Below are 56850 nucleotides of genomic sequence, written 5' to 3'. Positions count from 1 at the left end.
TGCGGGCCGCCGCTCGCGTTGGCCGCCGCGCGGAACTGCATGCCTTCGATCTGAGCGAGCGAGTAGTTGGTGGCCGCCGTGACGACGGTCGTTCCGTCGGCCAGCACGATGTCGCCCAGGGCCCCCGCCGGCACGGCCGTCACGGTGTACGTCAGGGTCTGCGCTGCCTCGTCTGCGCCACCACCGGGGGAGTAGGCCAGCCCGGTGAGGCCAAGCGACGTCAGGCCCGAGTTCTCGAGCACGGTCAGGTCGTTGCGCGTGCCCGCCGAGCGCACCGGTGCGTCGTTCACCGGGGTGACGTTCACTGCCACCGAGGCCGTGCCGCTGCTGAACGCGGTGGTGCCGCCGTTGCTGCTGGCGTCGCCGAAGGCCTGGCCCGCGGTCCCGCGCGTCTGGTCCCAGGCGCGGAATTCGAGCGCGCCGGAGGTGCCGTTCCAGTCCGCGTCGGGCACGAAGCGGATGCGGGTCTGGGCGTCGGAGGCGAGCAGGCGCGCATTGCTGTTGGAGACCGCGCCGATGTCCGCCCAGTTGTTCCCGCCGTCGAGGGTGAACTGCCAGTGGCCGTTGGTGGTGTCGGCCGCGATGATCGCGATGCCTTCGAGGGCGCCCGCATCGGCATCGGTCACGTTGCCACCCAGCAGGGCGATGATGTTGCGGGGCGCCGGGCTCGCATCGTCTTCGAAGATGACCGGCATCGGCGTCGCGCCCGTCAGCACGGGCGCCGCGTTGCCGGGCGTGACCGTGAGGGACAGCGTCTCCACCAGCTGGTCGGAACCGCCGTCGGCCGTGCCACCGTTGTCCTGCACGCGGAAGCTGAAGGTCTCCGGGCCGCCGCTCGCGCCGGGCGTGGCGCGGAACTGCATGCCCGTGACCTGCGCGGCGCTGTAGCTCGTCGAGACTGCGACGACGGTCGTGCCATCTGCCAGGACGACGTCGCCCAGGGCCGGCGCGGGCACCGCGGTCACCGTGTACGTCAAGGTCTGCGTGGATTCATCGGCGCCACCGCCCGGGCCGTGGACCAGCGAGCCCAGGCCCAGCGACGTGAGGCCCGAATCCTCGGCCACCGTCAGGTTCGCGACCGTCCCGGCGGTGCGCACGGGCGCGTCGTTGACCGGCGTCACCGTGACCGCGCTGCTGGCCGAGGCGCTGCTGAAGGCCGTGTTGCCGCCGTTGACGGTCACGTCCGCCAGGCCGCCGGCCGTGCCGCTGGTGCGGTCCCAGGCGTGGAAGGTGATGCCGGGGGCGGCCGTGCCGTTCCAGTTCGCATCGGGCAAGAAGCGAACGCGCGTCAGCGTATCGGCGGAGAGCAGGCGCGCGGCGCTGGCGCTCACGCTGTCCAGCGAATACCAGTGGCCACCGCCGTTCGTGGTGAACTCCCAGGTGCCGTTGCTGCCATCGGTCGCGGTCACTGCGATGCCGGTGGTCGCGTTGTTGTTGGCATCGGTGATCTGCCCGGCGATCAGCGCGCTCACGAGGGTGCCCGTGTTGCCGGTGGCATCTTCGAGCACGCCGGCCAGGTTGTTGGCGCCATTCAGCACCGGCGCCTGGTTGGTCGTGGCGATCCGGATGTCGATGGATTCGACCAGTTCGTCTTCGCCGCCGCCGGCTGTGCCGCCGCTGTCCTGCACGCGGAAGCTGAAAGTCTGCGGGCCGCCATTGGCGCCCGCCGCGGCGCGGAACTGCATGCCCTGGAGGTCCGCCAGGCTGTACGGCGTGCCGGCAGTGACCACGGTCGTGCCGTTGGCGAGCACCACGTCGCCGAGGGCCGGGCCCGGGACGGCCGTCACGGTGTACGTCAAGGTCTGCGCCGCTTCATCCGCACCGCCACCCGGCCCATAGGCGATGCCGCCGAGGCCGAGCGACGTGGTGCCGGAGTTCTCCAGCACGGTCAGGGCGGCCACGGTGCCCGCGGTCCGCACCGGCGCGTCGTTGACGGGCGTCACGCTGATGCTGCTGGTCGCGGTCGCCGTGCTGAACGCGGTCGTGCCGCCATTCACCGAGACGGAGGCGGTCGTGCCGGCCGTCCCACTCGTGCGATCCCAGGCGCGGAACGTGATGCTGCTGCCGCCGCTGAAGTTGGCCCCCGGCACGAAGCGCACGCGGGTCTGCGCGTCAGCGGCGAGCAGCAGGGCGCTGGCCGCGGATGGCGCGGCCATGGCCGACCAGGTGGTGCCGTTCAGGCTGAATTCCCAGCTGCCGTTGGTGCTGTCGGCGGCGGTGACGGCGATGCCGGTGAGCGCACCCACGTCGGCATCGGTGGTCTGCCCGGCGATCAACGCGCTCACCAGCAGGCCCGTGCCTGCGGCCGCGTCTTCCACGACCGCCGGGAAGTTGGCGGCGCCGGCAAGGGTCGGGGCCGTGTTGAAGAGCGAGAACAACGCGACCAGCGCATCCTGCCCGCCGGCAGCCGTGGTGCGGTAGCCGTCCGCCGTGGCGAGCCCGCCGGTGCCGGTGGCGCCGGCAAGCACCACGCTGTTGCCCCGTGCGGCGAGCGCACTGACCGACAGGTTGTTGCCGTAGTAGGTCCCGTACTGCAGTTCGGCCGCGCCGTTCTGGGTGGTGTCGAGCACCAGCAGGAAGCCGCTGCTGCCGGTGTTGGTCTGGCGCACCGCATCGGCGGTCGTTGCGAAATTGGAGGTGGTGGTGGTGCCGGCGATGACGACGCGGCCATCGATCACCGCGATGCCGGTCGGCCGGTCCCTCAGGCCCGAGTCGAGGTTGCCGCCGGCGTCGCGCGAGCCGCCGATGAACGACGAATACACCATCGAACCGGCCCCGCTCTGCGTCGTGTCGTAGATGCGCAGGAAGCCGGTCTCGTGCTGGAACTTCGTCGTGCCATAGGCGCCGGCGGTGGTCGCGAAGTTCGACGCGAGCGGGTCCTTGGTGGTCCCGATGACGTACGCCTTACCGGTGCCGTCGATCGCCACGCCGGTGGCGACGTCTTCCTTGTCGTCACCGATGTAGGTCGCGTAGACCAAGGTGCCGGCCGCGTTGTACCTCGCCAGGAAAGCGTCCTCGCCGCCCTGTTCGTTGGTCTGGGCGCCGCCGGGTGTGACGTTGTCGTCCGACTTGGTCGTACCGACGAGGTACGCATTGCCCGCGGCGTCCACCGCCACGCCGGCGGCGGAGTCCTTGTCGGAACCGCCATAGTCCTTCTGGTAGAGGAGCGCCCCCGTGGGCGAATACTTGTTGAGGAACGCGTTCTCGGAATTCCCGAGCAGCCCCAGGCCCAGCAGCCCGTTGCGCTCCACCATGCCGGCCGCATAGACGTTGCCGCTGCCGTCCACGGCAACCGCCGTGCCTGCGTCCTTCTTGGTATCGCCGAAGTAGGTGCTGAAGACCAGGGCATTGCCGGCGCTGTTGAGCTTCAAGACGACGGCGTCATCGTCGTTGTCGGTGCCATCGGCCGCCGCCACCGTGGGGAAATTGTCGGACTTCGTCCAGCCGACCACCGCCGCGTTGCCGGCGGCATCGACAGCGATGGCATTGCCCTGATCGTCACTGTCGCCACCGATTCGGGTGGCATAAACCAGCGTGCCGAGGTCCGCCGTGAACTTGGCGACGTAGATGTCCTGGTTGTCGTTGGGCCCGATCCGCGGCGCGAGGTCGCCCGCGGTCGACGTGGTGCGGCCCGTCACGTAGATCGAGCCGTCGCTGCCGAAGGCGACGCCCAGTGCCGATTCGCCACCCGTGCCGCCGAAGTACGTGGCGTGGGTCAGGACGGGGTCGATCACCAGCGCGCGGCCCGCGTCATAGGCGCCCAGCACGAAGCCGATGCTTCCGTCGGCGTGCAGCTCGTAGCGGCTGGTCACGGCCTCGCGCTGGCCGTTCTCGCCGAGCTGATAGCTCACGGGCGCCTGGAACACCAGGTCGTGGGCGGTGCCAGACACCCGCAGCATGAGGTTGCCTTGCGCATCAAGATTGACCGCGTCCACGCCATCGAAACGCAGCAGCAGCTGCTGCACCGACGCCCCCGGCGCCAGCAGGAAGTCGTATTCCAGTTCCTGCTGGTTGCCGTAGTAGCGCACATCGATGCCGTCGTAGACGCCGCGAAAGATGGCGCCTGCGTAGTTGTCGATGTCGGTGTGCCAGGTGGATGCGTCGGCGCCCAGCAGGTGGTTGGTGCGGGTGGCGAGCAGGCCTTCGCCTTCGGCGCCATCCGCCTGCGCGCCGACCAGTTCCAGCCGCACGGGCTGGGCGGCGCCGGCCAGCCGGATCTCGGCGTTGCCGCCGCTCAGCTGGATGCCGTAGCCGCTGCCGAACGCGGCGAAGTCGACGCCGTCGGCATACTGGCCTTGATTGCGCTCGAACTGCAGCGGCGTCAGCGCGAAGGCCGCACGCACGTTCGCTTCGGTCCAGGTCGCGGCGGGTGCGGCCAGGGCGCCGCTGGCGGTGTAGCGCTCGATCGCCGGATCGTTGGCGGTGCCGCCCAGCAGCGTGGCCGCGAGATCCGCCGAATACAGGATGCGCGGCTCCATGGCCTCGGCCACGGGCACGGCACGCCGCTTGGGACGTTGCCTGTTCGCGGCCAGCCAGCGCAGCACGGCGGATCCCGGGTCAGGGCCGCCCGGCCGGGACGGCTCCCAGCGTGGGCGAAGCGCGCAACTGCATGCCGCCGTTCGGGTTGAGGGCGGCTGCCGCCGGCTGGGGCGCGGGACGCCGTGCCGGCGGGGTCAGTGCGAAATCGACGTCGGAAAACTCCGCCTTGCAGCGCAGCCCGGCCGGCAATGCGCGGTCGGGGTTGGGCAGTTCCAGGCGGATGCGGAAGGTGTTGCTGGCGCCTTCGATCACGCGATCCACGAGCACGACACGCGCCTTGCGCGGCGGCGCGCCCGGAAACTCCGGCTGGATCGCCATCGCCATGCCGATGCGCACCGAGGTGAACAGGCTGGCCGGCAGCACGACCTCGGCGCGCAGCGGATCGTCGACGGCGACACGGAAGATCGGCCGCTCTTCCACGCGCTCACCGGCTGCCATGAAGCGGTCAGCGACCACGCCGCTGCTGGGGCTGCGAATGGTGCGCAGGCCCAGCTGTGCACGCGCCAGATCGTGCTCACGCGCGTAGATGCCCTGCTGCTCGCGCGCCTGCGCCAGGCGGTTCTCGGCGACGCGGGTCTCGGCCCGCGCCTGCTCCACCGCCTGGGTGGAAATGAACTGCTGCCGCGCCAGGTCTTCGGCGCGGGCGAGCTTCTGCCGCGCCAGCTCCGCGTTGGCCTCGGCGGCGCGCACTTCGCCCACGGCCTGGGCGCGGCTTTCGGCGACCGCGACGGAAGAGCGCTCGACGTCCGCGCGCAGCGTGGCCAGCGGCTGCCCGCGCGTCACCCGGTCGCCGCGGTCCACGTGCAGGGTTTCGATGACACCCACCACGGGACTGCCGACGTCCGAGCTCTGGTAGGGCTCGATCAAGCAGCCCAGGGGCTGGGGCGGCGCCGCTTGCGCGGCGGCGGCCATCACGAGAAAAGGCAAGGCACAAAGAAACTTCATAGGAAGAGGTCGCGGCTGAATCCGAACTGCTGTTCTTGCATGGCGGCCCAACGGCACAGTGTTACACGATGTTTCGAGTGCGTGTGCGCTTCAAGACCCTGGATTCCACGTAGGAAGGCACGGAGCATGATTCCTGGCAGGGGTGTGCCGGCAATCCAACGCGACAGTGATGGAGAGGCCCAACGGGCCAGCAAGGGAAAATCGGCCGCCACGTACCAGTCGGCACTGCCCGGTTGGCCCTGGCGGCCGGCGCGGCCGGTGAATTGACGGTCGATGCGGGCGGATGCATTGAGCTGGCAGAGGATGACGTGCAGTCCGCCCGCGGCCAGGGCTTCGGGCGTGAGCAGGATGTCGGTGCCGCGCCCGGCCATGCTGGTGGCGATGGTGATCCGGCCAGGCCAGCCGGCCTGGGCCACGACTTCGGCCTCATGGGCGCTCGCGCCGGCGTGGAGCAGCGCATGCGGCGCCCCCGCCGCGCGCAGCCGGGCGGCCAGCCGCTCGGCGTCGGCCACGCTGGCCGTGCCCACCAGCACCGGGCGGCCGGCGCCGGCGAGCGCCAGCGCCCGCTCGGCCGCCGCGTCCCACAGCGCATCGCCGTGCGTGAACAGGCGCGGGGCGGAGCGCCCCACCAGCCGCGGCTTTTCCGAAGGCACCTGGAACACCGACAGGCCGTAGACCTTGCGCAATTCCTGCCGGGCCTCCCGCAGCGTGCCGCTCAGGCCGGCCAGCCGGTGGTAGCGCACGAAGAAGCGCTGGTAGGTGAGCTGGGCCACCGGTTCGCCCCGCGCGCTCGCCGTGACGCCTTCCTTCAGTTCGACCATCTGGTGCAGGCCGCGCGACCAGGCCCGGCCGGTCGATGCACGCCCGGTCGTGTCGTCCACCAGCGCGATGCGGCCGTCGCGCACAATGTAGTCGCGGTCGCGCTTCAGCACGTGCAAGGCGGTCAAGGCCAGCAGCAGTGCCTGCTCGCGGTGCGCGGGGTGGCCGTGCAGCGGATTCGCGTCAGCGGGCCACCCGGCCAGTGCTGCCTGTCCGGCGGGCAGCAGGCGGACCCGGCTGGCGTCGGCGTTCAGCCGGTAGTGCGCCGGTTCGCGCAGCGTGGCCGCGCATTCCCAGGCCGTGCGCAGGAAGGCCGCCTCGCCGGCTTCGTGCCGCGCCTGGGACAGCACCAGCGGCGTCCGTGCCTCGTCGACCAGCAGCGTGTCGGCCTCGTCCAGCAGGGCCATGCACAGGCCGCGCAGCACCGGCGCTTCGCGTGCGGGCGCCGGCGCCAGGCGCTCCTGCAGCGGCGAACCGGCCGCCGGCCGCGAAGTGGCGTCGCGCATGTAGTCGAAGCCGAGTTCGCGGGCTGTGCAATAGGTGACGTCCGCGGCGTAGGCCACGCGGCGCCGTCCGCTGTCCATGGGCTCGGTGACGAAGTCGCAGCGCAGGCCCAGGCGCGCGTAGAACGGCGCCAGGGCTTCGGCATCGCGCTGCGCCAGGTAGTCGTTCGCCGTCACCACGTGCACCGGCGTGCCCGCCTGCGCGGCGGCGGCGGCGGCCAGCGCGAGCGCGTAGGTCTTGCCTTCGCCGGTGGCCATCTCCACCAGCCGCTGGTCCAGCAGCGCCCGCGCGGCCAGCACCTGCTGCCAGCGCACGTTGATGCCGTGCGAGGCGCGCAGGGCCTGGCTCGCAGCCAGCAGCCGGCGCGCCAGCGGATCCTCCGGCACGGAGGCTTGGCCGCCAGCCGCCTGGCTGGCGATGGCGCGCGCGAGCCGCCGCCAATGGCCGCGCCACCAGCTCGCCGCGCGGGGGTCCGCGTCGATCGGCAAGGTGCGTTGCGGGTAGCTGCCCCACAGCAATCCGGGAAAGGGCCAGGCGTTGGGGGCGGAGGCGTTCACAGCTGCCCCGTCGGCGCGAAGTGCTTGACGAACAGCTGCGACCACCGGCGCGCCAGCTGCACCGCCAGCGGTTCGTCGGGCAGGTGCAGTTTGACCCAGGCGCGCGTGCCGACGCGGCGCGCCTCCAGCGCATCGACCGTCACGTCCAGGAAGAACACGGGGGCCAGGGTGCGCAAGCCTTTGGTGTCGAGTGGATCGACGGCGATCGGCCCGCCGTGACGGTCCCCGAGCGCGGCGGAAGGCAGCTCGAAGGTGGCGCCGGGCACGCCAGGCGCGAGGCGCGCGCTGTGCACGGTGCGCGGGTCATCGTCGATCCGCAGTTCCACGTCCCGTACGCGCCCACGCACCCGGCTGAAATCTTCTTCCGGCAGCGCCAGCCGCACCTGCGCCGGGCCGGGCGCGAGCAGGTAGCCCAGCAGCTGGCCGCGGGGTGCGTACGTGCCGGGCAGGTCGGTCGGCCGCGCCCAGGCCACCCGGCCGGCGACGGCGGGGCGAACTTCCAGGCCAGCCAGTTGCTGCTCGGCGCGGGCCAGTTCGGCGGCGTTGCGGTCGATGTCGCTTTGCAGTTGCAAAGCGATCGATGGATCACTCAGCAGCGCGCGATATTGGCGCGCGCGCAAGCCGGTCTGCTCGGCGGCGAGCCGTTCGCGCGCCGAGGCCAGCGCCGGGTCGTCGAGGGCCAGGACCGCCTCGCCGGCCTGGGCTTGCGCGCCGTCGGGCCGCAGCACCGCGCGCACGAAACCGCCGGACACCGCGCGCAGTTGCGCCTCCGCCGGCGGCCACACGACCCCGCGGACCAGCACGCTTTGCGGGGCCGGCACCACGACCAGCAGGAGCAGTGCCAGCGCCGCGGTGCCTGCCCCGGCCCACTGCACGCGCGGACCGGCGGCGGCCAGCCAGCGCCAGGCACCGCGCGCCACGTAGAAGGCCGCGACGCTGCCCGCCATCCAGCCCAGCAGCCAGGCCTGCCGTCCGACCCAGAACACCAGCGCGCACAACAGCGAGATCCGGTACAGCGCCGACGCGGGCGCATAGAGCGCCAGCCACTTGGCTTCGCCGGCGGCGAGCATCGGTGCCGGCCCGGCGGAAAGCCCGACCCAGCGTCGCAGCAGCCGCGCCCACCACGCCTGGCTGCGGGCGGCCAGGTTGGGCAGCTGCAAGGCGTCGCACAGCACGAAGTAGCCATCCAGCCGCAGCAGCGGATTGCCGTTGAAGAAGAGGGTGGAGACGGACCCGATCAGCGCCACCGCCAGTGCCGCGTCGCGCACCAGCCCGGGGCTGGCGGCCACCCAGACGATGAAAGCGATGGCCGCGAGCGCCAGCTCCACCAGGATGCCGGCCGCGCTGACCAGCGCGCGCTGGCGGGGCGACGCGAAGGCGTTGGCGGCCCCGGCGTCGACGTAGAGCGCGGGCGTGAGGAACATCAGCGCCACCCCCACTTCGCGCACCTCACCGCCGAAGCGGCGCACGGCGAGACCGTGGCCGAGTTCGTGCAGGCTTTTCACGAGCGGGTAGCAGAGCAGGGCCAGCACATAGGCCGACGGCGAGGCCAGCAGACGCGCGGTGTCGGCGCCCAGCGCGTGCCACTCCGTCGCCGCGCCCAGCAGGGCCACCAGCACCAGCGCCAGCCAAGCCAGCGCGCCCAGCGGGCTGAACAGCGCATGCGCCAGCGGCGTGAGCCTTTGCAGCCAGCGCGAGGGGTCGCCCAGTTGCATGCGCAGCATCATCGGGTTGACGAAGCCGCGCTGCCGCGGCTGCCGCGTCTCGGCGCGCCGCGCGAACAGCATCGCCAGGTGCGGCGCGGCGTCGAACTGCACCATGCCCGCGCGGAACAGCTGCGCCAGCAGGGCCAGGGTTTCGTCCTGCGTCGGCGCCTCGTCGCGCCGCAGGCGCAGCACCTCGTCCCACAGCTCGCCCGTGGTCGCTCGCCCGTCGAAGCGCCCGACCAGGTCGTAGGCCGCGGGATTCAGCCGCATCTGCTGGCCCGATGCCGGCTCCAGCAGCAGGTGCCAGATCTGGTTGCGGACTTCCTGCCGGACGATGCGCAAGCCAGGGGCGAGGCTGGGCCGCAGGGAGGCGACGCGGTGCCAGGATGCGCTGACGAGCGGGGCGTCCATCAGGGCGTGAGCCTCCACCAGGCGACGCGCAGCCAGTTCCAGGCGCGATAGGTCAGCAGACTGGCGATGGATCGGGTGCCGGTCTCGACCTTGGCCACGCCGCTCAGCCCGGGCCGCAACGCGGCGGGCTTGCCTTGCAGCTGCGCCTCGACCTCGAAGAAATTGCGCCCATCCGCCGCAGTCGCCACCGGAACGATGCGCCGGATGATGAAGGGGAGCACCGTGCCCGGCTGTGCCGACAGCACCAGGTCGCCGCGCTGGCCGGGGCTCAGCGCCCGGATGTCCGTCTCGTCCACTTCGAGCATGAGGCGGTAGCCCTCGTCGGGCGCCAGCACCATCAGCACCTCGCCGCGCTGCACCGGCGCGCCCAGGGTCTGCGTGAGGTCGCCCTTGATCACGATGCCGTCGAAGGGCGCGGTGACCTTGGCGCGCTGCAGCTGCGCCTCGGCCAGCGACAGCATCGCGCTGGCCTCGGCCGCCTTGGCCTGGCTGGCCACCATGAGCGTGCGGTCGTAGCGCGCCTGCGCCGCCCGGTAGCTGGTCTCGTGGTGCTGTACTTCGCTCTCGCGCCGGCGCCGCTCCAGCTCCAGGTCCTGCGAGGCGAGCTCGGCCAGCACCTGGCCCTCGCGCACGCGGTCGCCGGGGCGCACGTTGCTCTGCTGCAGGAAACCGTCGGTGGCGGCCACCACGGCGCGCTGGACCGAGCCTTCGAGCTTGGCCGGCGCGCTCACGCGCCAGGGCACGGGCACGGCCAGCAATGCGGCGGCCAACGCCACGCCGGCGAAGAGCAGGGGCCGCGTCTTGCGGGAGCCCTTGTCGCCCCTCGCCCATTCCCGCATGCGGCCGTGCCAGGGCAGCGCCAGCCGGCGCTGCAGTTCGAGCACTGGCGCGCACAGCAGCGCGGCGTCCTCGGCGAACCGGATCTCCGCGGCGTCGAATGGCCGCTCGCCGCGTACCAGGGTGACGACGCCGACGATGCGTCCATCGGTCACCAGCGGCACCGAGACCGCGGCGCCGGTGCCCGCCAGCTGGCGCTGGGCCTGGGCGACCGGGCCGGCCGCGCCGAGGCTGGCCGCTGCCGGCCAGGAGATCGCCTGGCCCTGGTCGGCCGCCTCGTGCATCGCGGCCAGCAGCGCGACGGCGCTGTCATGGCGCGGATCGAGTTCGGTCGGCAGCGACGAACCGGCGAGCGCCAGATCGCCCGGGCCGGCCCCGCGCAGGGCCAGCGCGACTTGCGTGCATTGCAGCAGCTGCGCCAGTTCGACGGCGAGCGCGTCCGCGCCCTGGCGCAAGTCGCGCCCGGCGAGCAAGGCAGCGAGCGCCTGCAACAGCCCCGGACGCGCAGACGCGGCATCCGCTGCGGGCAAGGGAAGTGGGGACGTCTGGTTCATGGGACTGCGCGGGAATTGTGACCCAATGCAACGCGCAGCGGGCCACATGCGCCCACGGCAGCGCTGACGATGGAAATCTGCGCGCCGCTGTTGCTGCGCGGGAACAGGTCAGGCGGCGGCCAGCTCGCGCAGGGCGCGCGGTACCACGGCGTCGGCATCCACCGGCCGCACCAGGCGATCGCGCACGAGCTTCTGCAGGATGCGCTTGGTCATCGAATGCGGCTGGCCCCCGTTGCTCACGAACATGAAGAGCGTGCCCTTGCCGGACGCGTAGACCAGCTGCGCGCGGCGCCATTGCTGCTTGGCGAACAGGTCGACCCAGCTGCCCTGCGCGAGGCGGGCGATGATGGAGGCGGCGGCGTCCTCGCTGACCTCCGGTTCGGTGGATTCGGGGTCGGCCTTCAGGCTGCGGAAGTCCCAGGCGGCCGCCGCGGCGTCGAAGCCGGCGGCCGCCTGCTCCTTGGGCGCCATCCAGATTTGCCCCGGTTCGGGCTTGGGGGCGGGCGGCGCCGGCGGCGCGGCTTCGGGCTCCGGCGGCTCCGGCAGCACCTGATTGCGCTGCTTGAACCGCAACCGCAGCACCGGACGGTGCAGGCGTTCGAGCGAGGCGAAGAACGACTTCGTGTCGGGGTCGTCCATTTCCCGCCCGATCAGCGTCATGCCCTTGCGGACGCTGACCAGCACCTTCGAAATCACGGCGAACGCCTTGGCCGGGTCGCGCAGCGTCTCCTCCTCCTTGAGGGTCCAGAGCAGGTCGCTGATGATGGCGACGAACCCGCCGGGATCGAGGTCGTTGCCCTTGTTCGTGAGGCGCGCGTGCGCCATCACCACGGCCCAGGGCCCGAACAGGAACGACTGCACCGCGTCGGGCACGTTGTCGTCGAGGTCGCTGCGGTGGCCCAGTTCCCAGGCCAGCTTGTCGGCTTCGGCCTGGCGCTTCTCGGCGAACTGCACCTTCTCCAGTGCTTCCTGCTGCTCCTCGTCGTCGAGCGCATCGCGCGCGGCCCAGCCGGCTTCGAGCGTGAGCAGGGCGTTCCTGAACGGCTCGGCGTCCTCGAACGCCTCCATCGCGTTCAGCGCGGCGAAAGCCTGGCTCACCGGGCCGAAGAACGCCTGGAACTCGACGCTGAATTCGTCGTTGTACTTGAAGCTGCGGTCCGCCACCTTCTCGACGAGGCGCCGCCCGGGGTGTTCCTCCTCGCTGAAGAAGCGGGGCGCCACCATGGCCAGGCGCAGCAGCGAAGGTTCGAGCGCGACGATCGCTTCGCGCACCGGGGCCAGCAGGCGCGCGTCCTGCGCGACCTGGTTCACCAGCTTGCGCACCACCTCCAGGCCGAGGACCTGGCCGACCTTGCTGGCCTGCTTCTTCAGCCGGCCGCGCACCAGCGACCGCTCGCGCGGCGCGCCGTAGTTGCCCCAGACTTCGTTCGGCAGCGGGCTTTCGACATCGACCGCGCGAGCGGGCCGGTCGACCGCGGGCAGATGGACGTATTGCTGCGCCGCGCGCGTGTCGTAGCTCTGGACGGCCGTGCTGGCCTGGATCTGGGCGATTTCCTGCTCGACGTGGTCGTAGTAAGAGCGCGCGAGGCCCATGTCGGCCTGGCCGCCGCCGCGGAACAGGAAGTCCTGCAGTTGCGGGCTGGTGACTTCCTGCGAAGTCATCTCGGCGATCGCCGAGGCGCCGCGCATGCCGGGCTCTTCGTCGGCGCGCTGCGGGCCGTAACCCCCCGGGTGTTGTCCTTGTCCCTGGCCCGGCTGCCACTGGCCGCCGGTGCCCGGTGCCGCGTCACCGCCCGCAGCGCCTCCGCCGGCGCCGCCGCCGCCATATCCGCCACCACCACCGTTGCCACCGCCGCCGTTCCAACCCGCCTGGCCGTTGGCTTGGCCATTGCCCTGGGTCGATCCGTAGTAGCCCTGGGCGCCACCTGGCATGCCCTGGCCCGGCGGGGCCGCGTGGCCATTCGCCGCCGCACCGGGCCCGCCCGCCGGACCCAGGGCGGCCGGCCGCGAAGGCGTGCCCAACACGCGGTAGCCGACCGACTGCACCTTCGCATTCGTCAGCAGCTTGGTCTGCTCGCCGTAGATGCGCCCCAGCTCCTGGGCCAGGGTCGGCGCCATGTAGCGCAGCCACAGGCCGGGCCATTCGGGTTCGCGTTCCGGTTCACCCATCAGCTCGCGCAAGGCACGGGCATACACCTGCGGACGCAGCGGATTGCGATCGGGTTGCACGCCGGGCAGGCCCAGCGCGGCGCTCATCAGCCCGTCGAGTTCGCGCAATTGCCGGTCCAGCGTGGAATTGAGCTGCTCCGACAGGCGGACCGTCTCCAGGGTGCGCGAGATCTCGCCATCGCCGACGAGGCTCAGCGAGTGCAACGGCATCGGCATCGATGCCGGGATGTCGCGGTCCGCCCCGGTCGCGGCATCTTCGAGGGCGGTGCGCAAAACGTCGGGGAAGCGGGCGCACCATTCCTTCTTCACCTGGACGAGCTCGCGCCAGGCCGCGCCCAGCTGCATGCGCGCCAGGCCCGAAATCTGCATCTCCTCGGTCTGCATGGTGCCGATGGCGGCATCGACGCAGCGTTCAATGAGGGTGGTCGCGCCGGTGGCGGCTTCGCCGATGGTGCGCTGGACGGTGGCGGTGATCTGGGTCATCTTGAACGGCTCCCAAGTCTAGGGATGTGATCGGCGGGTGCGTTGCCGTTGGGGCAGCACCTGTGACCATTGGTCGCCGGAACGTAACAACGATTGTCAGGGATGTGACGACTCTTGCCCTGAGGCCAAAAGAACTCGTCGAGGTGCGAACTTTCGAAGTCATGCATTTGGCCGATGCGGAAAATCGTCGCGGGCGCTGCACAAACATGCCGCCGGTGGTGTAACAACTCGTGACAGACGCCGGGTGTTCAGCTAAAAAAGGCAATTGACGGAGACAAGCAGTATCGACATGGCCGTTCCAAGCGTCCCTTCGCTGGACTATCGCAACGTGGACCCGGCGCCGCGGCAGCCGGCCGCTGACCTGAGCCTCGGGGCTTCCCTGTTCCTGGGCTTCGCCGTTCCGCTGCTCCTGCTGGCGGTCATGACCGGCATCGCCGCCTGGCACGCGGAGGGCGGCACCCGCACGGCCATCCTCGCCTTCGGTACGCTGGTGCTCGCCGCCGGCATCGCGATTTCGCGCTGGCTGGCCCGGCGCATCGCGCAGCCGATCCATGAAGCCCTGGCCATCGCCAAACGCATGACCTCGGGCGACCTGACCGGATCCATCGACGTCCGGGCCGGCGGCGAAGTCGGGCGGCTGATGCAGTCGCTGAAGGAAATGCACGACCGCATCTTCGGCATCGTCAGTGAAGTCCGCAACGGCACGACCACGGTGGCGTCCACTTCATCGCAGATCAGCCGCGACAACGAGTCGCTGTCCGAGCGCACCGAGACGCAGGTCAATTCGCTGCAGGACACGGCGGCTTCGATGGAGGAGCTGACGGCGGCGGTGCGCCAGAGCGCCGACAGCGCGCAGCAGGCCAGCGCGCTGGCGCTCACGGCTTCGCAACGCGCCACCCAGGGCGGCGCGCTGATGGCGGACGTGGTCAACACGATGGGGTCGATCCGCGACAGCTCGCGCAGCATCGTGGAGATCATCGGCGTGATCGACGGCATCGCCTTCCAGACCAACATCCTGGCGCTGAACGCCGCGGTGGAAGCCGCGCGCGCCGGCGAACAGGGCCGCGGCTTCGCCGTGGTGGCTTCCGAAGTGCGATCGCTCGCCCAGCGCTGCGCCGATGCGGCCAAGGAGATCAAGGCGCTGATCGGCAGCTCGGTCGACAAGGTCGACGCCGGCGGCCGGCTGGTGGACGACGCGGGCCGGTCGATGGAGGAGATCGTCGCGTCGGTGCGCCAGGTGGCCGACCTCATGGGCCAGATCAACACCGGCAGCCGCGAGCAGAGCCAGGGCATCGAATCGATCAACCAGGCCATCGCGAAGATCGAGCGCACCACGCAGCGCAACGCTTCGCTGGTCGAGGGCGCCGCGCGGACGGCCAACACCTTGAACGAGCAGGCGGTGGCGCTGATGAAGTCGGTGTCCGGCTTCAACCTCGGCGACCGCGAGCACGGCAACGCCGACGAGGCCGTGGCGCTGGTCCGGGCCGGCTGCGAGTTCCTGCGCACCTTCGGCCGCGACGCGCTCATCGCCGACGTGAACAAGCTGGGCCAGGGGCAGTTCGTCGACCGCGACCTCTACCTGATGGTGGTGGACGACGGCGCGGTCTTTCTCGCGCACGGCAACAACCCGCGCGTGCTGGGCCAGGGCCCCAAGAGCAAGGACGTCGACGGCAAGCTGTTCGTGCAGGACATGGTGCGCGCTTCCCGCAGCGGCGCGAGCGCCTGGATCGACTACAAGTGGGCGCACCCGGTCACCAACCAGGTCCTGACCAAGTCGACCTTTCTGCAACGCGCGGGCGACGTCGTCGTCGCCTGCGGCATCTACAAGACCTGAGCCGATGTTCTCGCTAGGGACTTTCAGCGGTTGTGAGCGGCCGCTTTTCTGGCTAAGGTAAGGAATTAAGGTAAAGAATGCCTGTCGAGTCCACCATGGAGGCAGACGCGCAATTTCCCGAGACGGAGGCCGTCCCGCTGGACACCGTGCTCGGCGCGCCGCCCGCTGCGCCGCAGCCGGTCCAGGGCACCATCGCCACCTTCTTCTACGCGCGCCTGCACAACTTCGCGGCCGCGTGCCAGGGCATGTCGGGCCAGGAACTGACGACGTTCGTCAACGACGTGCGCCGCATCCTGTCAACCGCGGTCGCCAAGCTGGGTGGCGCCATCGCGCAGCGCCGCCCGGACTCCATCCTCTGCGCCTTCACCAACCCGCCCGACACGCCGGTGCCGGACCACGCCAAGCGCGCACTGCACGCGGCCATCCTCACCGTCCACGAGATGGCGCAGCTGGCGCGCCAGGTGGCCGCGCGTCCGGGCGGCGGCACTTCGCCGCTGTCCATGGCGATCGGCGTGCACCTGGGCGCCGGCGACATCACGCCGCGCACCAACAGCCAGGGCATGGTCCATGCCGTGGGCGAAGCGGTCGAGATCGCGCGCCTGCTGGAAGTGACCGCCGCCGACCTGCACTGGGGCGTGGTGACCTCCGCCGCCACGCGCCAGGCGGCCGGCACCCGGGTCGATTCGGGGCGCAGCGGGTCGCTGGGTCTGCCGGACGACACCTTCCTCGAAGTCGTCGAGATCACGGGGTTGGTGCCGCGCAGCGGCTCCACCACGCCGCCGAGCCACTACCAGTCCCTGCGGGCCTCGCTGGAGCAGAACCAGCAGCTCGCCCGCGCCGCCGCGCATGCCGCGCAGTCCGGCGGCACCGGCGCGCTGCAGACCAGCAGCAACCTGCTGATCGAGGGCTACCGCCTGCTGCGCAAACTGGGCGAAGGCGGCATCGCCTCGGTGTTCCTGGCGCAACCGATGGCCGGCGGCGCGCCGCAGGTGCTGAAGGTGCTGCGCCTGGACAACGAGGAGGGCGTGCTGGGGTTGCAGCGCTTCATGCAGGAATTCGCGCTGCTGGCGCAGATCGACCACCCGAACGTCGCGCGCATCTTCAAGCAGGATTTCTCCGCGGGCAACGCCTACATCGCGATGGAGTTCTTCCCGCTGGGCGACCTGCGCTACCGCATGCGCCGGGTGCTCGACCCCGCCATCGCCGTCTACTACATCAAGCAGATCGCCGCCGGGCTGGAAGCCATCCACCAGGTGGGCATCGTGCACCGCGACCTGAAGCCCGACAACGTGATGATCCGCCAGGACGGCATGATCGCGATCGCCGACTTCGGCATCGCCAAGCAGGTGTCGATGCAGATCACCGACACCGGCGCCGGCGAGATCGTGGGCACGCCGTACTACCTGAGCCCCGAGCAGGCGCTGGGCGAGGTGGTGGACGCACGCTGCGACATCTACAGCCTCGGCATCGTGGCCTACGAGATGCTCACGGGGCAGAAGCCCTACCACGCGGCGTCCGCGCAGGACCTGCTGCGCATGCACGTGCGCGAGCCGATTCCGCAGCTGCCCGCGCAACACAAGCACCTGCAACCCGTGCTCGACAAGATGCTGGCGAAAGATCCGGCCGCCCGGTACGAATCCGCCGGGGCGCTGCTCGACGCGCTGGAGGGGCTTTGATGACCGGCTACCGCCTCGGCGGCCTGCTCGGACGGGGGCGCACGGGGCGGGTGTTCCTCGCGCATCCGGCCGGCGGCCATGAGCCGGTCGCCCTGAAGATGACGCGTCAAACCGCTGGCTTCGGGCGCGAATACGCGCTGGCCGCGCGCCTGGCGCATCCGGGCGTGATCCGGGTGCTGGCGCATGGGGAGACTGGCGGCGAAGCTTTCCTGGCGATGGAATTCGCCGCCGGCGGGCACTTGGGTACGCTGGCAGGACGGGTGGACGACGACCAGGCACGCGCCATCCTGCTGCAGGCGGCCGAAGCGTTGGCCACGGTGCACCACCAGGGCTGGGTCCACCGCGACGTGAAGCCGGCCAACCTGCTGCTGCGCGCCGACGGCACGCTGGCGCTGGCCGACTTCGGCTGCGCCTGTCCGCGCGGCGCGGGCGGCGGACAGCCCGCCGGCACCGTCATCGGCACCCCGCGCTACGCCGCGCCGGAGCAAAGCGCGGGTGCGCCGGCCGACCCCGCGGCGGACGTCTATAGTCTGGGCGCGGTTTTCCATGAACTTCTCACGGGCCAACCCCCGTTCCCCGGCGTGACCTTGACCGAACTCCTGGGCCAGCACCTGCTGGCCCCCCTGCCCCGGCTGGGGCCGCGGCATGCGCTCTGGCAACCCCTGCTGGATGCCATGCTCGCCAAGGATCCCGGCGAGCGCCTTTCCGACGGCCAGGCCCTCCTGGACGCATTGCAACATCCATCGTGAACTCCAACGAACAATACCTCGTCGACGTCATCGGCTTCAATGACGTCGAACGCTCCATGCTCTCGAGCATCTTCGCGCTGGCCGCCCGGCGCGACCCGGGCTTCGCCCAGTACGAACCCGGCACGCCGGGGCGAACGCCCGACATCTACCTGGTGGACGCGGAGAACCAGGAGGCCTTCGGCGAGTTCCGGGCGCTGCACAAGCGCACGCAACTGCCCGCCGTGCTGATCGGGACGTCGGCCCTCGGGACCAGCTTCCCCGTGCTGCCGCGCCCGCTGCAATGGGCGCGCCTGCTGCAGGCGCTGGAAGACACGCTGCCCGGCGGCGACGAAATGCCCGTTTCCGCCGAGCCCATTGCGCCGGAACCGGCGCCTGCCTTGCGCCGCACGCTTTCGGGCAGTGGCCACGGCCGCACGCAACCGATCCAGCCGATCTCCGATGCGGCCACCAACAAGCGCATGCTCGGCGACACCGTGCTGGTGGTCGACGACAACGCCACGGTGCGCGCCTTCATGCAGGCCAAGCTGGCGCCCTACGGCTTCGAGGTCGATTTCGCCGAGACCGGCGAGGAGGCCGTGGGCCTCTCCGGCACGCAGGAATACACCTGCGTCTTCCTCGACGTCGTGCTGCCCGGCATCGACGGCTACCAGGTCTGCAAGCTGATCAAGTCGAACAAGCAGGCCATCAAGAAGACGGCGGTGGTCATGCTCACCAGCCGCAGCTCGCCGTTCGACAAGCTGCGTGGATCGCTGGCCGGTTGCGACGAATACCTGACCAAGCCGCTCGACGAGGACCGCCTGCTCGAGGTCATCGCCAAATTCCTGCCCGGCAGCCGCAAGCACGGCGAACGCGCGCACCGGTGAACACGATGAGCTCCAAGTCAATCATGGTGGTGGACGACACCCGCTCGATGCGCAAGATGGTCGCCGCGGTGCTGACGGGCGCCGGTTACGAGGTCTCCGAGGCCGGCGACGGCATCGAGGCGCTGGCGCTGGCGCAGACGCGCCAGTTCGACCTGGTCGTCACCGACCACAACATGCCGCGCATGGACGGCGTGACGCTGGTCCGCGAACTTCGCCAGCTGCCCGACTACGACACGGTCGCGCTGATTGTGCTGTCCACCGAAGTCGACCCGGTGCTCAAGCAGAAGGGGCGCGAGGCAGGCGCCACGGGATGGATGGCCAAGCCTTTCGACCCGCAACGCATGCTCGACATCGTGGCGAAATTCATCTAACGCCGCCATGTTCCAGCCCGCCAGCGCGCTCGGCGACGCCAATGCCTACCGGGCGATCTTCTTCGAGGAGACGCAGGACCACCTGGCGGAGGTCGAGGCGATCCTGCTGCGGCTGCAGCCCGACCAGCCCTACCTGGACGACCTGAACGCGATCTTCCGCGCGGTCCACTCCATCAAGGGCAGCGCCGCGATGCTGGGATGCAACGACATGGCGGCGCTCGCGCACCTGCAGGAGAACCTGCTGGACGTGCTGCGCAAGGAAGAGCGGCCGCTCGAGGCCGGCGACGTCAATGCGATGCTGAAGGCCGGCGACATCGTGCAGGCCCAGGCGCTGCGGCACCGGGGCGTGCGGCCCGATACACCCGACCCCGAGCCGGTCGAGCAGTTGCTGCGGACCCAGCTGGCCCGGCCGCGGACCGATGCGAAGGATGGCGCCAGCGGTCCCGTGCTGCGCTGTTTCACCGTGCAACTGGAGCCCCTGGAAGAAGCGATCCCGGCGGACGACCTCGAGATGATGCTGGCCGGCCTGGGCGACATGGGCCGGATCACCTCCACCGAAATCGAAAACGTGCCGGGCGGCTTCGTCAGCTTCCAGGTCGAACTCGAAGGCACCGCCAGCGACCTGCACAGCGTGCTCTCGCTGCTGGTGCCGCCGGAGATGATCGCGATCGAGAAGGTCGAGGCCGCGCCACCGCCACCGGTCGCGGCGCGGCCTGCCGCGGCCGCGCCGGTCATGCCGCACCAGGACGACGAATTCTTCGTCGATCCGGAAGAGTTCCGGCAGAAGCGCCTTGCGGCCGCCGGCGGAGCGTCGGTGGAAGCGGCGAAAGCGCCGCCGGCCCCGCTGCCGGCCGCTCCGGCCGCCACGCCCGCGCCCGCCGCGCTCGTGGCCACGCATCCGATGCGTGCGCTGCCCGGCTCGCTGGCCGACCTGGTCGAGCCGCTGCACATGCCCGCGCACGACACGGGCAACATCCGCGTCAGCACCGAGAAGATCGACCTGCTCGTCAACCTGGTGGGCGAGCTCGTGATCACCGAGGCGATGCTGGCGCGTTCCGGCAAGACCGAGGCCGGCCTGGCCGACCTGTCGCGCCACACGCGCAACCTGCAGGAAGCCGTGATGGCGATCCGCATGCTGCCGATCACCAACGTCTTCTCGCGCTTCCCACGGCTGGTGCACGAGCTCTCGGCGCGGCTGGGCAAGCGCGTGGACGTGCGCTTCTCCGGCGAGTCCACGGAACTCGACCGCGGCCTGATCGAGAAAATCTCCGACCCGCTGACCCACCTGGTGCGCAACGCCATCGACCACGGCCTCGAACTGCCGGAGGTGCGTGAAGCGGCCGGCAAGCCGGCCACCGGCACGCTGCGCCTGGCGGCCAGCCAGCGCGGCGGCAACATCGTCATCTCCGTCAGCGACGACGGCCGCGGGCTCGACCGCCAGCGCATCCTGGCACGGGCGATGGAGCGTGGCATCGACATCACGCCCGACGCGCCCGACGAGGAGGTCTGGCCGCTGATCTTCGAACCCGGCTTCTCCACCGCGGAGCAGGTGACCGAGCTGTCCGGCCGCGGGGTCGGCATGGACGTCGTGCGCCGCAACATCCAGGCGCTCGGCGGCACCGTCGACATCACCACCTTCGCGGGCGAAGGCATGACGGTGCGCGTCAGCGTGCCGCTCACGCTCGCCATCATGGAAGCCATGACGGTGGCGATCGGCGGCGAGACCTACGTGCTGCCGCTCGCCGTGGTGGTGGAGTCGCTCAGCATCGAGCCGGGCGCGATCCACGCGCTGCCGGGCCAGGGCGATGCGCTGCGGGTGCGCGACGACTACCTGCCCGTCCTGCACCTGGCCCGCATCTTTCCGCCGGCCCGGGGCGTGGGCGAGCCCGGCGCGATCGCCGTGATCGTCGAGGCCGATGGCACCAACGTGGCGCTGGTGGTGGATGAACTCGTCGGCCAGCAGCAGGTGGTGGTGAAAAGCCTCGAGGCCAACTTCCGCAAGGTGCCGGGCCTGGCCGGGGCCACCGTGATGGGCGACGGCTCGGTCGCGCTCATCCTCGACGCGAGCCACCTGGTCCGCATGTCGGGACGTCATTAGGAGCACAAGAAAATGCAGCCATCAGGCAACCGGGCCGGCGTGGCCGAAGCCGCGAAAAGCGAATACGTGACCTTCCGCCTGGGCGGCGAGAGCTACGGCATCGAGATCCTCAAGGTGCGCGAGATCCGCGCCTACGAGACGCCCACGCCCATCGCCAACTCGCCCGCCTTCATCAAGGGCGTGATCAACCTGCGCGGCGTGATCGTCCCCATCCTCGACCTGCGGGTGAAGTTCCACCTGCCCGATCCGCGCTACGACGCCTTCACCATGGTCGTGATCCTCGACGTCGCTTCCCGCGTGGTCGGCGTGGTGGTCGATTCGGTGTCGATGATGTCGATCGGCGCGGATGCGATCAGCCCGCCGCCGGAATTCGCCTCCACCACCTTCGACACCAAGTACATCACCGGCCTGGCCACCGTCGACGACGCCATGCTGATCCTGCTGGACATCGAGAAGCTCATGACGGGTGCCGACATGGCGTTGGTCGACCAGGCCGTGCACTGAAATCCATGAACAAGTACACCGCCGAATTCGTCCTGCACGCCATGATGGCCGCGTTGCTGGCCGCGGTCATCGCCGTCGCCGCCTACGGCTGGAACGCGGTGCGCGAGGCGCACGCGCAGCAGGCTGGCGCCTTGCCGGTCGCGCGCGATCTCGCCGCGGCCAGTGCGCTGGCCCGGGGTGCCGACGCCACGGCGAAGCGCCAGGCCGCCGCCTTCGCGGAGATGCTGCAAGGCGGCGCCGCCGCGGGCTCTCCGGAGCAGGTGGCGCAGTTGCGCGCCCAGCAGGACGCCATCGAGCGCCAGCTCGCAGAGGCCAGCGCCTTGCTGGCCAGGCATGGCCTGGACGTGCGGCCGCTGAGCCAGGCTTCCGGGCTCGCCGCGCAGATGGTGGAGCAATACGTCGTGCGGCTGAAGCAGGTGGCCGGGGGCGGGATCCCGCTGCCGGTGGAAGGCCGCTGGCGCGACGTGGCGGTGCCGGTGGAACGGCACGCGCAGGAAGAAGCCAGCCGCTTGCAGGCGGCGGCCGACAGCCGGGCCAACCAGGTGCTGTGGGTGATGGTGGGGGGCGTGGTGCTCACGCTGGCCATGGCCTGGTTCTTCCGCTGGTGGATCCGCCGCGCCAACGTCGGGCCGCTGCGCACGGCGATCAAGATGGTGGAGCGCATCGCCTACGGCGACCTCACGGCCAGCGCCACCGGCATGGACCAGCTGCACACGCGCCGGCTGGGCGAAGCGCTCAACGGCATGGCCGCGGCCTGGCGCAAGATCGGCGGCGACATCCTGGTGAGCGCGCGCACGGTGGCCGACACGAGCGCGCAGATCGCGCAGGGCAACCTGGACCTGTCGCAGCGCACGGAGGAGCAGGCGAGTACGCTGGAGGAGACGGCGAGCTCGATGGAGGAGCTGACCTCGACGGTGGCGCACAACGCGGACAACGCGCGGCAGGCGAGCCAGCTGGCGGTGAATGCGTCGGAAGTGGCGCGCAAGGGCGGCCAGGTGGTGGGCCAGGTGGTCAACACGATGACGGACATCTCGGCGTCGTCGCGCAAGATCGGCGACATCATCGGTGTGATCGACGGCATCGCATTCCAGACCAACATCCTGGCGCTGAACGCGGCGGTGGAGGCGGCGCGCGCGGGGGAGCAGGGCCGCGGCTTCGCGGTGGTGGCGGCCGAAGTGCGCAGCCTGGCGCAGCGCAGCGCGGCGGCGGCCAAGGAGATCAAGTCGCTGATCGGCGACTCGGTGGGCAAGGTGGAGGCGGGGACGAAGCTGGTGGACGACGCGGGCAAGACGATGCAGGAGATCGTGAGCTCGGTGAAGAAGGTGAGCGACCTGATCGCGGAGATCGCGGCGGCGAGCTCGGAGCAGAGCGCGGGGATCGGGCAGGTGAACACGGCGGTGGCGCAGATGGAGCAGGTGGTGCAGCAGAACGCCTCGCTGGTGGAGGAGGCCACGGCCGCCACCGAATCGATGAAGGACCAGGCGGCCTACATGCTGACCCTGGTCGCCGGGCTCAAGCTCGACGATGGGCCGGCGCCGACGGAAGTCACGCCGATGCGCCCCGTGGCGCCCCGCCCGGCACCCCAGCAGCCCGCGGCCAAGCCACGGCCCGCCGCCACGGCCTTGCCCCCGGCCTATGCCACGGCCATCGCCGGTGGCGGTTCCCGCCCGCCCCGCGGTCGCGGCGGCGACTGGGAAGAGTTCTAAGCTGTCAAACTGCGAAGCCTCGCAGCTCCCAGAACAGGCGCACCCATGGACCGCCGCATGTCCGTCATCACCAAGCTCAACCTCTGGCTGGCGCTGATCGTCGCCTCGCTGCTGGCCGCGTCGGCCATCGCCTGGATCTCGCAGGATGCCGCGCACCGGCGTGGCGATTTCGCCATGCAGCAAGCGGCCCTCGCGGCGCGCGAGCCGGCGGTGGCGCAACAACTGCAGCTGCAGCGCCGCCAGCTGGCGGAGGACGCCGAAGCCGCGCGCGCACGCCTGGCGTCGCTGCTGGCCGTCCTGATCGCCATGACGGTGATCGTGGCGGTCATCCTTCGGCTCAGCATCCGTGAAGGCATCCTGCGCTCCATCCGCGCGGCCGCGCACGTGATCGGGCGGGTGGCCGAAGGCGACCTGACCGCACGTGTGAACATCACGGCCCACGGCGAAACGCAGAAGATGCTGAAGGGCCTGGAAGACATGACCAGCGACCTGCGCCACCTGGTGGGCGAGGTCGCCAACAGCGCGCGCACGGTGGCCGACACGAGCGCGCAGATCGCGCAGGGCAACCTGGACCTGTCGCAGCGCACGGAGGAGCAGGCGAGCACGCTGGAGGAGACGGCGAGCTCGATGGAGGAGCTGACCTCGACGGTGGCGCACAACGCGGACAACGCGCGGCAGGCGAGCCAGCTGGCGGTGAATGCGTCGGAGGTGGCGCGCAAGGGCGGCCAGGTGGTGGGCCAGGTGGTCAACACGATGACGGACATCTCGGCGTCGTCGCGCAAGATCGGCGACATCATCGGCGTCATCGACGGCATCGCATTCCAGACGAACATCCTGGCGCTGAACGCGGCGGTGGAGGCGGCGCGCGCGGGCGAGCAGGGCCGCGGCTTCGCGGTGGTGGCGGCCGAAGTGCGCAGCCTGGCGCAGCGCAGCGCGGCGGCGGCCAAGGAGATCAAGTCGCTGATCGGCGACTCGGTGGGCAAGGTGGAGGCGGGGACGAAGCTGGTGGACGACGCGGGCAAGACGATGCAGGAGATCGTGAGCTCGGTGAAGAAGGTGAGCGACCTGATCGCGGAGATCGCGGCGGCGAGCTCGGAGCAGAGCGCGGGGATCGGGCAGGTGAACACGGCGGTGGCGCAGATGGAGCAGGTGGTGCAGCAGAACGCCTCGCTGGTGGAGGAGGCCACGGCCGCCACCGAATCGATGAAGGACCAGGCGAACACCCTGCTGCAACTGGTGGCGCGCTTCAACATCGGCGTCCAGGGATCGACCGGCGGGGCGCAGCCCGTGCAATTGACGCCGCTGCACCCCGTACCCAATCGGCCAACGCCGGCGCCGATCAAGGTGCGTCCAGGCGCCGCGCTGCCGCCGGCCGCGGGAACGCCGCGGCCCGCGTCCCCGCGATCCGGCCAGGCGCCCGGCGGAGAGTGGCGGGAATTCTGATGCGTCCGGGCGAAGCCATGCACGAGTCCCCGGCGGCCGGCGAAGCGCACAGCTTCCTGCCGGAGCGGGAGTTCGTGCTGGCCTGCCAGCTGATCAACGAGTACGCCGGCATCAAGCTCGGCCCCCACAAGCGCTACATGGTGCACAACCGCCTGACGCGGCGGCTGCGGGCCCGCGGCATGGACAGCTTCAGCGACTACATGGCGCTGGTGCAGAACGACGTGGCCGGCGAGCGCGAGGCCTTCGTCAACGCACTGACGACCAATCTCACCGCTTTCTTCCGTGAACCGCACCACTTCGAGCTGCTGGCCGCGCGGGCCAGGCAGCACCGCGCGGCGGAGCGCCGGCCGATGCGGGTGTGGTGCTCGGCCTGCTCCACCGGCGAAGAGGCCTGGTCCATCGCCATGACCTTGCGCGAAGCCGCCTGCCCGGCCGAGATCGTCGCTTCCGACATCGACACGGAGGCCCTCGACAAGGCGAGTGCCGGCGTCTACCCGACCGAGCGGGCCGCGGCGCTCCCGGCGGAACGGCTCAAGGCGCACCTGCTGCGTGGCGTCGGCGCGAACGACGGCTGGGTGAGCGTGCGGCCCGAACTGCGCACCTCCGTGCAATTCATGCAGCTCAACCTTCAGTCGCCGCAGTGGCCGGCCATGGAGCCGTTCGACGTGGTGTTCTGCCGCAACGTCGTGATCTATTTCGACCGCGAGGCGCAGAAGCGTTTGCTGAACCGCTTCGCCACCGTCCTGCGTCCGCGCGGCCTGCTGGTGGTGGGCCATGCCGAGAGCTTCCCGGCCGGCCACCCGGCGTTCCGCGCCTGCGGGCGAACGGCCTACGACTTCCTGCCGGCCGCTTGATGGAAATCTCGGCGCCCGTCCGCTACTTCGACCGCGACTTCCAGGTCGAGGCGGTGAAGATCCTGCCGGGCCAGTACTACGCGACCGAGGGCGAGGGCTCGATCTGCACGCTGCTCGGCTCCTGCGTGTCCACCTGCCTGTGGGATCCGGTGCTGCGCATCGGCGGCATGAACCACTTCATGCTGCCGGGCGAGCCGACGCACAGCGTCTCGCCCTGGGGCGTGTCGGCGCGCTTCGGCATCTACGCGATGGAGGTGCTGATCAACGAGATGATCCACCTCGGCGCCGACCGCCGGCGGCTGGTCGCCAAGGTGTTCGGCGGCGCCCGCGTGCTGCAGGGCTTCGAGTCGCTCGACGTCGGCGCGAAGAACAGCGAATTCGTGCTCGGCTTCCTGCAGGAGGAGGGCATCCAGCTCGCCGCGCAGGACCTGCTGGGCGTCTCTCCGCGCAAGGTGCATTTCTTCCCCGCCACCGGCAAGGTGCAGGTGAAGAAGCTGCACCTGCAGTCCGACGACGCGGTGCAGCGCCAGGAGCGCGACTACGCGCGGCAGCTCGCGCGCGAGAGCGGCGGCGGCGACATCGAAATCTTCTCGGTACCGCGATGATCCGGGTCCTCGTCATCGACGATTCCGCCGTCATGCGCGCCTTCCTGGCCCGCGTGATCGGCGCGCAGCCCGACATGGAGGTGGCCGGCGTCGTGCCCGACCCGCTGCTGGCGATCGAACGCGTGCGGCGGCATGCCCCCGACGTGATCACGCTCGACGTCGAGATGCCCGGCATGAACGGCCTCGACTTCCTGCGCAAGCTGATGTCGGTGAAGCCGCTGCCCGTGATCATGATCTCGTCGCTCACGCGCGAAGGCGCCGAAACGACGCTGCGCGCGCTGGAGCTCGGCGCGGTCGACTATTTCCCAAAGCCGTCGTCGTTCCAGGAACTGGATGGCGTGGGAGCCGACATCGTGGAGAAGATCCGCACCGCCGCGCAGGCGCGGGTGAAGCGGCATGGCCCGGCCGCCTCCGGGCCGGTGCCGCTGGCGGCCGCGACGCCCAAGCCGGCCGTCAGCCGCGCCGCGGCGGCGGGCACGGTGATCGGCATCGGCGCGTCCACGGGAGGTGTCGAGGCCCTGCGCAATATCCTCACCGAACTGCCGGGCAGCATGCCGCCCATCCTGATCGCGCAGCACATGCTGCCCGGCTTCACCGAAACCTTCGCCCGGCGGCTCGACGCCATCTGCGAAATGACCGTGAAGCAAGCCGACGACGGCGAGGACGTGCTGCAGGGCACGGTCTACGTCGCACCCGGCGGACGCCACCTGCTGCTGGCGCGGCGCGCCAACCGGTACGTGGTGCGCGTGACCGACGACGCGCCGGTGAACCGACATCGGCCCTCGGTCGACCCGCTGTTCCGCTCCATGGCCGAGGCGGCGGGCGAGCGCGCCATCGGCGTCATGCTCACGGGCATGGGTGGCGACGGCGCGGAGGCGATGCTCGCGCTGCGGCAGGCCGGCGCGCGCACCATCGCGCAGGACGAGGCGAGCTGCGTGGTGTTCGGCATGCCGCGCCAGGCCATCGTTCTCGGCGCGGCCGGCGAGGTGCTGGGGCTGGCGGACATGGCGCGGCGGCTGCGGGAGATGGCGGCGGACGGCGCTGCGTAACGGCCGCCTAGGGCGATGCTGGGGCCGGGTACCGGGCTTGGAGCAGGAGGTCGAACACCTCGGCGGCTCCTGGCCGTCCCTTCCGGGTCCAGGCGACTGTGCGGAAAGGGTAGCTGCGGTCGTGAGCGTCGACAAGCGCGACGACGGCATCGGCCCGTCCCGATTCGACGATCAGGTTGATTTCCCAGAGCACCCCCTTGCTGCCCGGCGTCATCGAACGCAGGTCCAGCAGAATCGCATCGGCCCGCATGACGAGCTCGCGCACGACAGGTTGCCAGGCATCGTGGGCACATACCAGCGAGTTGATGCGATAGCGGCCGTCCGGATCCGTCCGTCCGTCCAGCGCGGCGACCACCTGGGTTGCGGATGCGCCGTGGGCGATGGCGTGCGCCTGGAAGCGGCCGGTCATGAAGCGCAGCAGCGCAAGCGGAGCTACATACACGTGGGCAAGGTCGGGGCCGGCGATCAGGTGGGCGGGGCCGATGAAGCGCCACCAGTGCGCGACGCTCTCGAGCAGCTTTTCGGCATTGCGGTCGGTTCGGAAGACCCGAAGCACAAGCAGGGACGGGCCGCCCCCGACGGAGGGTCGACGGACCAGGAGGCGGTGCGCCGCCAGAAAGGCAAGGGGTGCGCCCACGGCGACGAGCAGCATGGTGGCCGGGCTGGTGCCAGCCGGCACCAACGCGATGAGTGCGCACAGGATCACCAGCCAGGCGAACAGCTGGAGTTCGAACTCGCTGATCCGCTTGCGCTCGTGCATGTCGACGATCGCTGCGACGATGCGGGCGCCGGCCCACCGCCACGTGAGCCATCCGGCCAGGAAGAATGAAGGCCAGAAGACCAGCAGGGACGAGGTCGGTCGGGAGAGTCCGCTGCACTCCGCGGCGCGCTGGAAGGCGAACAAGGCAGGCACGCACGTGCACCACACGACACACCATGGCAGCAGGACTGGAACGGTGACGCGCATCCCGTGGCGGCCCAGCGCCCAGTTGAGGAACAGGAGCGTCAGCGCTCCCCCGCCCACCACGGCGCCGGCAAGCAACGACGCCAACAGCATCACGACCCCAAGGTAGACGTAGGTGAACCAAAGGCGGAACTGGTCGAGCGGCAGACTGAGCAGCGCGAGGGGCAGGAACAGGATGGAAAAGAAGACCCAGTAAATCGCCACGTCGACCGCTCCCCGCAGGTCGGGCTTCGCCAGTCCGAGGGCCACATTGGCGAACAGGAAGAAGCCTGTCACCGCGGAGGACAGCGTGAAGGAACAGGCCAGACTCCGCAGGAACAGGGCCCGGCTTTTCCGGCGCGCTTCGATGGCCATGGAGGGTGCGAAGCCGCCGGCCGTTGACGCTCCTGCCGGCGCGGGCGGTCCCGATGGGCCGGCGCGCTGGTCGGATGCCGCCGACCCTCTGGTCCCAAGCACGGAACGTCGCACCGTCCGGCGGTATCTCCACAGGACGATCCCCGCCGTGAGAAAGGTAAGGGCCGCCCCAACGAAGAGGATCGCGGCAGCCGCGGCCCACCAGTTGTCATCCAGCCGGATCGGCTCGAGGTTCGCCCAGCAGTGAACAGTTTCGGCCCAGGAATTCATGAAACAGTGGTTGATCTTCAAGGCGAACAGCGGCTCGTCGAGTCTGCCATGCGGCGCATCAGTCGAATGCGCTGGCCCACTTCACGCAGATTTCACACTGCTCGCGCAAGCGGCCGCCAGCATTCGATCCATCGCAACACGAGGGACGCCATGAAATTGTTCTCCAATTCCGTTCTGCTCAAGGTCTTGCTGCTGGCCGCATTGACGCTGCTGGCGGTGCTTCCGCTGTCGCAGATTTCCGGCCTCATCCACGAGCGCGGCGCCAGCCGCGACCAGGCCAAGCAGGCGCTGGCGGCGGCGCATGCCGGGCCGCAGACGCTCGCCGGGCCCGTGATCGTCGTCCCCTACGTCGAGCGCTGGGTCGAGGAGAAGCGCGGCGACGACGGCAAGCTCAAGGCCACCGTGCCGCACAGCCGGGAGTTGGCGCACATCATCTTCCCGGAGCGCTTCGACCTGCGCGGGGAGATGAATGCGCAGCAGCGGTACCGCGGCATCTTCACCGTGCAGTTCTACGACCTGAAGGCGGGCGTGACCGGGCGGTTCCCGGCGTTCGATCCGGCGACCATCAAACCCAGCACGGCGGCGGCCACGCTGGAGATCGGCGCGCCCCTGCTGGCCATGTCGCTCAGCGACATCCGCGGGCTGCAGGGTGCGCCAGCCCTCACGCTGGCCGGCGAGTCCGCGCGCTGGCTGCCGCGCATTCCCGGCCTGCCGGCCGGTTCGCTGCTGGCGCAAGGCATCCACGTGCCGCTGGCCGGCGCCGCGCTCACCGCCTGGCAGCAGCGCAGGGCGATCGACTGGCGCATGCAGATCGCGCTGGTCGGCCAGGAGCGCCTGTCCATCCTGCCGCTGGCCGACGAGACCACCGCGCACCTGAAATCGAATTGGCCGCACCCCAGCTTTGGCGGGGAATTCCTGGCGACCCGCCGCACGGTCACGGACACCGGCTTCGAAGCCGACTGGGCGGTGTCGTCGCTCTCCAGCGCCGCGCGCATGCAATTGCTGCGTGGGGGCGAGGCGGGGCGGCCGGGCGACCTGTCGGCCCTCGACACCTTCGACGTGAGCCTGGTGGAGCCCCTGAACGTGTACGCGATGGCGACGCGCGCGGTGAAGTACGGCCTGCTGTTCGTGGCGCTCACGCTGATGGCGGCCTTCATGTTCGAGCTGTTCCGCGATTTGCGGCTGCACCCGGTGCAGTACGGCCTGGTGGGCCTGTCCATCACGCTGTTCTTCCTGCTGTTGCTGGCGCTGTCCGAGAAGGTGGACTTCCTGATCGCCTACGCCGTGGCCGCCGGGGCGAGCGTTCTGCTGCTCACGGTTTACTTCAGCGCGGTGCTCCGGGGCTGGCGCCGCGGGCTGGGGCTGGGCGGCTACGTCACGGTGCTGTACGCCGCGCTCTACGGCCTGCTGTCCTCGGAAGACAACGCCTTGCTGCTGGGGGCGCTGCTGCTGTTCGGCTTGCTGGGCCTGCTGATGGTCGCGACGCGGCGAGTCGACTGGTACGCGCTCTCCGGACCTCGCGAGCCGGCGCCGGAACCAGCGTCAGCCTGACGGCAGGCGCGGCAGCGAGAGGGTGGCGACGGCGCCACCCTCCTTGCCGTTTTCCAGTGCCGCCTTGCCGCGATGCAGCGTGGCGATCTGCCGCACGAAGCTCAGGCCCAGGCCCGTGCTCTTGCGGCCGGTACGCGGGCGCGGCAGCGAGTAAAACTTCTCGAACAGATGGCTTTGGGCATAGCCGGGAATGCCGGGGCCGTCGTCTTCGATCCGGATGTTGGCGCTGGCGTCCGTGGCGTCGAGATGGACGCGGACCTCGCTGCCCTCCGGCGCGAAATCGATCGCGTTGTCCAGCAGGTTGCCGACGGCCCGGCGCAGCAGGAAGGTGTCGCCCTCGACCGCGACACCGGCCCTGGCGCCGGGCACCACCCGCACGACCCGCACCTGGCGCGCCGCCGCGCTCGCCTGCGCGGCGGACACGAGTTCGTCGAGCAGCGCATCGAGCGCGACCGCCTGCACCTCGCGCAGCGAACGCCGCGCCTCCAGCGTGGTCAGCTCCATCATCCGGTCGACCACTTCCTGGATGCGCTGCGTCTCGCCGGCGATGTTGGCCAGGAAGCGCTGCCGGTCGGTCGGATCCATGCCGGCTTCCTGCAGCAGCTCGGTGGCGCCGCGGATCGCCGACAGCGGACTCTTGAGTTCGTGCGTGAGCGTCTGCACGTAGTCGGCCACGTAGTTGCGGCCGGCCAGCGCGTCGCGCATTTCCTCGAAAGCCTCGCGGATGGCGCCGAGCGCGCGCCGCCCGATGGGTCGCAGGCTCAGCTTGCGTTGGGCGCGCACGTAGCGCACGAAGTCGCCGATGATGCCGAAGGGCCGCACCAGCCAGGCCGACAGCGCCAGCGCCATCAGCAGCACGGCGGCCGCCGAAAGGATGCCGACGTAGAGCGTCTTGCGCCGCGCCGCCTCGACGAACTGGCCGAAGCTGCGCACCGGCTTCGCCACCGATACGGCGCCGACGATGGTGCCGTTGGCCCGCACGGGCGCGGCCACGTACATCACGGAGCTCAGGGGGTTGTCCTCAATGTCCGCCGTGGTGCGCGCGCCGTACTCGCCGCGCAACGCGAGCCGGACATCGCGCCACTGCGAAAAATCGGCGCCCGCCTGCTGCCCACGCGAATCGAACAGCACGCGGCCGGTGGCATCGACGACGAAAAGCCGCAGCTCCACGCGTTGCTTGCTGTGGCTGAAGATCTGCGCGTCGAAGCGCCGGGCATAGACGGACGCGAACAGCGGCCCGAGCCGCGCGGTGTCGATCGCGCCGTTGCGCAGGTCGCTTTCCACCAGGCCGGCCATCACCTGCGCGGTCTCGACCAGGGATTCCTCGGCGGACTCGCGGTAGCGCGGGTCCAGGTCCGCCAGCACGCGATAGAGCAGGAAGGCTGTGCCTGCCAGATAAATCAGCAGGATGCCGAGGAAGATCCGGCTGCGCTTGCTCACTGAAGTGACGGGAGATCCTCGGCCAAGGCGTAGCCCGAGCCGCGCAACGTGCGGATCGGCTCCACGTCCGCCGCCACCGCCTTCAGCTTGGCGCGCAGCGTCTTGATGTGCGCATCCACCGTGCGGTCGAGGCTGTCGCTGGCGTCGTCCCAGACCCGCTCCAGCAGCTCGGCGCGCGTGTAGACCCGCCCGGGCTTGCGCAGCAGCACCCGCAGGATGCCGTATTCATAGCGCGAGAGTTCCAGCAGGCGGCCGTAGAACCGGATCTGGTGGCGCTCTTCGTCCAGGTGCCACGGCGCATTGGCATCCACGGCCGCGGCCGCAGAAGCAGCGGCCGCGGGCCGCGCGCTGCGGCGCAGGATGCCGCGCACGCGCGCCACCAGTTCGCGCGGCGAAAACGGCTTGGCCACGTAGTCGTCCGCGCCGAGTTCCAGGCCGACGACGCGGTCGATCTCGTCGCTGCGCGCGGTGAGGAAGAGCATCGGCACCTCGGCCCCACCTGGCAGCGCCTGCAGGCGCTTGAAGAGCTCGAAGCCGTTCAGGTCCGGCAGCCCGACGTCGAGGAGCGCGAGCGCGGGTGGCTCGGCCGCGAATTCGCGCAGGGCCTGCTCCGCCGTGACGCAGCAGACCGGCGTGAAGCCGTCGGTGGCCAGGACATAGCGGATGGTGTCGGCGATGCCGGGTTCGTCTTCGACGACGAGGATGCGCGGCTTGAGCAGCATGGCGCTATTGTGACGACCCCGGCGGCAGCAGCGGCTGCCACTCGGACCCGCACGGTGCGTGCACGCCCAGCACCGTCTCCGGACTCGCCAGTTCGATGTGAAGCGCATGCAGCCACAGCCGCTGCACCCCCAGCCATTCGGCCACGGCGCGGTTGTGCGCGCCCTTGCCGTGCGTGGTGTCGCCCACCAGGGGATGCGCGATGCGCTTGAAATGCCGGCGGATCTGGTGGCGGCGGCCGGTGAGTGGCTCCACCTCCATCAGCGCGTAGCGGCTGGTGGCATGCCGAGCGTCAACGCTGAAGGGCCACTCGAAGCAGGCGAGCCGCCGGTAGCGCGTCAGCGCGGGCACTTGCGGCTGGCCCGTGGATGGCAGCTCGGGATCGCGCGCGAGCGGCTGGTCGATCTCGCCTTCGGCGGGCGGCCAGCCGCGCACCAGGGCCAGGTAGCGCTTGCGCACCTGGCCGGTTTCGAAGGCCAGGCCCCAGTGCCGCGCGGCCTCGGCATGGCGCGCGAAGAGCAGCACGCCGCTGGTCGCCTTGTCCAGCCGGTGCAGCGGCCACAGGCGCTGGCCCAACTGGCTGCGCAGCAACTGCAGGGCCGTGCGCTCCTCGTGCGCGTCCAGCGCCGACGGATGCACGAGCAGGCCGGCCGGTTTGTCGATGGCGACCAGGTCGGCGTCGGCGTGGAGGATGGTGAGCTGTGCTTCGTGCAAGCGCGAATCGTACTGGGCAGCGCAAGCTAAGCTTGGCGGATGGATGCCGACCGCTTCACCCGCGCCGTACTCGCCAACCGCCACAACCGCGCCATCCTGGAACGCTGGGACCGGTTGGCGCTGCCCGATGGCTGGCTGGTGGCCGGCTGCCTGTTCCAGACCGTCTGGAACCTCAAGGGCGGCGCGGCGGCTGAAGCGCACATCAAGGACTACGACCTCTTCTACTTCGACGGCGCCGACCTTTCGGAAGAAGGCGAGCGCCAGGTGCAGGCGCGCGTGGACGAGGTGCTGGGCGACCTGGGCGTGGCCGTCGAGGCCAAGAACCAGGCGCGCGTGCATCTCTGGTACCCGGAATACTTCGGCCATGCCTACCCGCCACTGGGCAGCGCGCGGGACGGCATCGACCGGTTCCTCGTGCCGGCCACCTGCGTCGGGATCCGGCCGGACAGCACGGGCTGGGAGATCTACGCCCCGTACGGCCTGGCCTTGCTGGACGAAGGGCGGCTCACGCGCAACCCGCTCACGAACCACGCCGCGCTGTTCCAGGCCAAGGCGCATTCCTACCGGGCTCGCTGGCCCTGGCTGCGCATCGAAAGCTGACCGGCGCGCCGCGCGCCGTTCGGAATCTTCGCCGCTCTCCTACGCCCGCCGCGCCGCACCGCGCTTAGGCTTCGCGCATGAACGATTGGCTGGGTTGGCTGCAATGGCCCGCGATGGTGGTCTCCGTCGTCGCGGCTTTCCTGGTGGGCTCGACGGTGGCCGGCCGCCGCAAGGCCGGCTTCTGGGTGTTCCTGTTCAGCAACCTGCTCTGGATCGCCTGGGGGCTGCCCGCGCAGGCGTACGCCCTGGTCTGCCTGCAGGTCGCCCTGGGGGTGATGAACATCCGCGGGATGCGCAAGAACGAGAAGGAGCAGCGCAAGGAAGAGGGCGGCGGCTCGCCTGGCGCGCGAGCCGGCGTCCGCTCGGGGTGATCGCACCAGCGCCGGCACGCGTCTGCAGTCTCCCGCGTGTCTTCGGCTCGCCGCCGCGCGAGCTATCCTGCGGCGATGTTCCACCGCATCCTGATCGCCAACCGGGGCGAAATCGCCCTGCGCCTGGTGCGCGCCTGCCGCGACCTGGGCGTGGCCAGCGTCGCCGTCCATGCCGGGGACGACGCCGCTTCGCCGCATGTGCGGCACGCGGGCCAGGCGGTGCCGCTGGGCGCCAGCGGACCGGCCGCCTACCTGGACGTGGCCCGCCTCGTCGCCATCGCCCGCGAGCAGGGCTGCGACGCCGTGCATCCGGGCTACGGCTTCCTGAGCGAGCGCGCCGACTTCGCGCAGGCCTGCGCGGCAGCCGGTGTCGCTTTCATCGGTCCGACGCCGGAGCAACTGGCGCTGTTCGGCGACAAGGCCCGCGCGCGCCAGTTGGCCCGCGGCTGCGACGTGCCGCTGCTGCCGGGCAGCGTCGGCACGGTGGACTTGCCGGAGGCCCAGGCCTTCTTCGCCGCCCAACCCGCCGGCACCGGCTTGATGGTCAAGGCGATCGGTGGCGGCGGCGGTCGCGGCATGCGTGCGGTGTTCGACGCCGCGGACCTGCCCGAGGTTTTCGCCCGCTGCAGCTCGGAGGCCCGCGCCGCTTTCGGCGTGGAGGGTGTGTACGTCGAGCGGCTGATGCCGCGCGCCCGCCACATCGAGGTGCAGGTGCTGGGCGACGGCGAGACCGTGATCGCGCTGGGCGAACGCGAGTGTTCGTTGCAGCGGCGGTTCCAGAAGCTGGTGGAGATCGCGCCCAGTCCCAGCCTGCCGGAAGCGCTACGCCAAGCGGTGACCGACGCCGCATTGCGCATGGCGCGCCAGGTGCGCTACCGCAGCCTGGGCACCTTCGAATTCCTGGTCGATGCCGCATCGGCCGATCTGCCCTTCGTCTTCCTGGAGGCGAACCCGCGGCTGCAGGTGGAGCACACCGTCACCGAGGAGGTGCTGGGGCTCGACCTGGTGCAATTGCAGCTGCGCGTGGCCGCTGGCGAACCGCTGCACGCATTGGGCCTGGACCCGCGGCAGGCGCCGCGGCCGCAGGGCTTCGTCGTGCAGTGGCGCATCAATGCTGAAACCCTCGATGCCGAGGGGCAAGCCCGGCCCGCGCATGGCCGGCTCGACCGTTTCGAGTTGCCTGCAGGTCCCGGCATCCGCGTCGACACGCACGGCAGCACCGGAGCCGAGCCCTCCCCGCACTACGACACGCTGCTCGCCAAGCTGGTGGTGCATTCGCGCTCCGCCGACTTCGCCGATGCGGTGCGGCGTTGCCGCGGCGCCCTGGCCGAGTGCCGCATCGCCGGGCTGCCGACCAACCTGGCCCTGCTGCGTGCGCTGGCGGCGCGGCCGGAGTTCGCGTCGCAGGAGCTGCACACGCGATTCGTCGAGGAGCACCTGGTGGCCTTGCTGGCGGAGGCGCAGGGGCATGCGTCCATCGAGGTGCCGTCCGCCGCTTCCAGCAATGCGGCCACGGAGCACGAGACGGTGCCTGAGGGCGCACTCGCGGTGCGCGCGCCCATGCCCGGGCGCGTGGTGCAGGTCGATGCGGCCGTGGGCCAGCGGGTCGCAGCCGGCGCCCAGCTGGCCGTGCTGGAGGCGATGAAGATGGAGCACGTGCTGCATGCCCCGCAGTCCGGCCGCGTGCTGGAGGTGCGCACGCACGCCGGCGCGCTGCTGCGCGAAGGCCAGGTGATCGTGGTACTGGAACCGGCCGAAGCGGACGACATGGATGAGACGCGGCAGCAGGCCGTGGACCTCGATGCCATCCGCCCCGACCTGCAGCGCGTGCTGGACCGGCATGCGTTCACGCAAGACGCGGCCCGGCCGGAGGCGGTTGCGAAACGCCACGCCCAGGGCGGCCGCACCGCGCGCGAGAACGTGGCCGACCTGTGCGACGCCGGCAGTTTCATCGAATACGGGGCGCTGGCCGTGGCGGCACAGACGCGGCGCCGCAGCATGGAAGACCTGATCGCGAACACGCCCGCCGACGGCATGGTGACCGGCATAGGCACCATCAACGCCGCCGACTTCGGCCCCGAGCGCTCGCGCTGCGTCGTCATGGCCTACGACTACACCGTGCTGGCCGGCACGCAGGGCATGCGCAACCACCACAAGAAGGACCGCATGCTGTCGCTCGCGCACCAGCTGGGCCTGCCGGTGGTGCTGTTCGCCGAGGGCGGCGGCGGGCGGCCCGGTGACGTCGACATGCCCATCGTGGCGGGACTGAACAACCACACCTTCAGCCAGTTCGCCGCGCTCTCGGGCAAGGTGCCGGTGGTGGGCGTCGTGCATGGCCGCTGCTTCGCCGGCAACGCCGCGCTGCTCGGCTGCGCCGACGCCATCATCGCCACCGCGGCCAGCAACATCGGCATGGGCGGGCCCGCGATGATCGAGGGCGGCGGCCTCGGCCGCTTCCGGCCGGAGGAGATCGGCCCGAGCCACGTGCAATGGGCCAATGGCGTCATCGACATCCTGGTGAAGGACGAAGCTGAGGGCGTCGCCGCGGCGCGCCGCTACGTGTCGTACTTCCAGGGGCCGGTGGCGCACTGGGACTGCGCCGACCAGCGCCTGCTGCGCCAGGCGGTCCCGGAGAACCGGCTGCGCGTCTACGACATCCGCGAAGCGATGCGCCTGCTGGCCGACCAGGGCTCGGTGCTGGAACTGCGCGGCGGCTTCGGCGCCGGCATGATCACGGCGCTGGCCCGCATCGAGGGCCGGCCGGTGGGCCTGCTCGCCAACAACCCCCGCCACCTCGGTGGCGCCATCGATGCGGAGGCGGCGGACAAGGCGGCACGCTTCATGGAACTGTGCGACGACCACGGCCTGGCGATCGTGTCGCTGTGCGACACCCCCGGCTTCATGGTGGGGCCCGAGGTTGAGGAGCACGCCCAGGTGCGCCGCGTCTGCCGCATGTTCGTGGTGGCCGCGCATTTGCGCGTCCCCTTCTTCGCCGTGGTTCTGCGCAAGGGCTATGGCCTCGGTGCGCAGGCGATGACCGCCGGCGGCTTCGACGCGCCCGTGTTCACCGTCTCCTGGCCGACCGGCGAGTTCGGCGCGATGGGCCTGGAGGGCGCGGTGAAACTGGGCTTTCGCAAGGAGCTGGAGGCGGCCGCGCCCGGCGCCGAGCGCGACGCGTTGTATGAGCGCCTGGTGGCGCAGCAGTACGCGAACGGGCAAGCGATGAACATGGCGGCCACGCTGGAGATCGACGCCGTGATCGATCCGGCCGAAACGCGCGGCTGGCTGGTGCGGGGGTTGGACTCGGCGCACCGGCAGCGCGCCGCGCAGCCGCGCGGCTGAGCCCGGACTCAGTCCGGCTGCGGCTTCCCTGGGGCTGCTTGACTTTGCGGCCTGCGGTACTTCTGGATGCAGGGCTTTTCCAGCAGATGCCAGGTCGCGGCCGCCAGCGCGGTCGCACCGAGGAGCACGGCCAGGAGCAGGCGTTCCGCCTGCAATTCGGGAATCGACCGGGTGAGCGCCAGCAGCACCGGCATGTGCCAGAGGTAGATGCCGTAGCTGAGTTCGCCGAGATAGCGCAGCGGCCGCAGCACCGCGGCCGAGGCGATCGGCAGGGTGAGCGCCGCGATCAGCAGCGACGTGCATGCCAGCGAGAGGATGGGCCGCCACCAGACGATCTGCGCCGGTGAATTCAGGTAGCCGGTGGGCATCTGCAGCGTCGCCGCCAGCGCGAACAGCGCCGCGGCCGCACCCGCGGCCAGGGCGAAGCGTCCCCAGCCCGGTGCCAGCAGCCCGGGGCGCGTGCGCAGCAGCAGCGCGAGGCCGATGCCCAGCCCGAACTGGTCGATCACGCCCGGCAGCTGGGTGGCGTAGATGAAGCGGACGATGCCGTTCATGTCTTCGGTGGCGATGGCCACGCCGGTGCGCCACGCCGCCGCGACCAGCACGCACGTGAGCACCAGCGCGGCCGGCCGCATCTTCAACAGGCGCGGCGCCAGCAGGCACATCACCGCGTAGAACTGCATCTCCAGCCCGATCGACCAGCTCGGCCCGTTGATGGAGCCGTGCGTTCCCGGGAACAGGTTGTGGATGAAGAGCGCGTGCGAGACCAGGTGCGCCCAGAGCTTGTCGACCGGCTGCACCAGCAGCCAGCGCGCATCGATCAGGAAGATCACCACCAGGCACGTGAGCAAATACAACGGCACGATGCGGGCCAGCCGGTGCCGGATGAAGTTGCGCCGGAAATCCGTGCCTTCGGCATCGACGCCGGCGAACGCGGTCCAGGCGATGACGAAGCCGCTGATGCCCAGGAAGATGTCGACGCCGAGCCAGCCTTCCTGGATGAACCAGCCCAGGCCTTCGCGCGGCGAGCCGGCCCAGGGGACGATCTCCTTCACGTGATAGGCCAGCACCAGCAGGGCGGCCACGCCGCGCAGGATGTCGATGCCGTCGAAGTGCCGCGCACGGGGCGCCGGGGCGGTGGGCTGCAAAAGAGGGAGGCGCTGGGCGGGAGGCGTGAAGCGGCTGATTGTAGGGGGGCGGTCCGGCCAGGCTCCTAGTCCGGGTAGGGCTTCTCCGTGCGCGGCGCATCGGGCAGCTGCTCGTCGAGCGACTGGCGATAGCGCACGCAGCCCCGCAGGAACTCGGGCCAGCTGGGAACGACCGGCACCGGGTCCGTGGCCTCGGGCAGCAGGCCCCAGAGTTGCGGATGGTGCCAGCACAGCTCGTGCTCCGTGCTGCCCCGGTGCGCGCGGATGCCTCTGCGGAGCTTCAACACCTCGGCGAGGAGCTCCCCCCGGCTCAGCGCCTGCAGGTCGGCGTCGCCGTCGCCCGCAGCCGCGCCGGCACGCCGCGCGTACAGGAAGCGCGCGTAGCCGATCTCCGCGGCGTTCTTCATCAGCTCCAGGTTGGCCCAGGCCACGATTTCGCCGAACGGCCGGCCCGACACCGGCCAACGGCTGCGGCTGTCGGCCTGCCATTCGGAGTCGGGAAGCGTGGCCAGTTGCGCCTGCCACGCGTCGCGCAAGGCCCGCAGCCTCGCGCGCACGCCGTCGGCGTCGCCCGGCCAGGGGACGGCCTCGCGCCGCAGCTGCCCGGCGCCGAACGTGTGGTCCAGCAGCATGGACCACCAGAACACCATGTGCCAGGTCAGCCAGCCGATGCTGGGCGGGCCCAGGTCGTAGCGCTCGTGCTCGGGCCAATCGGCGGTCCAGGTGCCGTCCGGCGTGCGGTGCACGTGCGGGCCCTGGTCCGCGGGCCGCCACAGGCACTCTTCGGTGGTCAGGTTCTCGAGGTGCAGCCAGGCCAGGGTCCAGGCGGTGTCGAACTGCGTGTTGAGCCAGAGACGGGAAGGGGATGGAACCATCGCCCAAAGTCTAGTGCGCGATGGCCGTGCCGTGTCGACGTGTGATGGCTCAGGCATGATCACGGCAGGCTGCCGATCCGCTATCCATGATGAGCTTGAATTCGCTGAACACCCCTGCCGCCCTGGTCGACGTCGAGCGCCTGCAGCGCAACGTGCGGCGCATGCAGGACCGCGTCGATGCGCTGGGCGTGGCTTTCCGCCCGCACGTGAAAACCACCAAATGCCTGGACATCGTGCAGCTGCAGCGCGCCGCTGGCGCCCGCGGCATCACCGTGTCGACCTTGAAGGAGGCGGCCCGGTTCCATGCGGCCGGCTTCACGGACATCCTGTACGCGGTGGGCATCGTGCCAGCCAAGCTGCCGCAGGCGCTGGCCCTGCGCCAGGGCGGCTGCGACCTGAAGCTGATCACCGACAGCGTGGAGGGCGCGCAGGCCGTGGGCGCATTTGCCAGGGACCACGGCCACACCTTCGACGTATGGATCGAGATCGACAGCGACGGGCACCGCTCCGGCGTGCCGCCGGAAGCGCCGGCCCTGCTGGACATCGGCCGCGCGCTGGCCGAAGGCGGCACGCGGCTCGGCGGCGTGATGACGCACGCCGGCGCCAGCTACGAACTCGACACGCCGGCCGCGCTGGCCGCCCTGGCCGAGCAGGAGCGCGCCGGCTGCGTACGCGCGGCCGAGCGGCTGCGCGCCGCCGGCTGGCCTTGCCCGGTGGTGAGCGTGGGTTCGACGCCCACCGCGTTGTCCGCTCGTGCTTTGCCCGGTGTCACCGAAGTTCGCGCGGGAGTCTATGTCTTCTTCGACCTGGTGATGGCCAACGTCGGCGTCTGCGCGCCCGATGACATCGCGCTCAGCGTGCTCACCACCGTCATCGGCCACCAGGCCGACAAAGGCTGGGCGATCGTCGACGCCGGCTGGATGGCGATGAGCCGCGACCGCGGCACGCAGAAGCAGAAGCACGACTATGGCTACGGCCAGGCCTGCACGCCGGAGGGCGAGGTGATTCCCGGCTACGTGCTCTCGGGCGCGAACCAGGAGCACGGCATCCTGTCGCGAGCGGGCGCCATGGATCCCGAGATCGCGCGGCGTTTCCCCGTGGGGACCCAACTGCGCATCCTGCCCAACCACGCCTGCGCCACCGGGGCGCAGTTCCCGCACTACGACGCGCTGGCCGCCGACGGCAGCTTGCGCGAATGGCCCCGCTTCCACGGATGGTGAATTGATGCCGACCTACGCCAACTCCCCCGACATGGCCGCGCCCGGCGGCCACTACAGCCATGCGACCCTGGCCCAGGGCCTGGTGTTCGTCTCGGGCCAGCTGCCGATCACGCCGGCCGGCGAGAAGCTCACCGGTGCGCCCTTCGAACAGCAGGCCAGGCAGGTGCTCGCCAATGTGGCCGCCGCGATCTCCGCCTTCGACTGCTCGCCGAGCGACCTGGTGCAGGTCCGGGTGTACCTGGCCAGCCTCGACCACTGGCCAGCGTTCAATGCGATCTACGCGGAATGGATCGGCACCGCGCGGCCCAGCCGGGCCGTGGTCCCGACCGGGCCGTTGCACTTCGGCTTGCTGCTCGAGGTGGAAGCGGTCGCCGTCATTCCGGTGCCGCCAGACCGGCCCTGAGAGCGAACTACAACGGGACCGGCAGCAATGGATCGGGCGCGAACGGCCCGAGCACCTTCTGCGTGCCCGTCCACACGAGCCACGAAACCCAGCGGCGGCCGCCGTCGCTGCTGCAATACACCAGGAACTGGCCCTGCGAGGTCTTGTGCGCGCGGTAGGCGAGATCCGGGCAGTCGTCGATCCTGGCCAGGGCCATGGTGCGTGACAGGTCGGTGTTGGTGGCGCGGCGCCAGTTGCCCTCGAAGTCGGCGGCGACCGGCGGCTTGGGCGCCCGGCTCGTCGCGCTTTGCGGCTCCTCCCGCATGATGGAGACGACCACGGCAGCGATCGCGAGCAGGATGGCGACAGCGCGGATCTTGCCCATGGGCAAGCCGCCCTTTTCTGGCTCCGGCAACGTGTTCATCGGCAAGCGCTGTTCCCCCACCACAATGCAGCCCGGACTATAGTCGGGCTACATCCCGTTACAGGCACCGTTGGGGAAGACGCCCGGCCAAGCCGTGCACTCTATTGCGATGCTGTGATCCCGCCGTCGATATACAGCACCTGCCCTGTGATGAAAGTCGCGCCGGGGCCGGCGAAGAAAAGGGCCGCGCCAGCGACATCCTTGGGATCCGCCACGCGGCCGAGCGGGATCCGATCGAGCACCTGGGCCCGCGTCTTCGGGTTCTCCAGCCAATGCGTCGCCATCTCAGTCCGCACGACCGTCGGCGCGATGCCGTTGACCGTGATGCCGTGCGGAGCGAGTTCGCTGGCGTGCTGCCGGATCAGCATCACGAGGCCGCCCTTGGTGCTGCAATAGGCGGAGTAGCCGCGGCCGCGCAAGCCCAGTTGCGCCCGCACCGACAGCAGGTGCACCTGCGCGCCGCCACGGCCGCCGGCGATCTGGTGCCTGGCGGCGGACTGCGCGAGGAACATCGCCGACTTCAGGTTCACCGCGAGCATCTCGTCGAAGGTTTCCTCGGTGACTTCCAGCAGTGCCTGCTCCTTCTGGATTCCGATGCAGTTGACCAGCACGTCGAAGCGGCCCCAGTGCCCGGCCACTGCGTCCACCGAGGAACGGATGTCGGCGACGGAATGCGCGTCCATGGCGAGGCCCAGCGCACCGTGGCCGGCCGCCGCGAGGCTGGCGGCCATGGCTTCCGCCTTGCGCGGGTCGCGTCCGGAGACGGCCACCTTCGCGCCCGCGAGCGCCAGCGCCCAGGCGATGGCCTCGCCGATGCCGCCATAGCCGCCGGGCACATAGGCGACCTTGCCTTGCAGGTCGAACAGGCCGGTGAGTTCGCGGGCGAAATCGATGCGGGGGGGAATGACCGCCATGGCTTCAGTCCATCAGCAAGCCACCGTTGAGGTCGATGACCTCGCCGGTGATGAAGCCGGCCAGCGGCGAGGCGAGGAAGCGCACGACGTGGGCGAACTCCTCCGGTTCGCAGAACCGGCCAACGGGAATGTCCTTCAGCAGCTTCTGCCGCTGCTCCTCGTTGAGCTGCTCGGTGATCATCGGCGTCTTCACGTAGGCCGGCGAGATGGCATTGGCCGTGACGCCGTGCGGCGCGAGCTCGCGGGCCAGCGAGAACGTGAGCGAGGCCAGCGCGCCCTTGGACACCGAGTACGCCGTGCCCGCCGTCAGGCCACCCGTCTTCGCCGCGAGCGAACTGGTGTTGATGATGCGGCCCCAGCGCCGTGACTTCATCGCGGGCAGCACGCATTGCGCCAGGTAGAAGGCGCCGTCGAGATTGGCGCCGAGCACGCGGCGCCACTCGGCGGCGTCCGTCGCTTCGGCCTTGTTGTTCGACAGGATGCCGGCGTTGTTGACGAGGATGTCCACGGGGCCGAGCGCGGCGGCGATGGCCTCGTGCCCGGCACGCGCGGCTTGCGCGTCGCTGATGTCGAAGCAGAAAGCCCGCGCCTTCGGGCCCAGTTGTTCGGCCAGCTCGCGCGTGCGGCGCTCGTTCACATCCACGAGCGCGATCTTGCAGCCATCCTCCAGCAGAAACTTCACCACGGCCAGCCCCATGGTGCCGGCCGCGCCGGTGACCAGGGCGACCTTGCCTTGCAGCACGCCTTCAGACATCGAGCACGCTCTTCTTTCCGAACAGGCCGCGGGACCGGAAGGTCACGACGGCAATGAACAACAGGTACATGGACACCAGGGACCATTCAGACGCATAGGCGCCGGTCAGGCCGACCACGATGCCCACCATCAACCCGGCAATGACCGCGCCCCAAAGCGATCCGACGCCCCCCAGCACGATGATCAGGAAGGCCGGCACCACCGCATCCACGCCCACGTGCGGCCGGATGCCCCAGATCGGCGCCATCACCACGCCGGCGATGGCCGCCAGCCCGACGCCGATGGCGAACACCAGCAGGCGCAGCTTCGGCAGGTTCACGCCCAGCGCGCGCACCATTTCGCTGTCATGCGCCCCGGCCTTGATGATGGCGCCGTAGGGCGTCTTCTCCAGGAACAGCCAGAGGCCGAAGATGGCGAACACCGCGAAGCCGCTCGCGAAGAGGCGGTACTTCGAGTAGATCAGGTCACCGATCAGGAAGGCGCCGGAAATCACCTCGGGCAGTTGCAGCTGCTTCTCGGTGGACCCCCAGATCAGGCGAATGCCTTCTTCGATCACCAGCGCCGCGCCGAAGGTGAGCAGCAGCCCATAGAGCGGGTCGCGCCCATAGGTGCGCCGCATGCACAGCTCCAGCAGCATGCCGAAGATGCCCACGAACAACGGCGCGAGCAGCAGGGCGACCAGGTAGCGCGTGCCCAGCGGCAGGCTCATGTACGCGGCCTGCAGGTTGGGAAACCATCCGAGCTGCGGCGAGACGAAGAACAGGGCGAAATACATGCCCAGCGCGAACAGCGAGCCGTGCGCCAGGTTGATCGTCTCCATCACGCCCACGATCAGCATGAAGCCGAGCGCGATCAGGGCGAACAGCAGCCCCAGCGAGATGCCGTTGACGAGGTGGGGGAGCAGGGCCAGCAGCCAATCCATGGTCGGTGTTTCCGTTATAGCTCGTGGCTGGGGGTGGCGGAATAGGGTTCGAGCTGGCAGGCGGCCGGCGCGGCGCGGTCCTCCACCTCTTCCGGCTTCTGCATGCCCAGGATGCGGTACAGGTCGTCCGGGTCGCGCGGCCGGCTGTTGGAGGACGCCATTTAGATGGTCTGCTGCAGCTGGTGCGTCTGCGGGTTCATCCAGGCGTCGTGGTGCTGCATGCGGTCGCGCGCCGGCACCCGCAGGTTCTCCAGCTCGCGGATCACCTTCAGGTTGTTCGTGGTGCCCACGCGCTCCACGGCGCGGAGCAACTCGCGCGTCGCCATGTAGCCGTTGTAGTAGACGTTGCCCGGCACCTTGATGCGGTAGCCGGGGTTGAAGGCGCGGTAACGTTCGACGAACTGCGTGACGCCGGGCAGGGCCAGCGCCCAGTACCAGGTGGTGCCAAAGATGCCGAAGAGGGCGTCCTTGCCCGTGCCGTAGACGTCGGGCCAGTCCTGCTGGTTGTTGATCCAGGCGCAGCCGCGGTCCAGGCCGGCCTTGCGCACCTGGTCGCGCAGCGCCTTCAGGTCGTCGCCGCCGACGGCGGTGCCCACCACGCCCGGCTTCAGGACGGCGAGGCGCTTCAAGACCTCACTGAAGTCGCGGGCGTTCTGCGGCACGATGAGTTCCTGGATCACCTTGCCACCATTGGCTTCCACGATGGCGCGGATGCCCTTGGCGGTGTTGTGGCCCCACAGGTAATCGCTGGTCACCAGGACCCAATCGCGTCCGAACCCCGTCATGGCACCTCGCACGATGGCCGTGGAGAAATTGGTGCCGTTGCCGTCCCACACGAACTTGGTGCGGTGGCAGTCCTTGCCGGCTTCCGTCGGCGAGCTGGAGTTGGAGTTGAGGTAGACGACGCCGTACTGCTGCGCGAGTTTGGAGATCGCGCTGGCTGCCCCGGAATGCACCGCGCCGATCAGGAAGTTGACCTCCTGGTCCACCACCATGCGCTGCGCCACGCCCGCCGCCTTGACCGGGTCACCGCCGGTGTCGGCCTGCACCGTCTCGATCTGGCGGCCGAGCACGCCGCCGCGCTCGTTGGCTTCGGCGATCGCCATGCGGATGCCGCGCTGTTCGTCCTGACCGCTGGCGGCGTATTGGCCGCTGTCATCCGTGGTCAGGCCGATCAGCAACGGCCTCTTGCGTTTCGCCTGGGCCCAGGCGTGATGCGTGGACCAGGGACCCAGGAATCCGAGCGCGGCTGCGCCCGCGCGGCGCAGGACGCGCCGCCTTGGCATGGCAGGCATGGTGGGCTCCTTCGGAGGTGGCTAGGCTTCGTAACTCGGGGTCGACTCGTAGCTCTCGAGCTTGCAGGCGCCCGGCGCATCCTTGTCCATCACTTCCTTCGGGTCGATGTTGGACAGGATCTTGTAGATGTCGTCGCGCTCGGCCTGCTGTTCGTTGTACGAGGCCATGTAGATGGTCTGCTGGCACTGGTGCGTCGCCGGGTCGATCCAGGCGTCGTGGTGCTGCAGCCGGTCCGCTGCCTTCATCTGCCGGCCTTCCAGCTTCTTGATGACCGCGATGTTGTTGGTGGTGCCGGCCTCTTCCACGCAACGCAGCAGTTCGCGCGTGGCCATGTAGGCGTTGTGGTACACGTTGCCCGGCACGCGGATCGCCATGCCCGGGTACTGCTTCTGGTAGGCGGCCACGAACTCCTTCACACCCGGCAGGTTGAGGCGCCAGTACCAGGTGGTGCCGAACACGCCGAAGATGGCCTCCGGGCCCAGGCCGTACACGTCCGGCCAGTCCTGCTGGTTGTTGATCCAGGCGATGGACTGGTGCATCTTGAGCTGCACCACCTGCTGCCGCAGGGCCTTGATGTCGTCACCGCCCACCGCGGTGGCCACCACGGCCGGCTTCATCTGCTGCAGCTTGAGCAGGTAGGCGGAGAAGTCGCGCGTGTTCTGCGGCACCAGCAGTTCGTCGACGATGCGGCCGCCGTTGGCTTCGACCACTGCGCGCGTCGCCTTCGAGGTGTTGTGGCCCCAGACGTAGTCGTTGGTCATCAGCACCCAATTGCGCCCACTGGTCTTGATCGCGTTCTTGACGATCGCCTGCGAGAAGTTGGCGCCGTTGCCGTCCCACACGAACTTGACGCGGTGGCAGTCCTTGCCGGCTTCCGTCGGCGAACTGGAGTTGGTGTTCATGAAGATCGCGCCGTACTTCTGCGCCACCTGCGAGATCGCGTTGGCCACGCCGGAGTGCACGGCGCCGATCATGAAGGCCGCCTCGTTGCGGGTGATCATGCGTTCCGCCACGCGCGAGCCGGTGGCGGGCGTGGTCTCGGTGTCCATGTGGATCGCCTCGATGCGCCGGCCGAGCACACCGCCCTTGTCGTTGAACTCCTTGATGGCCATCATTGCGCCGAGGCGCTCCTCGCCACCCGAGGCCGCGTACTGGCCCGAGGCGTCCATCGTCAGGCCGATGACCAGCGGCTTCTTCTGCGCCGCCTGGGCCCAGGCATGGTTGTGTTTCCAGGGGCCGTAGAAGGGCGCCGCGCCGTACAGGCCCGCGCCGGCCAGGGCCAGTGCGGATTGCTTCAGCACCGAGCGGCGTGAAGGGGTCTTGGAATCGCTCATGGTTGTCTCCTTGCCTCGTTGAATTTGGGGATGGTTAGCGGGGAACGATGCGGACGTTGCTGGCCTTTTCCTGCGCCTCGAACAGCGAGGCGATCAGCTTGTCGCTGAATCCCAGGTTGGCGGCCTGCACGAAACTCTGGTGCGCCGCCTCGCCCATGAAGGACGCGACGGGCAGCATTTCGGCCAGATGGGTGTAGTAGCGCAGGTCTTTCTGCGCGTTGGCGATGCCGAACTTCATGCCGGTGAGGTCGCCTTCCTTCAGCATCTTCGTGCACATCATCTGGAAGATGCCGTTGTTGACGCCGCCGGCGGAGATCACGTCGTACAGGCTGTTCAGGTTGACGCCCGCCTTCGCGGCCACGGCGAAGGCCTCGGCGGTGCAGGCCGCGAAGCTCATGGCCATCATGTTGTTCACCAGCTTCAGCACGTGGCCGCTGCCGGGCGGTCCGACGTGGAACACGTTCTCGCAGAACGCCTTCAGGACAGGTTGCAGTGCCTCGAAGTCCGCGGCCTCGGCGCCCACCATGGTGTTGAGTCGGCCTTCCTCGGCTTCCTTCGGCGTGCGCGCCAGCGGAGCATCGATGAACTTCACGCCCTTGGCCGCGAGGTCGTTGCGGACCTTCGCGGTGGACGCGGGCTCCGCCGTCGAGGTGTCGACGACCACCAGGCCGGCGCGCGCCGCTTCCAGCAGGCCTTGCGGGCCGTAGACGATCTCCTCCACCTGCGGGGAGCCCGTCACGCAGATGAACACCACGTCCGCGGCGCGCGCGCAATCGGCGTTGGTCTTCGCCTCCTGCGCGCCGGCGGCCAACAGGTCCTCGAGATTGCTGCGGTTGCGGTTGGCCTTGAAGGTGAGCGGGAAGCCCTTGGCCAGGAGATTCTTCGCCATCCCGTGGCCCATCATCCCGATGCCGATGAATCCGATGCGTGTCGTCATGTTGTGTCCTGCCTTGTCAAAAAACGGATGCCAGTGATTCGCCCAGCCCGGCGCGGGCTTCGTCCCAGCGGGCGATGAGCCGCCGGTAACGCAGTGCGATGTCGTCCACCACCTCGGCGTCGCTCATGCCGCCCGCGAACCACTGCGCGGCCGCCTCGGCGAAGATCGAGCGGCCCACCGCGAAGCCGCGGCAGATGGGGTGCGGCGCGGCGATGCGGAAGCTGCGCTCCAGGACGTCCTCGCTCGCTTCCAGGCCCAGCACCAGGACGCCGCGGCAGTGCGGGTCGTTGCGCTGGATGACGGCGCTGAGCTGCTCCCACTCGGCGTCGCTGTCGCCGGGCGGCAGCTTCCACCAGTCGGGCCGGATGCCGGCCTGGTAGATCTGTTGCAGGGCGGCCGCCAGCGTGCCGGCGTCGCGGCCCAGGTCGCGTGGGGGGATCACTTCCAGCAGCAACTCGTGGCCGGTCGCGATGCAGGCGGCCTGCAGCTGGTGCATGCGCGCGACCTGCGCGGCGCGCATGGCCGCCTCGTCCAGCGGGTGATAGCTGACCAGGCACTTGGCCACGTGTTCGGCCGGCCATTCCCGCATCCGCAAGGCGAGTTCGTCGCCGGCTTCGAAGGCGAGCGGACGCGAGCCGGGCAGTTCCACCGGCCGCGCGATCCACAGACCGCGCCCGGTGACGGTGGGCAGCACGTCTTCGCCGAACCGACCGTCGAGGATGACACCCGCGCCAGCCCGGCCCGCGGCGCCTTGCCGGGCGCCATCGGCGATGAGCTGCTTGAACTGCCGGATGCGCTCGTCGCCGGCGCCGTGCCGCGCCGCAATCTCTTCCAGCTGCACCCGGTGGTCGAAGGCCAGGACCACCAGTTCGCCCCAGTGCCGGGTGCGGGTGGTCACGCGATGGAAGTGCTCGAGCTGCGCGTCCTCGCGCAGCCGCCGCGTGGGGGAGCCCTGGGCGATGAAGCGTTGCAGTTCATCCCAGCTGGCCATCGCGGGCGCGCAGCCGTGGCGGGACACCACCAGCGCGCCGCAGGCGTTGGCCCAGGCGCAGCAGCTGGCCAGGGGTTCGTTGCGCAGCCAGCCGCGCAGGAAGCCGGCCATGAACGCATCGCCGGCGCCGAGGACGTTGAACACCTCCACAGGGAAGCCGGGACCGCGCAGCCCCTGCTCGATGTCGCCGGGGATCGCGCCCTCGAATACGACGCAGCCCATGGGCCCGCGCTTGACCACCAGTGTGGCGGCGCTGAGTTCGCGCAGCCGCCGCAGGGCCGCCAGCGTGTTTTCGCTGCCGCCGGCGATGTGGATCTCCTCCTCGGTGCCGACGATCAGGTCGCATTCGGCCACCACGGTCTGCAGGTGCGCACTGACCTGGTCGGAGGGCACGAAGCGCTGCTCGCCGAGGCCGGGGCTGGTCAACCCCCAGAGCACGGGGCGGTAGTCGATGTCGAGGACGACGCGGGTGCCGCGTTCGCGCGCCAGCGCCATCGCGCGGCGGCAGGCGGCGTAGGTCTGCGGCTGCGACAGGTGCGTCCCGGAGATCAGCAGGCCGTGTGCCTTCGCGATGAAGTCGCCGTCGAAATCCTCCGCCGCGATGGCCATGTCCGCGCAGTTGTCGCGATAGAACACCAGTGGGAAGGTGTTCTTGTCCTGGATGCCGAGGAAGACCAGGGCGGTCAGCCGCTTGGGGTCGGTCCGGACATGCGAAACGTCGACGCCTTCCGCGGCCAGCGTCTCGCGCACGAAGCGGCCGTTGTGCTCGTCGCCCACGCGCGTCAGCATGGCCGGTTTCAGCCCAAGCCGCGCCACGCCGACGGCCGTGTTGGCCGGCGAGCCGCCCAGGTACTTGCGGAAGGTCTGCATGTCTTCCAGGCGGCCGCCGATCTGCTCGCCGTAGAGGTCGACAGCGGCGCGGCCCATGCAGATGACGTCGAAGCTGCGCCGGGGCTTCGAAACACCTCCGCCTTCGGCTGCGGTGCGAGCCCCTTCGGGCGGCCGGGCGGGGCTCATGGCCGCGCCTTCTTCGCCGGCGTCTTCTCCGCCAGCGCATGCCCGGTGCTCATCACCAGCGCCTGCGAGAGGCACAGTGGCCCCACCAGCGAGCGGAAGGCCTTGGACGAATCGTCGGCCAGCTGCAGGCAGACCTTGGCGGGCGGCACCACCGGCGACAGCGGGCTGTCGGTGATCGCGATCACCGCGACGCCGCGTTTGGCGCACGATTCCGCCGCCTCGACCACCTCCGGTGAATAGCTGCGGAAGCTGGCCACCAACAGCACGTCGCGCTTGTCGATGGCGTGCAGGTTGTCGCGCAACATGCCGCCGGCACCGTCCAGCAGGTGCGTCTTCAGTTCGAGCTGGCCGAGTGCGTAGGCCAGGTAGGCCGCGACCGGGAAAGCGCGGCGCTGCGCGAGCACGTGAATGCGCTCGGCGCCGGCGATCAGCTTCACTGCCGCGCGCAATGCCGATTCAGGGATGCTCTCTTCCAGGTGGCCCAGCTCGGCGATCGAGTCGCCCACCAGCTGGTGCAGCACGCCGGCCGGCGCGCGCTGGCCATTGAGCTGCTTCACGCGCAGCTGGTCGATCCGCTCGCGATAGCTGGCCGAGCGCTCGACGAGATGGCCGCGGAACACCTGCTGCATGTCGGAGAAGCCGCGGTAGCCAAGTGCGTTGGCGAAGCGGATCATGGCGGAAGGCTGCACCTCGGTCGCTTCCGCGACGGCGGCCACGGTGCCCAGCGCCAGGTCGTGCGGCTTTTCCAGAGCGAACCGTGCGATGCGCTGGAGTTGCTTGGACATGTCGGGGTACGCGCTGGCGATCGCGCCCTTGAGGTCTTCGTAGTTGGTGGCGGCTTGCATTGCCCTGCGGGTGTTTCGGGTTTATCTCTAGACTGGAAAAGAACGAATGTTCTTGATAGTTCGGAGAATAGAACGTACATTCCATTTCGACAAGCGAATTCGAACAAGGGTTTTCCCGCCATGCCTTCCGTCCCGGGCCCCGCGCCCCTCGTTCCCCTCCCGATGGTGCTGACGCTGGCCATCCTGTTTTCCACGCCGCTGTGGCTGGCCAAGGTGGGCCTGTACCAGTACCTGGCGCTGGAAATCATGATCTGGATGCTGTTCGCGCTGGGCTACAACCTGCTGCTGGGCACCAGCGGCCTGCCGTCGTTCGGCCACGGCGCCTATTTCGGCATCGGCGCGTATGCGTTCGGCCTGCTGCAGAAGGGCGTCTGGGCCAACCTGTGGTTCGACCTGTTCGGGGCCATCGTCGTCGCGGCCGCGTTCGGGGCGGCGGTGGCGCTCTTCCTGTCCCACCGGCGCGGCATCTACTACGCGCTGCTCACCATCGCTTTCGGCCAGGTGTTCTGGTTCGTGGCCATGAAGTGGCACAAGCTCACCGGCGGGGAGGACGGCCTGCTGAACATCCAGCGCTTGCCCGCCGATTTCGGCTTCGCCTCCATTCCGCTCAAGAGCAACGAGGCGCTGTTCTATTTCTGCCTGGCGGTGTTCGCCGTCACGCTGCTTGCTCTTTGGCGCCTGGTGCACTCGCCGTTCGGACGCGTGCTGTCGGCGATCAAGCAGAACGAGATGCGCGCGGATTTCGCCGGCTACAACGTGTGGATCTACAAGTGGCTGGCCTTCACGCTGTCCGCCGGCCTGGCCGGACTCGCCGGCGGCCTGTTCGCGATGGCGCAGCAATCGGCCTACCCCAACGTCATGAGCCTGCAGAACTCGGGCTTCGTGGTGATGATGGTGCTGATCGGCGGTGGCCTGGTGAGCTTCTGGGGCCCGTTGATCGGCGCGGCCTTCTTCATCCTGGCGAGGGACCTGCTGGGTGCCTACACCGAAGCCTGGCTGCTCTGGTACGGCCTGGTCTTCATGGCGCTGGTGTTGTTCAAGCCGGAGGGCATTGCCGGCATGTGGCAAGCCTGGCAGGCGAAGCGGCGCCCGCACGTGCCATCCCCGCCGGTCGTGGCGCCCCAGCACAAGGAGGCATGAACATGAGCACGCTGTTCGAAGCCCGCGGGCTCGCCAAGCGGTTCGGCCACCAGGTGGTGCTGCAGGACATCAGCCTCTCTTTCGAGGAGGGGCAGCTCGCCGGGATCATGGGCCCCAACGGCGCCGGCAAAACGACTTGCTTCAATGTGCTCACCGGCCGCTTCAAGCCGGACCGCGGCAGCGTCACTTTCGCGGGTGACGACATCACCGGCCTCGCGCCGCGCGAGATCGCCCGGCGCGGCATCTCGCGCTCTTTCCAGATCATGAATCTCTTCAACGACTACACGGCACTCGACAACGTGCTGGTCACCATGCCGCGGGTGCGCGCGAAAGGCTTCAATGCCTGGAGCGACCTGGGCGCGGACACCGCCGCGCGCGACGAGGCGGCGCAGGTGCTGGCGAGGGTCGGCCTGCAGGGCAAGGAGAACGTGCCGGCGAAGAGCCTCTCCTATGGCGAGCGGCGAGCCCTGGAGATCGGCGTGGCGCTCGCCGCCCGGCCGCGGCTGCTCTTCCTGGACGAGCCCACGGCAGGCCTGGGCGCGGAAGGAACGGCGCGCCTCGCTGAGTTGGTAGCCGAACTCAAGCGCCAGCTCACCATCGTCATCATCGAGCACGACATGGCCTTCCTGTTCAAGCTGGCGGATCGCATCTCGGTCATCCACTGGGGCCAGGTGATCGCGCAGGGCACGCCACATGAACTGGGGCAGAACGAGTGGGTGCGGCGGTCGAACCTGGGAGCGCTGGCGGCATGAACGCAGTCCTGAAACCGGTGCCGGGCGAAACCGTGTTGTCGGTCGCCCGCGCCAACACCTACTATGGCGAAACACAAGTGCTGTTCGACGTCTCCCTCAACGTCGGCGCCGGCGAAGTGGTCGCGTTGCTGGGCCCCAATGGCGCCGGCAAGACGACCACCCTGCGGACGATCCTGGGCCTGACGCCCGCGCGCAGCGGCAGCGTCGATTTCGACGGCCGGGACATCACCCGCGCTCCCACGCACGAGATCGCCCGCACCGGCATCGGCTGGGTGCCGGACGACCGCCGCATCTTTCCCACGCTGACCGTGGCGCGCAACCTGGCGATCGCGCGCAAGAAGACGCGCTTCCGCTCGTGGAACGAGAAGGAATGCTTCGAGATCTTCAGCGCCCTCGAATACCTGATGCACCGCGAATGCGAGAACCTGTCGGGCGGTGAAATGCAGATGGTCGCCATTTCGCGCGCGCTCATCGGCGCGCCCGGCCTGGTGCTGTTCGATGAACCCAGCCAGGGGCTGGCGCCCAAGGTCGTGCAGGACGTGATGAAGACCATCCTGCGCCTCAAGAAAGAAGGGATTTCCGTGCTGGTGGTGGAACAGAACGTGGAGACGGCGCTCGCCGTCGCCGACCGCGCCTACGTGATGAACCTCGGCACCGTGGTGCACGAGGGCCCGGCCGACGTGTTGCGCAACGATGCGGCCCTGCGGCGCCGCCTGCTGGGGGTGTGATGGCGACGCCCCTGTTGCAGGTGCAAGGCCTGGCCAAGCAGTACACCCGAGGCCTGTGGAACAAGCAGGTCACCTTCTCGCTGGCCGCCGACTTCATCGTGGAGAGGCCCGCCATCGTTGGCGTGATGGGCCCCAACGGCTCCGGCAAGACCACCCTGTTCGAGCTGATCACCGGCTCCAACCTGCCGAGCGCCGGCCGCGTGCTGGTGAATGGCCAGGACATCCACCAGGTGCGCACGCGCGAGCGCGACCGGCTCGCCATCCACTACCACCAGTCTTACCAGGTGCGTTCCTTCCAGAAGAGCAAGCCCGACGCGCTGCTGCAGCACGCCGCCAGCCTGTCGCCGGTGGTGCACCTGTTCGATGAACCCCAGTTCAACCCGCAGGACGGCTACATCGGCTTCATGCTGGACTTCTTCCGCAAGCTGCGGGCCGAAGGAAAGCTGGTGTTCCTCTGCCTGCACCCGAACGAGCGCTACCACGTGGACATCCTGCGGGAATGCTGCGAGCGCTTCGTCTTCGTGCAAAAGGGCGTCGTCTCGCACGCGGACGATTTCGATACCTTGCAGCAGCAGGACGCGGTGCGGACCTACCTGGGCGCGCTCGCCGGCTGAAGCGCGCCCGCGTTTCACCAAAATCAATCGAGCGGCTTGATGTCCAGCTCCTGGGCCAGCTTCACCCAGCGCGCGGCGTCGGATTCGACCTTGCGCTTCATCTCGTCGGGCCCCGGTGCCGCGACTTCCATGGCCATGCCGACCAGCCGCTCGCGCACGTCGGGCATGCGCAGCACCTGCTCCATGGCAGCGGCCAGCTTGTCGACCACCGGCTTCGGCAGGTTGGCCGGGCCCATGACGCCGAACCACTGCTCGTAGTCCATGCCCTGCACGCCGAGTTCGTTGAACGTCGGCACATCGGGGAAGTCGGGGTTGCGCGCACTGCCGGTCACCGCGAGCGCGCGCAGCTTGCCGCTCTTCACGTGCGCGCCCGCGCTGGCCATGGTGGTGATCATCACGTTGACCTGGCCGCTGATGAGGTCGATGAGCGCCGGCGACGAGCCGCGGTAGGGCACGCTCTGGAACTGGACGCCGCTGCGTGCACGGAACAGGTCCACGACCACACTGCCGGTGCCGGCGATCGCCATTGTCAGCTTGCCGGGGTTGGCCTTGCCATACGCCAGCGCGTCGCGCGCGGTTTTTGCCTCGAAGCCCGGATGCGAGACGAGGAAGGCCGGGGACCGGCCGACCAGCGAAACCGGCGTGAAGTCCCGGACGGCGTCATAGGGCATCTTGCGGGTATAGATCGGCGTGCTCGTGTGGAAGACATCGACCAGCACCAGCGTGTAGCCGTCCGGCGCCGACTTGGCGACCGCATCGGCGCCGATCATGCCGCCGGCGCCGCCCTTGTTCTCGACGACCACGCTCTGCTTGAGGATGGGCCCCAGCTTGTCGGCGATCTGGCGGCCGATGCCATCCGAGCTGCCGCCGGCCGGGAAGGGGATGACCAGGCGGACCGGCTTGTTCGGGTAGTCCTGCGCCAGGGCCGGAGCCGCCGCCAGGACCAGGGCCGCGGCGCCTGCCAGCGCCAGGGCGCAGCGGCGGGTCGGGCCGGAAAGGGTTCGGTGTGTCACGCGCGCTGCTCCTCGGGTGAGTGGTCGATCCATTCTCACATGGCTGTGCTACGCGTATTCCCCGATGACGGCAGCGCGCGCCGGCACGTTGAAGCATCAGGCTCCTTCCGGAGGTTCCATGCGAGTCCAGCGCGGCGAGGTGAGTGAAGCGGAACGCTCAGCGTTCGACCGGGTCGTGCGCGCGGGCGGGCGCGACCCCGCGGAGTTCCGGCTGGAGGTGTTCACGGTGGAAGATGCGCCGCGCCTGCGGACCATCCACGTCGCCTGCGGCCACGGTGCCGCTCAGTACGACGCGGCGCTTGGGCGCACCTGGACGCTCAGCTTCGCGGAGCACCTGGCGCGGGGCTGCTTCCACTGACGGGTGGCGTGCGCACCGGCCGCACGACCACGGAGTTGGCCAGCTTGTCGTGCCAGCCCTGCTTGCGCTTGTCGAAAGCAATCCAGGCGAATCCGGCGCACAGCGGGATGATCGACAGGAAGTAGCCCAGGTAGCGCACGACCGCCTTGGCCGGCGTGAGGGGCGCGCCGGTGCCGGCGTCGACGATGGTCGCGCCCAGCGCCATCTTGCCCGGCGTCGCGCCGAAGGCGACCCACAACGCGATGACCACCACCGCGGGCAGCACGATGTTGATCAGGATGTCGCCGAGGGCGAATGGCGTCGGCGACGTCGCCTGCCCGTAGACCGCGAACATCAGCGGCACGGTGAGCAGCAGCACGCAGACGGAGTCGATGACGAACGCGAGAAAGCGCGCCCAGAAGCCGACGTAACGGGTGGAGGCGTCCATGGGACCGTCTTGCCTAGACGCCGCCGCTCGGATGGGTGGGGTCCACCCACAGCACCTGCTCGGGCTTCTCCACCGGTTCGATGTCGAGGTTCACCGCCACCGCCTCGCCGTCGCTGCGGCACAGCACGCATTCCAGCTTTTCGGTGGGGCTGGCGTTGATCTCCTGGTGCGGGACATAGGGCGGCACGTAGATGAAGTCCCCCGGCCCCGCTTCGGCCGTGAATTCGAGGTGTTCGCCCCACCGCATGCGCGCGCGCCCCTTCACGATGTAGATCACGCTTTCCAGGTGGCCATGGTGATGCGCGCCGGTCTTGGCGTTGGCATGGATGGTGACGGTGCCGGCCCAGAGTTTCTGCGCCCCGACGCGGGCGAAGTTGATGGCTGCCTTGCGGTCCATGCCCGGCGTCTGCGCGGTGTTGCCGTCGAGCTGGTGGCCGGGGATCACGCGCACGCCGTCATGCTTCCACGGTGCGTGTTCGTGCGTGTGCTCATGGCCGGGGCCGTGGGGGTGGTCGTGCGTGCTCATGGGGCCAGCGTACACCCACGAGCGCCGCCGCTCAAGGCAAGGGCAGGGCCAGCAGTCGTGATGCCGACTCCGGGTCGTCCGCGTCGGTCACCAGCAGCAGGCGGTGGCCCGCGACGGCGATGCCTTCGACCTTGGGGCCGCCTGCCAGCGGTGCCAGGCGCGTCAGGCGCCCGTCCCGCACCCAGCCGAGCGCCGAGCCGGCGCACAGGCCATCGCGGTAGCTGTCCTCGGTGTCTTCGGCCGCGGCGCTGAAGATCCAGCCGCCACCGGGCAGTGCGGCGCCGTCGGTGAATCCGTAGGGCACGCCCGCGACGGTTCCCAGTTCATACAGGGTGACGTCGATGGCAGCGGGGGCGGCACGCCGTCCGTCCAGCCAATCGCGCACGTCCGGCCATGCATAAGACGCGCAGGCATTCCGTGCATCGCCCTGGTTCGCCCGCTGCAGCAGGCAGATGCGGTCGCCGCTCGCGAAGGCGCCTTCGATGTTGAGGTCGGGAAACCGGCTGCGCAGCGGCGCGTAGAGACCGTGGAGATCGACCGGCTCCACCGGCGCATCGGCCAGCGAACCGTCCGGCCGCAGGGGAAGCAGGAAGCCCTGCTCGCGGTTCGGCCGCGATCCGGAGCCCAGGGC

General features: G+C 69.9%; 49 protein-coding genes (2 of these 49 only partly in view). 23 read left to right on the top strand and 26 right to left on the bottom strand.

The annotated features are described in order from the left end of the window. The 6 genes from FN976_RS13840 to FN976_RS13815 all read right to left on the bottom strand — a co-directional run. On the bottom strand, nt 1-4544 hold the 5' portion of the coding sequence (locus tag FN976_RS13840) for a beta strand repeat-containing protein (protein WP_145893627.1). 6826 nt of this gene lie to the left of the window's left edge; the window shows 4544 of its 11370 coding nt (coding positions 1-4544); the start codon lies at nt 4542-4544; its stop codon lies beyond the left edge, outside the window. A 13-nt stretch (nt 4545-4557) separates the two neighbouring features. Beyond that, nucleotides 4558-5466 (bottom strand): efflux RND transporter periplasmic adaptor subunit, encoded by a 909-nt coding sequence (locus tag FN976_RS13835; protein ID WP_186510890.1) that lies wholly within the window; start codon nt 5464-5466, stop codon nt 4558-4560. A 14-nt stretch (nt 5467-5480) separates the two neighbouring features. Beyond that, entirely contained in the window at nt 5481-7364 is a 1884-nt protein-coding gene (locus FN976_RS13830; protein ID WP_145893625.1) for a preprotein translocase subunit SecA, read from the bottom strand. Then, entirely contained in the window at nt 7361-9481 is a 2121-nt protein-coding gene (locus FN976_RS13825) for a site-2 protease family protein (RefSeq protein ID WP_145893624.1), read from the bottom strand. Before FN976_RS13825 ends, FN976_RS13830 begins: the two co-directional genes overlap by 4 nt. Then, the gene (locus FN976_RS13820; RefSeq protein WP_186510889.1) at nt 9481-10872 is read right to left on the bottom strand and encodes a GAF domain-containing protein; all 1392 of its coding nucleotides are present in this window, start codon (nt 10870-10872) and stop codon (nt 9481-9483) included. The genes FN976_RS13825 and FN976_RS13820 overlap by 1 nt, the downstream gene beginning before the upstream one ends. Nucleotides 10873-10980: 108 nt before the next feature. After that, nucleotides 10981-13524, bottom strand: coding sequence for a DUF1631 family protein (locus FN976_RS13815; RefSeq protein ID WP_145893622.1), 2544 nt, complete (start codon nt 13522-13524; stop codon nt 10981-10983). Nucleotides 13525-13813: 289 nt separating this feature from the next. Here FN976_RS13815 and FN976_RS13810 point away from each other — a divergent pair, with 289 nt between their 5' ends. The 12 genes from FN976_RS13810 to FN976_RS13755 all read left to right on the top strand — a co-directional run bounded on the left by FN976_RS13810 (nt 13814) and on the right by FN976_RS13755 (nt 27276). Next, complete coding sequence (locus FN976_RS13810; protein ID WP_145893621.1) at nt 13814-15358, top strand: methyl-accepting chemotaxis protein; 1545 nt, start codon at nt 13814-13816, stop codon at nt 15356-15358. 77 nt (nt 15359-15435) lie between these two features. Next, entirely contained in the window at nt 15436-17034 is a 1599-nt protein-coding gene (locus FN976_RS13805) for a protein kinase domain-containing protein (protein ID WP_145893620.1), read from the top strand. Next, a complete protein-coding gene (locus tag FN976_RS13800; RefSeq protein WP_145893619.1) occupies nt 17034-17783 on the top strand; it encodes a serine/threonine-protein kinase in 750 nt (249 codons plus the stop codon). The genes FN976_RS13805 and FN976_RS13800 overlap by 1 nt, the downstream gene beginning before the upstream one ends. Beyond that, nucleotides 17780-18646 (top strand): response regulator, encoded by an 867-nt coding sequence (locus FN976_RS13795; RefSeq protein ID WP_145893618.1) that lies wholly within the window; start codon nt 17780-17782, stop codon nt 18644-18646. Before FN976_RS13800 ends, FN976_RS13795 begins: the two co-directional genes overlap by 4 nt. Nucleotides 18647-18651: 5 nt before the next feature. Beyond that, complete coding sequence (locus tag FN976_RS13790; protein WP_145893617.1) at nt 18652-19017, top strand: response regulator; 366 nt, start codon at nt 18652-18654, stop codon at nt 19015-19017. A 7-nt stretch (nt 19018-19024) separates the two neighbouring features. After that, nucleotides 19025-21115, top strand: a complete 2091-nt coding sequence (locus FN976_RS13785; RefSeq protein ID WP_145893616.1) for a chemotaxis protein CheA — start codon at nt 19025-19027, stop codon at nt 21113-21115. Nucleotides 21116-21127: 12 nt separating this feature from the next. After that, entirely contained in the window at nt 21128-21619 is a 492-nt protein-coding gene (locus FN976_RS13780) for a chemotaxis protein CheW (RefSeq protein ID WP_145893615.1), read from the top strand. A gap of 5 nt (nt 21620-21624) precedes the next feature. Next, nucleotides 21625-23325 (top strand): methyl-accepting chemotaxis protein, encoded by a 1701-nt coding sequence (locus FN976_RS13775; RefSeq protein ID WP_145893614.1) that lies wholly within the window; start codon nt 21625-21627, stop codon nt 23323-23325. Nucleotides 23326-23382: 57 nt separating this feature from the next. Next, a complete protein-coding gene (locus tag FN976_RS13770) occupies nt 23383-24768 on the top strand; it encodes a methyl-accepting chemotaxis protein (protein ID WP_284699197.1) in 1386 nt (461 codons plus the stop codon). A gap of 17 nt (nt 24769-24785) precedes the next feature. Further along, a complete protein-coding gene (locus FN976_RS13765) occupies nt 24786-25622 on the top strand; it encodes a CheR family methyltransferase (protein WP_186510888.1) in 837 nt (278 codons plus the stop codon). Beyond that, a complete protein-coding gene (gene cheD / locus FN976_RS13760; RefSeq protein ID WP_145893611.1) occupies nt 25622-26227 on the top strand; it encodes a chemoreceptor glutamine deamidase CheD in 606 nt (201 codons plus the stop codon). The genes FN976_RS13765 and cheD overlap by 1 nt, the downstream gene beginning before the upstream one ends. Next, nucleotides 26224-27276: a protein-glutamate methylesterase/protein-glutamine glutaminase gene (locus FN976_RS13755; RefSeq protein ID WP_145893610.1), complete on the top strand. Its 1053-nt coding sequence runs from the start codon at nt 26224-26226 to the stop codon at nt 27274-27276. The genes cheD and FN976_RS13755 overlap by 4 nt, the downstream gene beginning before the upstream one ends. A 7-nt stretch (nt 27277-27283) precedes the next feature. Here FN976_RS13755 and FN976_RS13750 read toward each other — a convergent pair whose 3' ends face one another. Continuing rightward, nucleotides 27284-28885: a hypothetical protein gene (locus FN976_RS13750; protein WP_145893609.1), complete on the bottom strand. Its 1602-nt coding sequence runs from the start codon at nt 28883-28885 to the stop codon at nt 27284-27286. A gap of 129 nt (nt 28886-29014) precedes the next feature. Between FN976_RS13750 and creD the strand changes: the two genes are divergently transcribed. Continuing rightward, nucleotides 29015-30415: a cell envelope integrity protein CreD gene (creD, locus tag FN976_RS13745; RefSeq protein WP_145893608.1), complete on the top strand. Its 1401-nt coding sequence runs from the start codon at nt 29015-29017 to the stop codon at nt 30413-30415. Here creD and creC read toward each other — a convergent pair. From creC to FN976_RS13730, 3 genes are read right to left on the bottom strand one after another with little or no spacing between them, the layout of a single operon-like run. Then, complete coding sequence (gene creC, locus FN976_RS13740) at nt 30407-31855, bottom strand: two-component system sensor histidine kinase CreC (RefSeq protein ID WP_145893607.1); 1449 nt, start codon at nt 31853-31855, stop codon at nt 30407-30409. The two genes, creD and creC, sit on opposite strands and share 9 nt — an antisense overlap. Further along, complete coding sequence (gene creB, locus FN976_RS13735; protein WP_145893606.1) at nt 31852-32577, bottom strand: two-component system response regulator CreB; 726 nt, start codon at nt 32575-32577, stop codon at nt 31852-31854. The genes creC and creB overlap by 4 nt, the downstream gene beginning before the upstream one ends. Before the next feature lie 4 nt (nt 32578-32581). Further along, entirely contained in the window at nt 32582-33289 is a 708-nt protein-coding gene (locus FN976_RS13730; RefSeq protein ID WP_145893605.1) for a pseudouridine synthase, read from the bottom strand. A gap of 39 nt (nt 33290-33328) precedes the next feature. On the opposite strand from FN976_RS13730, the gene FN976_RS13725 reads away from it, so the two are divergent. The 3 genes from FN976_RS13725 (at nt 33329) to FN976_RS13715 (ending at nt 37602) form a co-directional block, all read left to right on the top strand. After that, nucleotides 33329-33889 carry a nucleotidyltransferase family protein gene (locus tag FN976_RS13725; RefSeq protein ID WP_145893604.1) on the top strand — a complete coding sequence of 187 codons (561 nt, stop codon included), beginning with the start codon at nt 33329-33331 and terminating at the stop codon, nt 33887-33889. 77 nt (nt 33890-33966) lie between these two features. Then, entirely contained in the window at nt 33967-34260 is a 294-nt protein-coding gene (locus FN976_RS13720; protein WP_145893603.1) for a hypothetical protein, read from the top strand. A 75-nt stretch (nt 34261-34335) separates the two neighbouring features. Further along, nucleotides 34336-37602: an acetyl-CoA carboxylase family protein gene (locus FN976_RS13715; protein ID WP_145893602.1), complete on the top strand. Its 3267-nt coding sequence runs from the start codon at nt 34336-34338 to the stop codon at nt 37600-37602. An 8-nt stretch (nt 37603-37610) separates the two neighbouring features. Here the strand turns inward: FN976_RS13715 and FN976_RS13710 are convergent, their stop codons facing one another. Together FN976_RS13710 and FN976_RS29185 are read right to left on the bottom strand one after the other, a co-directional pair. Then, complete coding sequence (locus FN976_RS13710) at nt 37611-38750, bottom strand: acyltransferase family protein (RefSeq protein WP_186510886.1); 1140 nt, start codon at nt 38748-38750, stop codon at nt 37611-37613. A 65-nt stretch (nt 38751-38815) separates the two neighbouring features. Next, nucleotides 38816-39625, bottom strand: coding sequence for a DinB family protein (locus FN976_RS29185; RefSeq protein ID WP_222432816.1), 810 nt, complete (start codon nt 39623-39625; stop codon nt 38816-38818). 89 nt (nt 39626-39714) lie between these two features. Here FN976_RS29185 and FN976_RS13695 point away from each other — a divergent pair, with 89 nt between their 5' ends. Both FN976_RS13695 and FN976_RS13690 read left to right on the top strand, forming a co-directional pair. Further along, nucleotides 39715-40845, top strand: coding sequence for a DSD1 family PLP-dependent enzyme (locus tag FN976_RS13695; RefSeq protein ID WP_145893805.1), 1131 nt, complete (start codon nt 39715-39717; stop codon nt 40843-40845). Between the two features lie 4 nt (nt 40846-40849). Beyond that, nucleotides 40850-41248: a RidA family protein gene (locus FN976_RS13690; RefSeq protein ID WP_145893600.1), complete on the top strand. Its 399-nt coding sequence runs from the start codon at nt 40850-40852 to the stop codon at nt 41246-41248. 7 nt (nt 41249-41255) lie between these two features. Here FN976_RS13690 and FN976_RS13685 read toward each other — a convergent pair whose 3' ends face one another. From FN976_RS13685 to FN976_RS13645, 10 genes are all read right to left on the bottom strand, one after another. Then, the gene (locus FN976_RS13685; protein ID WP_186510885.1) at nt 41256-41651 is read right to left on the bottom strand and encodes a hypothetical protein; all 396 of its coding nucleotides are present in this window, start codon (nt 41649-41651) and stop codon (nt 41256-41258) included. Nucleotides 41652-41752: 101 nt separating this feature from the next. After that, complete coding sequence (locus FN976_RS13680) at nt 41753-42565, bottom strand: SDR family NAD(P)-dependent oxidoreductase (protein ID WP_145893598.1); 813 nt, start codon at nt 42563-42565, stop codon at nt 41753-41755. Between the two features lie 4 nt (nt 42566-42569). Continuing rightward, nucleotides 42570-43319: an SDR family NAD(P)-dependent oxidoreductase gene (locus tag FN976_RS13675; protein WP_145893597.1), complete on the bottom strand. Its 750-nt coding sequence runs from the start codon at nt 43317-43319 to the stop codon at nt 42570-42572. After that, the gene (locus FN976_RS13670) at nt 43312-44241 is read right to left on the bottom strand and encodes a branched-chain amino acid ABC transporter permease (protein ID WP_186510884.1); all 930 of its coding nucleotides are present in this window, start codon (nt 44239-44241) and stop codon (nt 43312-43314) included. Before FN976_RS13670 ends, FN976_RS13675 begins: the two co-directional genes overlap by 8 nt. Nucleotides 44242-44255: 14 nt before the next feature. Then, a complete protein-coding gene (locus tag FN976_RS29480) occupies nt 44256-44402 on the bottom strand; it encodes a hypothetical protein (RefSeq protein WP_255440413.1) in 147 nt (48 codons plus the stop codon). Further along, nucleotides 44403-45536 carry an ABC transporter substrate-binding protein gene (locus tag FN976_RS13665; protein WP_255440412.1) on the bottom strand — a complete coding sequence of 378 codons (1134 nt, stop codon included), beginning with the start codon at nt 45534-45536 and terminating at the stop codon, nt 44403-44405. Between the two features lie 21 nt (nt 45537-45557). Then, nucleotides 45558-46871, bottom strand: coding sequence for an ABC transporter substrate-binding protein (locus FN976_RS13660; RefSeq protein WP_145893596.1), 1314 nt, complete (start codon nt 46869-46871; stop codon nt 45558-45560). Nucleotides 46872-46905: 34 nt separating this feature from the next. Continuing rightward, on the bottom strand, nt 46906-47808 hold the full coding sequence (locus FN976_RS13655; RefSeq protein WP_145893595.1) for an NAD(P)-dependent oxidoreductase: 903 nt from the start codon (nt 47806-47808) through the stop codon (nt 46906-46908). A 16-nt stretch (nt 47809-47824) separates the two neighbouring features. Beyond that, on the bottom strand, nt 47825-49816 hold the full coding sequence (locus tag FN976_RS13650) for a bifunctional 5-dehydro-2-deoxygluconokinase/5-dehydro-2-deoxyphosphogluconate aldolase (protein WP_145893594.1): 1992 nt from the start codon (nt 49814-49816) through the stop codon (nt 47825-47827). Further along, nucleotides 49813-50661: a MurR/RpiR family transcriptional regulator gene (locus tag FN976_RS13645; RefSeq protein ID WP_145893593.1), complete on the bottom strand. Its 849-nt coding sequence runs from the start codon at nt 50659-50661 to the stop codon at nt 49813-49815. Before FN976_RS13645 ends, FN976_RS13650 begins: the two co-directional genes overlap by 4 nt. 120 nt (nt 50662-50781) lie before the next feature. On the opposite strand from FN976_RS13645, the gene FN976_RS13640 reads away from it, so the two are divergent. Genes FN976_RS13640 through FN976_RS13625 form a run of 4 tightly spaced genes read left to right on the top strand, consistent with a single transcriptional unit; the run spans nt 50782 to nt 53895 of the window. Further along, nucleotides 50782-51801 (top strand): branched-chain amino acid ABC transporter permease, encoded by a 1020-nt coding sequence (locus FN976_RS13640; RefSeq protein WP_145893592.1) that lies wholly within the window; start codon nt 50782-50784, stop codon nt 51799-51801. 2 nt (nt 51802-51803) lie between these two features. Further along, nucleotides 51804-52553, top strand: coding sequence for an ABC transporter ATP-binding protein (locus FN976_RS13635; protein WP_222432815.1), 750 nt, complete (start codon nt 51804-51806; stop codon nt 52551-52553). Further along, entirely contained in the window at nt 52550-53281 is a 732-nt protein-coding gene (locus FN976_RS13630) for an ABC transporter ATP-binding protein (protein ID WP_145893590.1), read from the top strand. The genes FN976_RS13635 and FN976_RS13630 overlap by 4 nt, the downstream gene beginning before the upstream one ends. Then, a complete protein-coding gene (locus FN976_RS13625; RefSeq protein ID WP_145893589.1) occupies nt 53281-53895 on the top strand; it encodes an ATP-binding cassette domain-containing protein in 615 nt (204 codons plus the stop codon). The genes FN976_RS13630 and FN976_RS13625 overlap by 1 nt, the downstream gene beginning before the upstream one ends. Before the next feature lie 23 nt (nt 53896-53918). Here FN976_RS13625 and FN976_RS13620 read toward each other — a convergent pair whose 3' ends face one another. After that, nucleotides 53919-54908, bottom strand: a complete 990-nt coding sequence (locus tag FN976_RS13620) for a Bug family tripartite tricarboxylate transporter substrate binding protein (RefSeq protein WP_145893588.1) — start codon at nt 54906-54908, stop codon at nt 53919-53921. A gap of 118 nt (nt 54909-55026) precedes the next feature. Here FN976_RS13620 and FN976_RS13615 point away from each other — a divergent pair, with 118 nt between their 5' ends. Continuing rightward, nucleotides 55027-55266, top strand: coding sequence for a hypothetical protein (locus tag FN976_RS13615; RefSeq protein ID WP_145893587.1), 240 nt, complete (start codon nt 55027-55029; stop codon nt 55264-55266). On the opposite strand, the gene FN976_RS13610 is transcribed toward FN976_RS13615, so the two are convergent. The 3 genes in view from FN976_RS13610 to FN976_RS13600 are tightly spaced (at most 31 nt apart) and all read right to left on the bottom strand, a layout consistent with a single transcriptional unit that may run on beyond the window. After that, a complete protein-coding gene (locus FN976_RS13610; RefSeq protein WP_145893586.1) occupies nt 55226-55693 on the bottom strand; it encodes an RDD family protein in 468 nt (155 codons plus the stop codon). The two genes, FN976_RS13615 and FN976_RS13610, sit on opposite strands and share 41 nt — an antisense overlap. A 13-nt stretch (nt 55694-55706) precedes the next feature. Continuing rightward, on the bottom strand, nt 55707-56219 hold the full coding sequence (locus tag FN976_RS13605; protein ID WP_145893585.1) for a cupin domain-containing protein: 513 nt from the start codon (nt 56217-56219) through the stop codon (nt 55707-55709). A gap of 31 nt (nt 56220-56250) precedes the next feature. Beyond that, nucleotides 56251-56850: the 3' portion of a DUF6929 family protein gene (locus FN976_RS13600; protein ID WP_145893584.1), read on the bottom strand. The gene runs 324 nt beyond the window's last position; the window shows 600 of its 924 coding nt (coding positions 325-924); its start codon lies beyond the right edge, outside the window; the stop codon is at nt 56251-56253.

This window comes from Caenimonas sedimenti, from assembly GCF_007833165.1.
Classification (GTDB): Bacteria; Pseudomonadota; Gammaproteobacteria; order Burkholderiales; family Burkholderiaceae_C; genus Ramlibacter; species Ramlibacter sedimenti.
The sequence above is the reverse complement of the archived record's forward strand: the minus strand, read 5'-3'. Positions and strand labels throughout refer to the sequence as shown.

What these genes read in the sequence shown, in the direction of transcription:
- FN976_RS13825 (WP_145893624.1), bottom strand. Translation starts at nt 9,481, where the DNA reads ATGGACGCCCCGCTCGTCAGCGCATCCTGGCACCGCGTCGCCTCCCTG.
- FN976_RS13820 (WP_186510889.1), bottom strand. Translation starts at nt 10,872, where the DNA reads ATGAACCAGACGTCCCCACTTCCCTTGCCCGCAGCGGATGCCGCGTCT.
- FN976_RS13815 (WP_145893622.1), bottom strand. Translation starts at nt 13,524, where the DNA reads ATGACCCAGATCACCGCCACCGTCCAGCGCACCATCGGCGAAGCCGCC.
- FN976_RS13810 (WP_145893621.1), top strand. Translation starts at nt 13,814, where the DNA reads ATGGCCGTTCCAAGCGTCCCTTCGCTGGACTATCGCAACGTGGACCCG.
- FN976_RS13805 (WP_145893620.1), top strand. Translation starts at nt 15,436, where the DNA reads ATGCCTGTCGAGTCCACCATGGAGGCAGACGCGCAATTTCCCGAGACG.
- FN976_RS13800 (WP_145893619.1), top strand. Translation starts at nt 17,034, where the DNA reads ATGACCGGCTACCGCCTCGGCGGCCTGCTCGGACGGGGGCGCACGGGG.
- FN976_RS13790 (WP_145893617.1), top strand. Translation starts at nt 18,652, where the DNA reads ATGAGCTCCAAGTCAATCATGGTGGTGGACGACACCCGCTCGATGCGC.
- FN976_RS13785 (WP_145893616.1), top strand. Translation starts at nt 19,025, where the DNA reads ATGTTCCAGCCCGCCAGCGCGCTCGGCGACGCCAATGCCTACCGGGCG.
- FN976_RS13780 (WP_145893615.1), top strand. Translation starts at nt 21,128, where the DNA reads ATGCAGCCATCAGGCAACCGGGCCGGCGTGGCCGAAGCCGCGAAAAGC.
- FN976_RS13775 (WP_145893614.1), top strand. Translation starts at nt 21,625, where the DNA reads ATGAACAAGTACACCGCCGAATTCGTCCTGCACGCCATGATGGCCGCG.
- FN976_RS13770 (WP_284699197.1), top strand. Translation starts at nt 23,383, where the DNA reads ATGTCCGTCATCACCAAGCTCAACCTCTGGCTGGCGCTGATCGTCGCC.
- FN976_RS13765 (WP_186510888.1), top strand. Translation starts at nt 24,786, where the DNA reads ATGCACGAGTCCCCGGCGGCCGGCGAAGCGCACAGCTTCCTGCCGGAG.
- cheD (WP_145893611.1), top strand. Translation starts at nt 25,622, where the DNA reads ATGGAAATCTCGGCGCCCGTCCGCTACTTCGACCGCGACTTCCAGGTC.
- FN976_RS13755 (WP_145893610.1), top strand. Translation starts at nt 26,224, where the DNA reads ATGATCCGGGTCCTCGTCATCGACGATTCCGCCGTCATGCGCGCCTTC.
- creD (WP_145893608.1), top strand. Translation starts at nt 29,015, where the DNA reads ATGAAATTGTTCTCCAATTCCGTTCTGCTCAAGGTCTTGCTGCTGGCC.
- creB (WP_145893606.1), bottom strand. Translation starts at nt 32,577, where the DNA reads ATGCTGCTCAAGCCGCGCATCCTCGTCGTCGAAGACGAACCCGGCATC.
- FN976_RS13725 (WP_145893604.1), top strand. Translation starts at nt 33,329, where the DNA reads ATGGATGCCGACCGCTTCACCCGCGCCGTACTCGCCAACCGCCACAAC.
- FN976_RS13720 (WP_145893603.1), top strand. Translation starts at nt 33,967, where the DNA reads ATGAACGATTGGCTGGGTTGGCTGCAATGGCCCGCGATGGTGGTCTCC.
- FN976_RS13715 (WP_145893602.1), top strand. Translation starts at nt 34,336, where the DNA reads ATGTTCCACCGCATCCTGATCGCCAACCGGGGCGAAATCGCCCTGCGC.
- FN976_RS29185 (WP_222432816.1), bottom strand. Translation starts at nt 39,625, where the DNA reads ATGGTTCCATCCCCTTCCCGTCTCTGGCTCAACACGCAGTTCGACACC.
- FN976_RS13695 (WP_145893805.1), top strand. Translation starts at nt 39,715, where the DNA reads ATGAGCTTGAATTCGCTGAACACCCCTGCCGCCCTGGTCGACGTCGAG.
- FN976_RS13690 (WP_145893600.1), top strand. Translation starts at nt 40,850, where the DNA reads ATGCCGACCTACGCCAACTCCCCCGACATGGCCGCGCCCGGCGGCCAC.
- FN976_RS13685 (WP_186510885.1), bottom strand. Translation starts at nt 41,651, where the DNA reads ATGAACACGTTGCCGGAGCCAGAAAAGGGCGGCTTGCCCATGGGCAAG.
- FN976_RS13680 (WP_145893598.1), bottom strand. Translation starts at nt 42,565, where the DNA reads ATGGCGGTCATTCCCCCCCGCATCGATTTCGCCCGCGAACTCACCGGC.
- FN976_RS13675 (WP_145893597.1), bottom strand. Translation starts at nt 43,319, where the DNA reads ATGTCTGAAGGCGTGCTGCAAGGCAAGGTCGCCCTGGTCACCGGCGCG.
- FN976_RS13670 (WP_186510884.1), bottom strand. Translation starts at nt 44,241, where the DNA reads ATGGATTGGCTGCTGGCCCTGCTCCCCCACCTCGTCAACGGCATCTCG.
- FN976_RS29480 (WP_255440413.1), bottom strand. Translation starts at nt 44,402, where the DNA reads ATGGCGTCCTCCAACAGCCGGCCGCGCGACCCGGACGACCTGTACCGC.
- FN976_RS13665 (WP_255440412.1), bottom strand. Translation starts at nt 45,536, where the DNA reads ATGCCTGCCATGCCAAGGCGGCGCGTCCTGCGCCGCGCGGGCGCAGCC.
- FN976_RS13660 (WP_145893596.1), bottom strand. Translation starts at nt 46,871, where the DNA reads ATGAGCGATTCCAAGACCCCTTCACGCCGCTCGGTGCTGAAGCAATCC.
- FN976_RS13655 (WP_145893595.1), bottom strand. Translation starts at nt 47,808, where the DNA reads ATGACGACACGCATCGGATTCATCGGCATCGGGATGATGGGCCACGGG.
- FN976_RS13650 (WP_145893594.1), bottom strand. Translation starts at nt 49,816, where the DNA reads ATGAGCCCCGCCCGGCCGCCCGAAGGGGCTCGCACCGCAGCCGAAGGC.
- FN976_RS13645 (WP_145893593.1), bottom strand. Translation starts at nt 50,661, where the DNA reads ATGCAAGCCGCCACCAACTACGAAGACCTCAAGGGCGCGATCGCCAGC.
- FN976_RS13640 (WP_145893592.1), top strand. Translation starts at nt 50,782, where the DNA reads ATGCCTTCCGTCCCGGGCCCCGCGCCCCTCGTTCCCCTCCCGATGGTG.
- FN976_RS13635 (WP_222432815.1), top strand. Translation starts at nt 51,804, where the DNA reads ATGAGCACGCTGTTCGAAGCCCGCGGGCTCGCCAAGCGGTTCGGCCAC.
- FN976_RS13630 (WP_145893590.1), top strand. Translation starts at nt 52,550, where the DNA reads ATGAACGCAGTCCTGAAACCGGTGCCGGGCGAAACCGTGTTGTCGGTC.
- FN976_RS13625 (WP_145893589.1), top strand. Translation starts at nt 53,281, where the DNA reads ATGGCGACGCCCCTGTTGCAGGTGCAAGGCCTGGCCAAGCAGTACACC.
- FN976_RS13615 (WP_145893587.1), top strand. Translation starts at nt 55,027, where the DNA reads ATGCGAGTCCAGCGCGGCGAGGTGAGTGAAGCGGAACGCTCAGCGTTC.
- FN976_RS13610 (WP_145893586.1), bottom strand. Translation starts at nt 55,693, where the DNA reads ATGGACGCCTCCACCCGTTACGTCGGCTTCTGGGCGCGCTTTCTCGCG.
- FN976_RS13605 (WP_145893585.1), bottom strand. Translation starts at nt 56,219, where the DNA reads ATGAGCACGCACGACCACCCCCACGGCCCCGGCCATGAGCACACGCAC.